The sequence below is a fragment of the Paenibacillus marchantiae genome (assembly GCF_028771845.1).
Classification (GTDB): Bacteria; Bacillota; Bacilli; order Paenibacillales; family Paenibacillaceae; genus Paenibacillus; species Paenibacillus marchantiae.
The window spans coordinates 5,305,777-5,363,190 of the sequence record NZ_CP118270.1 but is presented as its reverse complement, the minus strand read 5'-3'; the positions used below and the strand labels follow the sequence as shown (position 1 = coordinate 5,363,190).

Annotated in this window: 57 protein-coding genes, 2 pseudogenes and 1 riboswitch (1 of these 60 only partly in view); of the genes and pseudogenes, 45 read left to right on the top strand and 14 right to left on the bottom strand. The window is 44.8% G+C overall.

Going from position 1 to position 57,414, the window contains the following annotated elements:
* The 3 genes from PTQ21_RS24045 to PTQ21_RS24035 form a co-directional block, all read left to right on the top strand.
* Positions 1–419: the 3' portion of an ABC transporter substrate-binding protein/permease gene (locus PTQ21_RS24045; protein WP_083584624.1), read on the top strand. The gene continues 1,045 nt to the left of window position 1, outside the view; only the last 419 of its 1,464 coding nucleotides appear in the window; its start codon lies beyond the left edge, outside the window; the stop codon is at positions 417–419.
* On the top strand, positions 406–1,128 hold the full coding sequence (locus PTQ21_RS24040; RefSeq protein WP_063562813.1) for an amino acid ABC transporter ATP-binding protein: 723 nt from the start codon (positions 406–408) through the stop codon (positions 1,126–1,128). The genes PTQ21_RS24045 and PTQ21_RS24040 overlap by 14 nt, the downstream gene beginning before the upstream one ends.
* A gap of 285 nt (positions 1,129–1,413) precedes the next feature.
* Positions 1,414–1,610: riboswitch (cyclic di-AMP (ydaO/yuaA leader) on the top strand.
* 2 nt (positions 1,611–1,612) lie between these two features.
* Entirely contained in the window at positions 1,613–2,281 is a 669-nt protein-coding gene (locus PTQ21_RS24035; protein WP_063562812.1) for a 3D domain-containing protein, read from the top strand.
* 132 nt (positions 2,282–2,413) lie between these two features.
* On the opposite strand, the gene PTQ21_RS24030 is transcribed toward PTQ21_RS24035, so the two are convergent.
* A complete protein-coding gene (locus PTQ21_RS24030) occupies positions 2,414–3,202 on the bottom strand; it encodes a polysaccharide deacetylase family protein (RefSeq protein WP_072733275.1) in 789 nt (262 codons plus the stop codon).
* Between the two features lie 149 nt (positions 3,203–3,351).
* Between PTQ21_RS24030 and lpdD the strand changes: the two genes are divergently transcribed.
* From lpdD to PTQ21_RS24005, 5 genes are all read left to right on the top strand, one after another.
* Complete coding sequence (gene lpdD / locus PTQ21_RS24025; RefSeq protein ID WP_072733274.1) at positions 3,352–3,696, top strand: prenylated flavin chaperone LpdD; 345 nt, start codon at positions 3,352–3,354, stop codon at positions 3,694–3,696.
* 129 nt (positions 3,697–3,825) lie between these two features.
* Positions 3,826–4,497: a PspA/IM30 family protein gene (locus PTQ21_RS24020; protein ID WP_024634017.1), complete on the top strand. Its 672-nt coding sequence runs from the start codon at positions 3,826–3,828 to the stop codon at positions 4,495–4,497.
* Positions 4,498–4,592: 95 nt separating this feature from the next.
* A complete protein-coding gene (locus PTQ21_RS24015) occupies positions 4,593–4,994 on the top strand; it encodes a DUF350 domain-containing protein (protein ID WP_063562809.1) in 402 nt (133 codons plus the stop codon).
* A gap of 23 nt (positions 4,995–5,017) precedes the next feature.
* Positions 5,018–5,524 carry a DUF4178 domain-containing protein gene (locus PTQ21_RS24010; protein ID WP_063562808.1) on the top strand — a complete coding sequence of 169 codons (507 nt, stop codon included), beginning with the start codon at positions 5,018–5,020 and terminating at the stop codon, positions 5,522–5,524.
* Positions 5,525–5,535: 11 nt separating this feature from the next.
* The gene (locus PTQ21_RS24005; RefSeq protein WP_274567411.1) at positions 5,536–6,282 is read left to right on the top strand and encodes a DUF4247 domain-containing protein; all 747 of its coding nucleotides are present in this window, start codon (positions 5,536–5,538) and stop codon (positions 6,280–6,282) included.
* A 113-nt stretch (positions 6,283–6,395) separates the two neighbouring features.
* Here the strand turns inward: PTQ21_RS24005 and PTQ21_RS24000 are convergent, their stop codons facing one another.
* Positions 6,396–6,686 (bottom strand): restriction endonuclease, encoded by a 291-nt coding sequence (locus PTQ21_RS24000; protein ID WP_079693907.1) that lies wholly within the window; start codon positions 6,684–6,686, stop codon positions 6,396–6,398.
* A 172-nt stretch (positions 6,687–6,858) separates the two neighbouring features.
* On the opposite strand from PTQ21_RS24000, the pseudogene PTQ21_RS23995 reads away from it, so the two are divergent.
* Together PTQ21_RS23995 and mobB are read left to right on the top strand one after the other, a co-directional pair.
* Positions 6,859–8,128 (top strand): annotated as a pseudogene (locus tag PTQ21_RS23995) (molybdopterin molybdotransferase MoeA).
* A gap of 7 nt (positions 8,129–8,135) precedes the next feature.
* Positions 8,136–8,681: a molybdopterin-guanine dinucleotide biosynthesis protein B gene (gene mobB / locus PTQ21_RS23990; protein ID WP_274567410.1), complete on the top strand. Its 546-nt coding sequence runs from the start codon at positions 8,136–8,138 to the stop codon at positions 8,679–8,681.
* 203 nt (positions 8,682–8,884) lie between these two features.
* Here mobB and xerS read toward each other — a convergent pair whose 3' ends face one another.
* Positions 8,885–9,991 carry a tyrosine recombinase XerS gene (gene xerS, locus PTQ21_RS23985; protein ID WP_063562805.1) on the bottom strand — a complete coding sequence of 369 codons (1,107 nt, stop codon included), beginning with the start codon at positions 9,989–9,991 and terminating at the stop codon, positions 8,885–8,887.
* Between the two features lie 159 nt (positions 9,992–10,150).
* On the opposite strand from xerS, the gene PTQ21_RS23980 reads away from it, so the two are divergent.
* Both PTQ21_RS23980 and PTQ21_RS23975 read left to right on the top strand, forming a co-directional pair.
* A complete protein-coding gene (locus tag PTQ21_RS23980; RefSeq protein WP_079693905.1) occupies positions 10,151–10,639 on the top strand; it encodes a GNAT family N-acetyltransferase in 489 nt (162 codons plus the stop codon).
* A gap of 153 nt (positions 10,640–10,792) precedes the next feature.
* Entirely contained in the window at positions 10,793–11,686 is an 894-nt protein-coding gene (locus PTQ21_RS23975; RefSeq protein ID WP_072733269.1) for an aldo/keto reductase, read from the top strand.
* A gap of 509 nt (positions 11,687–12,195) precedes the next feature.
* Here PTQ21_RS23975 and PTQ21_RS23970 read toward each other — a convergent pair.
* The gene (locus tag PTQ21_RS23970; protein ID WP_274567408.1) at positions 12,196–13,074 is read right to left on the bottom strand and encodes an aminoglycoside phosphotransferase family protein; all 879 of its coding nucleotides are present in this window, start codon (positions 13,072–13,074) and stop codon (positions 12,196–12,198) included.
* A gap of 349 nt (positions 13,075–13,423) precedes the next feature.
* Here PTQ21_RS23970 and PTQ21_RS23965 point away from each other — a divergent pair, with 349 nt between their 5' ends.
* From PTQ21_RS23965 to PTQ21_RS23930, 8 genes are read left to right on the top strand one after another with little or no spacing between them, the layout of a single operon-like run.
* Positions 13,424–13,699, top strand: a complete 276-nt coding sequence (locus tag PTQ21_RS23965; protein WP_064637210.1) for an acyl carrier protein — start codon at positions 13,424–13,426, stop codon at positions 13,697–13,699.
* Positions 13,686–15,077, top strand: coding sequence for a hypothetical protein (locus PTQ21_RS23960; protein WP_274567407.1), 1,392 nt, complete (start codon positions 13,686–13,688; stop codon positions 15,075–15,077). Before PTQ21_RS23965 ends, PTQ21_RS23960 begins: the two co-directional genes overlap by 14 nt.
* Before the next feature lie 22 nt (positions 15,078–15,099).
* A complete protein-coding gene (locus PTQ21_RS23955) occupies positions 15,100–16,206 on the top strand; it encodes a glycosyltransferase family protein (protein ID WP_274567406.1) in 1,107 nt (368 codons plus the stop codon).
* Positions 16,178–17,353, top strand: a complete 1,176-nt coding sequence (locus PTQ21_RS23950) for a radical SAM protein (RefSeq protein ID WP_063562798.1) — start codon at positions 16,178–16,180, stop codon at positions 17,351–17,353. The genes PTQ21_RS23955 and PTQ21_RS23950 overlap by 29 nt, the downstream gene beginning before the upstream one ends.
* Positions 17,354–17,412: 59 nt before the next feature.
* Positions 17,413–18,396 (top strand): ABC transporter ATP-binding protein, encoded by a 984-nt coding sequence (locus PTQ21_RS23945; RefSeq protein ID WP_072733265.1) that lies wholly within the window; start codon positions 17,413–17,415, stop codon positions 18,394–18,396.
* On the top strand, positions 18,393–19,202 hold the full coding sequence (locus PTQ21_RS23940; protein WP_079693901.1) for an ABC transporter permease: 810 nt from the start codon (positions 18,393–18,395) through the stop codon (positions 19,200–19,202). The genes PTQ21_RS23945 and PTQ21_RS23940 overlap by 4 nt, the downstream gene beginning before the upstream one ends.
* Before the next feature lie 12 nt (positions 19,203–19,214).
* Entirely contained in the window at positions 19,215–20,018 is an 804-nt protein-coding gene (locus tag PTQ21_RS23935) for an ABC transporter permease (RefSeq protein ID WP_274567405.1), read from the top strand.
* Between the two features lie 12 nt (positions 20,019–20,030).
* A complete protein-coding gene (locus tag PTQ21_RS23930; protein ID WP_274567404.1) occupies positions 20,031–21,074 on the top strand; it encodes a hypothetical protein in 1,044 nt (347 codons plus the stop codon).
* Between the two features lie 87 nt (positions 21,075–21,161).
* On the opposite strand, the gene nrdF is transcribed toward PTQ21_RS23930, so the two are convergent.
* The 3 genes from nrdF to nrdI are packed head-to-tail and all read right to left on the bottom strand — an operon-like array spanning position 21,162 to position 24,597.
* Positions 21,162–22,124 (bottom strand): class 1b ribonucleoside-diphosphate reductase subunit beta, encoded by a 963-nt coding sequence (gene nrdF / locus PTQ21_RS23925; protein WP_063562793.1) that lies wholly within the window; start codon positions 22,122–22,124, stop codon positions 21,162–21,164.
* A gap of 42 nt (positions 22,125–22,166) precedes the next feature.
* A complete protein-coding gene (nrdE, locus tag PTQ21_RS23920) occupies positions 22,167–24,251 on the bottom strand; it encodes a class 1b ribonucleoside-diphosphate reductase subunit alpha (RefSeq protein ID WP_274567403.1) in 2,085 nt (694 codons plus the stop codon).
* Complete coding sequence (gene nrdI, locus PTQ21_RS23915; protein ID WP_274567401.1) at positions 24,238–24,597, bottom strand: class Ib ribonucleoside-diphosphate reductase assembly flavoprotein NrdI; 360 nt, start codon at positions 24,595–24,597, stop codon at positions 24,238–24,240. Before nrdI ends, nrdE begins: the two co-directional genes overlap by 14 nt.
* Positions 24,598–24,878: 281 nt before the next feature.
* Here nrdI and PTQ21_RS31515 point away from each other — a divergent pair.
* From PTQ21_RS31515 to cydC, 15 genes and pseudogenes are all read left to right on the top strand, one after another.
* Positions 24,879–25,640 (top strand): annotated as a pseudogene (locus tag PTQ21_RS31515) (helix-turn-helix transcriptional regulator); the annotation flags it as partial.
* 96 nt (positions 25,641–25,736) lie between these two features.
* Entirely contained in the window at positions 25,737–26,492 is a 756-nt protein-coding gene (locus PTQ21_RS31510) for an ABC transporter substrate-binding protein (RefSeq protein WP_371129238.1), read from the top strand.
* A gap of 101 nt (positions 26,493–26,593) precedes the next feature.
* Positions 26,594–27,676: an ABC transporter substrate-binding protein gene (locus PTQ21_RS23905; protein WP_274567399.1), complete on the top strand. Its 1,083-nt coding sequence runs from the start codon at positions 26,594–26,596 to the stop codon at positions 27,674–27,676.
* 190 nt (positions 27,677–27,866) lie between these two features.
* Positions 27,867–28,595, top strand: coding sequence for a response regulator transcription factor (locus tag PTQ21_RS23900; RefSeq protein ID WP_063562789.1), 729 nt, complete (start codon positions 27,867–27,869; stop codon positions 28,593–28,595).
* Positions 28,596–28,623: 28 nt separating this feature from the next.
* Positions 28,624–29,469 (top strand): sensor histidine kinase, encoded by an 846-nt coding sequence (locus PTQ21_RS23895; RefSeq protein ID WP_063562788.1) that lies wholly within the window; start codon positions 28,624–28,626, stop codon positions 29,467–29,469.
* Positions 29,466–30,119, top strand: a complete 654-nt coding sequence (locus tag PTQ21_RS23890; RefSeq protein WP_063562787.1) for a response regulator — start codon at positions 29,466–29,468, stop codon at positions 30,117–30,119. Before PTQ21_RS23895 ends, PTQ21_RS23890 begins: the two co-directional genes overlap by 4 nt.
* Before the next feature lie 186 nt (positions 30,120–30,305).
* Positions 30,306–31,664 carry a right-handed parallel beta-helix repeat-containing protein gene (locus PTQ21_RS23885; RefSeq protein ID WP_274567398.1) on the top strand — a complete coding sequence of 453 codons (1,359 nt, stop codon included), beginning with the start codon at positions 30,306–30,308 and terminating at the stop codon, positions 31,662–31,664.
* 2 nt (positions 31,665–31,666) lie between these two features.
* Positions 31,667–32,236: a nitrous oxide reductase accessory protein NosL gene (locus tag PTQ21_RS23880; RefSeq protein WP_371129237.1), complete on the top strand. Its 570-nt coding sequence runs from the start codon at positions 31,667–31,669 to the stop codon at positions 32,234–32,236.
* A 25-nt stretch (positions 32,237–32,261) separates the two neighbouring features.
* Entirely contained in the window at positions 32,262–33,083 is an 822-nt protein-coding gene (locus tag PTQ21_RS23875) for an ABC transporter permease (protein ID WP_274570561.1), read from the top strand.
* Complete coding sequence (ccmA, locus tag PTQ21_RS23870; protein WP_063562785.1) at positions 33,076–33,783, top strand: heme ABC exporter ATP-binding protein CcmA; 708 nt, start codon at positions 33,076–33,078, stop codon at positions 33,781–33,783. The genes PTQ21_RS23875 and ccmA overlap by 8 nt, the downstream gene beginning before the upstream one ends.
* Positions 33,784–33,821: 38 nt before the next feature.
* Positions 33,822–34,367, top strand: a complete 546-nt coding sequence (locus PTQ21_RS23865; protein WP_063563189.1) for a TlpA family protein disulfide reductase — start codon at positions 33,822–33,824, stop codon at positions 34,365–34,367.
* A 583-nt stretch (positions 34,368–34,950) separates the two neighbouring features.
* Positions 34,951–36,315: a cytochrome ubiquinol oxidase subunit I gene (locus PTQ21_RS23860; protein WP_063562784.1), complete on the top strand. Its 1,365-nt coding sequence runs from the start codon at positions 34,951–34,953 to the stop codon at positions 36,313–36,315.
* Positions 36,312–37,325, top strand: a complete 1,014-nt coding sequence (locus PTQ21_RS23855) for a cytochrome d ubiquinol oxidase subunit II (protein WP_063562783.1) — start codon at positions 36,312–36,314, stop codon at positions 37,323–37,325. Before PTQ21_RS23860 ends, PTQ21_RS23855 begins: the two co-directional genes overlap by 4 nt.
* A gap of 64 nt (positions 37,326–37,389) precedes the next feature.
* Positions 37,390–39,228, top strand: a complete 1,839-nt coding sequence (cydD, locus tag PTQ21_RS23850; RefSeq protein WP_274567397.1) for a thiol reductant ABC exporter subunit CydD — start codon at positions 37,390–37,392, stop codon at positions 39,226–39,228.
* A complete protein-coding gene (gene cydC, locus PTQ21_RS23845; RefSeq protein WP_274567396.1) occupies positions 39,225–40,958 on the top strand; it encodes a thiol reductant ABC exporter subunit CydC in 1,734 nt (577 codons plus the stop codon). The genes cydD and cydC overlap by 4 nt, the downstream gene beginning before the upstream one ends.
* A gap of 190 nt (positions 40,959–41,148) precedes the next feature.
* Here cydC and PTQ21_RS23840 read toward each other — a convergent pair whose 3' ends face one another.
* Positions 41,149–41,628, bottom strand: coding sequence for an immunoglobulin domain-containing protein (locus tag PTQ21_RS23840; protein ID WP_063562780.1), 480 nt, complete (start codon positions 41,626–41,628; stop codon positions 41,149–41,151).
* A gap of 896 nt (positions 41,629–42,524) precedes the next feature.
* On the opposite strand from PTQ21_RS23840, the gene PTQ21_RS23835 reads away from it, so the two are divergent.
* Together PTQ21_RS23835 and nspC are read left to right on the top strand one after the other, a co-directional pair.
* The gene (locus tag PTQ21_RS23835; RefSeq protein WP_063562779.1) at positions 42,525–43,763 is read left to right on the top strand and encodes a saccharopine dehydrogenase family protein; all 1,239 of its coding nucleotides are present in this window, start codon (positions 42,525–42,527) and stop codon (positions 43,761–43,763) included.
* 1 nt (position 43,764) lies between these two features.
* The gene (nspC, locus tag PTQ21_RS23830) at positions 43,765–44,892 is read left to right on the top strand and encodes a carboxynorspermidine decarboxylase (RefSeq protein WP_063562778.1); all 1,128 of its coding nucleotides are present in this window, start codon (positions 43,765–43,767) and stop codon (positions 44,890–44,892) included.
* Between the two features lie 93 nt (positions 44,893–44,985).
* Here the strand turns inward: nspC and PTQ21_RS23825 are convergent, their stop codons facing one another.
* On the bottom strand, positions 44,986–45,759 hold the full coding sequence (locus PTQ21_RS23825; protein ID WP_063562777.1) for an SDR family NAD(P)-dependent oxidoreductase: 774 nt from the start codon (positions 45,757–45,759) through the stop codon (positions 44,986–44,988).
* Positions 45,760–45,870: 111 nt separating this feature from the next.
* Here PTQ21_RS23825 and PTQ21_RS23820 point away from each other — a divergent pair, with 111 nt between their 5' ends.
* Together PTQ21_RS23820 and PTQ21_RS23815 are read left to right on the top strand one after the other, a co-directional pair.
* Positions 45,871–46,227 carry a MerR family transcriptional regulator gene (locus PTQ21_RS23820; RefSeq protein WP_063562776.1) on the top strand — a complete coding sequence of 119 codons (357 nt, stop codon included), beginning with the start codon at positions 45,871–45,873 and terminating at the stop codon, positions 46,225–46,227.
* A gap of 123 nt (positions 46,228–46,350) precedes the next feature.
* A complete protein-coding gene (locus PTQ21_RS23815; protein WP_063562775.1) occupies positions 46,351–47,223 on the top strand; it encodes a YitT family protein in 873 nt (290 codons plus the stop codon).
* Positions 47,224–47,373: 150 nt separating this feature from the next.
* On the opposite strand, the gene PTQ21_RS23810 is transcribed toward PTQ21_RS23815, so the two are convergent.
* Both PTQ21_RS23810 and PTQ21_RS23805 read right to left on the bottom strand, forming a co-directional pair.
* Positions 47,374–48,192, bottom strand: a complete 819-nt coding sequence (locus PTQ21_RS23810; protein WP_063562774.1) for a MerR family transcriptional regulator — start codon at positions 48,190–48,192, stop codon at positions 47,374–47,376.
* A gap of 22 nt (positions 48,193–48,214) precedes the next feature.
* Positions 48,215–48,751, bottom strand: coding sequence for a GNAT family N-acetyltransferase (locus PTQ21_RS23805; protein WP_205411986.1), 537 nt, complete (start codon positions 48,749–48,751; stop codon positions 48,215–48,217).
* Positions 48,752–49,070: 319 nt separating this feature from the next.
* Here PTQ21_RS23805 and PTQ21_RS23800 point away from each other — a divergent pair, with 319 nt between their 5' ends.
* Positions 49,071–49,967: a cation diffusion facilitator family transporter gene (locus PTQ21_RS23800; RefSeq protein WP_063562772.1), complete on the top strand. Its 897-nt coding sequence runs from the start codon at positions 49,071–49,073 to the stop codon at positions 49,965–49,967.
* 96 nt (positions 49,968–50,063) lie between these two features.
* On the opposite strand, the gene PTQ21_RS23795 is transcribed toward PTQ21_RS23800, so the two are convergent.
* Positions 50,064–50,927, bottom strand: a complete 864-nt coding sequence (locus PTQ21_RS23795) for a helix-turn-helix domain-containing protein (RefSeq protein WP_274567393.1) — start codon at positions 50,925–50,927, stop codon at positions 50,064–50,066.
* Between the two features lie 233 nt (positions 50,928–51,160).
* Between PTQ21_RS23795 and PTQ21_RS23790 the strand changes: the two genes are divergently transcribed.
* The 4 genes from PTQ21_RS23790 to PTQ21_RS23775 all read left to right on the top strand — a co-directional run bounded on the left by PTQ21_RS23790 (position 51,161) and on the right by PTQ21_RS23775 (position 54,996).
* Positions 51,161–52,381, top strand: a complete 1,221-nt coding sequence (locus tag PTQ21_RS23790; RefSeq protein ID WP_274567392.1) for an MFS transporter — start codon at positions 51,161–51,163, stop codon at positions 52,379–52,381.
* A gap of 427 nt (positions 52,382–52,808) precedes the next feature.
* Positions 52,809–54,017, top strand: coding sequence for an MFS transporter (locus PTQ21_RS23785; protein WP_079693880.1), 1,209 nt, complete (start codon positions 52,809–52,811; stop codon positions 54,015–54,017).
* A gap of 35 nt (positions 54,018–54,052) precedes the next feature.
* Positions 54,053–54,412 carry a GIY-YIG nuclease family protein gene (locus tag PTQ21_RS23780; RefSeq protein WP_064637265.1) on the top strand — a complete coding sequence of 120 codons (360 nt, stop codon included), beginning with the start codon at positions 54,053–54,055 and terminating at the stop codon, positions 54,410–54,412.
* Positions 54,413–54,516: 104 nt separating this feature from the next.
* Complete coding sequence (locus tag PTQ21_RS23775) at positions 54,517–54,996, top strand: DUF6530 family protein (protein WP_063562767.1); 480 nt, start codon at positions 54,517–54,519, stop codon at positions 54,994–54,996.
* A 95-nt stretch (positions 54,997–55,091) separates the two neighbouring features.
* On the opposite strand, the gene PTQ21_RS23770 is transcribed toward PTQ21_RS23775, so the two are convergent.
* Complete coding sequence (locus PTQ21_RS23770; RefSeq protein WP_063562766.1) at positions 55,092–55,505, bottom strand: MerR family transcriptional regulator; 414 nt, start codon at positions 55,503–55,505, stop codon at positions 55,092–55,094.
* A 182-nt stretch (positions 55,506–55,687) separates the two neighbouring features.
* Between PTQ21_RS23770 and PTQ21_RS23765 the strand changes: the two genes are divergently transcribed.
* Positions 55,688–56,728, top strand: a complete 1,041-nt coding sequence (locus PTQ21_RS23765; RefSeq protein ID WP_063562765.1) for an NAD(P)-dependent alcohol dehydrogenase — start codon at positions 55,688–55,690, stop codon at positions 56,726–56,728.
* A gap of 148 nt (positions 56,729–56,876) precedes the next feature.
* On the opposite strand, the gene PTQ21_RS23760 is transcribed toward PTQ21_RS23765, so the two are convergent.
* Complete coding sequence (locus PTQ21_RS23760; RefSeq protein ID WP_063562764.1) at positions 56,877–57,299, bottom strand: hypothetical protein; 423 nt, start codon at positions 57,297–57,299, stop codon at positions 56,877–56,879.
* Positions 57,300–57,414: the final 115 nt, after the last annotated feature.

The window sequence follows — 57,414 nt, the reverse complement described above, 5'->3', positions numbered from 1 at the left end:
GGATTAATTTCACGCCGCTTCAGGCGGGGATTATCACACTATCCATTAATAGTGGTGCCTATCTTGCCGAGATTTTCCGCGCTGGTATACAGGGTGTGGATCGAGGCCAGTTGGAAGCAGCTCGTTCCCTGGGAATGGGTAGAGGTGCGGCAATGCGCTTCATTGTGCTTCCACAAGCGTTCAAAGCGGTGTTGCCGGCGATCGGTAATGAATTCGTGACCATTATCAAGGAATCCTCCATCATCTCGGTTATTGGTATGGTGGACATTATGTACCAGGCAAGTGTAGTCAAAAACATTACGTACCAAGGAATGAATCCATTCCTGATTGCAGCGGCCATTTACTTTGTGCTGACGTTCATTTTGTCCAAGCTGCTGGGTCGACTGGAAAGGAAGTTGAGTGCAAGTGATAGACGTTAGACAATTACACAAATCATATGGAAATAACGATGTGCTCAAGGGCATTAACGTAACAATTGGCAAAGGCGAGGTTGTCGTGGTCATCGGTCCGTCCGGATCGGGAAAAAGTACCTTTTTGCGCTGCCTAAACCTGCTGGAGCAGCCAACTTCCGGCGAAATTAATTTTGAAGGAGTTTCGATCACTGACCCTAAACACAACATTAATGCAACTCGTGAAAAAATGGGGATGGTATTCCAGCATTTCAATCTGTTCCCGCACAAAACGGTGCAGCAGAACATTACGATTGCTCCCATTAAAGTGAAAAAACAATCTGCACAGGAAGCGGAACAAATCTGCGCAGATTTGCTGAAGACGGTTGGCCTGTCTGACAAAAAAGACACTTATCCTAATCAGCTGTCCGGAGGACAGAAACAACGGATAGCTATTGCAAGAGCGCTTGCGATGCAGCCGCATGTCATGCTGTTTGACGAGCCTACTTCAGCACTGGACCCTGAAATGGTCGGTGAAGTACTGGATGTCATGAAGCGGCTTGCAGAGGGCGGCATGACCATGGTTATTGTAACGCATGAGATGGGCTTCGCACGCGAAGTAGGGGACCGCATCCTGTTCATGGATGGTGGGGTTATTGTAGAAGAAGGAACACCTGCTGAAGTGTTTGGTGAGCCTAAGCATGCACGTACACGTGACTTCCTTGCTAAAGTGCTCTAATACATCCAAGTCATCATTAGGATGAATTGGATGAAAATGCAAAATATATACTGTGGATGAGAATTCTTATTCCCTCATAGATCCCTGTCGGCGACCTGTCGGCAGGGATTGTTTTGTTGCGTGTGAATACGCACGGATTTACATAAAAAGTAACGTTTCTGTCATCAACGATATAAGCTCAAATAGACATTTTTTTGAAAAAGTCGCTTGAATTCAGCAAAAATATTGAAGTGAATTAGCCAGATGGTAACATTTACTACGACTCTTGGTTACAAAGTTGTGATATATTTGTTCCTGCCGAAACTTCCGGAGTTGGGAGTGTGGGGGATGTAACGATGCAGAGTGTGCTTGGGGAAGAATCATTTGCACACGGCTTGGGGTGAATTAGGGCTACATAAATTATTAATGTAATTGAACCTATAGGGTGGTTTCCTCCATCCGAATCCGACAACTAACTTCGCAGGCATAATGAGGGAGGAAGACCATGATTAACAAGAAACGTATAGCCAAAACAGCAACAGCTTTGCTGACAGCAGCAATGCTCATTCAGGCCGTTCCGGCTCATGCTGATTCAGTTCATGTGGCCAAAGAGGGGGATACCTTCTACACCTTATCCAAACAATATGGAGTTGGACTTAACGCTCTTATTAAAGCTAACAATGACATTTCAGCTTACAACATTTATGGTGGTTTGAAAATTACGATCCCTGGTAAAACAACGAACACAGCTTCTGCTGCAGCAGCTAAAACGGAGGCCAAAACGGTAACTGCCGCAAGCCTTGACGTTAATGCAGATAGTAAAGTTGTACAAGCCTGGGGTAAAACGTTTGATTACAGCAAAGCTGTCGACGTCAAAGCAACAGCATACTCCGCAGACGCTTCCGAAAATGGAGGATGGGGTGCCGTGGATTACTTCGGTAATCCGCTTGAATTGGGTACCATTGCAGTAGACCCAAGTATCATTCCATTGGGTACAAAGGTACTGGTGACAGGTCATACACATCCCGGACTGCCAAAACAGGCATTTGTCGCAACGGCTCGTGATGTGGGTAGTGCCATTAAAGGTCACAAGATCGATATCTTTATTCCTGGCAGCAAGCAATCCGTGAGCACATTTGGTATTCAGGATGTTGAACTTTACATTTTGAAATAAAATCAAAGCGTAGCTGCACATCATCATATGTGACTCCAACTAAATCTAAATTAAACAATAAAGGGTGTTCTCCAATCACAATAATGTGATGGAAGAACACCCTTTTGAATATCCAACTTCAGGGATCTTGACCTATTTACCCTTTGGCAGTTCCAGCATTTCGTCCAAAGTCACCAGCTCGTACCCGCGGTTTCGCAATTCCTCGATAACTTCAGGCAACGCCTCGATGGTACCACTCAGCTTCGATCCGACACCGCCTCCTGCATGTTGCAGAACAATGGAACCTGGTTTAACGGCCGACAGGATGTTTTGTTTGACTTCCTCTTTGGAGAGGCCCTTCCAGTCCAGGGAATCGACGTTCCAATTCACAATGCTGTAATGTTGTTTGGCCGCCCATTGCAGCTGTTGCTCATTAATGTCGCCATAAGGTGGACGAATCATTTTGGGCGTGTACCCCGCCAGATTCCGAATAATATCCCCGGTATGTAAGATTTGTTTGCGAAATGCATTCATGGACAGCTTACTGAACTCCGGGTGATTGTAGCTGTGATTGCCAACAATATGCCCTTCCTTTACCATGCGTTTCACTAAATCCGGATGTTTCTCAGCGCGATGTCCCACAATGAAAAACGTAGCCCGCACCTTGTATTTTTTTAGAATATCCAACACCTGCGGGGTGAACCGTGGATCAGGTACGTCATCAAAAGTCAGTGCGACCTTTTTTGTCGAGGGGCCATTTGTTTTGAATGTATCCGCATATTTCTGTCTGAGCTGTCCCAGAGTCAACTGTTCTTCTTCAGAAGAATCAGACTTCGAAGCAGGTTCGGTTTGCGGGCTTGAAGAAGCCCATAACTGAGCAGGAGCGTAACTTCCTCCCAGAAGAATGACCATGATGGATAACATTATGAGGCGTATACGCATGTTAGTGCCTCCTTTTCCCAAATTGCGTTCTCTTTGGTATGCCCGGGGCCATCCGTATTTATGCATAATGTGAGATGTTTCATTGCTGATTTATCAAATCGGAGCCATAATTCCACCATATATATATAGAAAAGGACAGGTGGATCAGGATGAGTACATACGACTTAAATTCCGTTCGTTTACAGGTGATTGAGGCAGGGGAAGACAAGGTGTTTATGGTAACTGGAGGCAGATCACATATTGGAGCAGTAGCGACATTTTATCCGGACCGTGAGCGGGTAAGCGGGGCTACGATGCATATTCCGGGGCATAAAGAGCAAGAGCTGTGTGAAAGGCTCGCACGTAAGGCTGCCCTACATTTAAAAGTAACCGTGACCGTGATTATGGGGATTCACTTTGATGCAATTACGCGCATGCAGATTGATGAGATTGTGCAGACTGCAGAGAAGCTGCTTGATGAAGAGCTGTGCCAAACTAGTCAACTGATTCAATAGTTCGATGGACGCTAAGTAGGCTAAAATCGTTTTTTATGATTTTTTTTGTTAAAATTGAAACGAGTAGAACATTGCCACGTATGTATGTTTATATACAAGGATGAACTATCGACTAGGAGGAATACCATAATGTCCATTTTCAAACGATTGCGCGATTTAACGATGTCTAACATTAACTCTATTATTGACAAGGCAGAAGATCCGATCAAGATGACGGATCAATATATCCGAGATATGCAGGAAGATCTGGAAGATGCGGAGAAAGCTGTTGCTGCACAGATCGCTATTGAGAAGAAATTCAAGCAGCTGTTCGAAGAACAGGAAGCTCTCGTGAAGAAACGTGAGGAGCAAGCACATACAGCAGCGCGTGCACAGAATATGGATTTGGCTCGTCGGGCACTGGAAGAGAAAAAAGTGGCTGAAGAGAAGATGGCTGAATACAAAACAAGCTATGATCAAAACAAGGCTTCTGCCGATAACCTTCGTGGCAAGCTGGACGAAATGCGCAAACAGTTGACCCAAATGAAAAATAAACGTGAAACATTGGTTGCGCGCTACAACGCTGCAAAAGCTCAAACCGAAATCAACAAGGCGCTGAACGGATTTGGCTCCGATACTGCAAGTGCCGGCATGAAGCGTATGGAAGAAAAAATGATGCAGATGGAAGCTCAGGCTGAAGCTAGCAATGAGATGTCGTCCAAAGGAAAATCGCTGGATGATGAGTTCGAGAAGCTGGGCAAGGATCAGGCTGTTGAGGATGAACTGGCAGCATTGATGAAGCAATACGAAAATAAGAACTAAACCTTGTAAGCAAGCAGGGGCACCAGCGGAGGAGAGACCAGCGTTTCTCCTTCGCTTTTAATTGCGGTTCATGTTGAGATGTGGGGGCTATGTAAATGGATTTGAACATTTTGGCAATGCTGGTCTGGACGTTATCGGGTTCGGTTTTGCTGTTTGTCTTAATGTATGTAGATTCTTTGTTCACGAAGTATAAGGATTTTGCCGAAGTGAAGGCGGGCAATATGGCCGTTACAACACGTATGGTTATGAAGCTGTTTGCTCAGGGATATGTACTCGCCACCTCCATTTCGACAGCGGGTCATCTTGGAGAAGCGTTGTTGGTATCCGTTGTTTCATTTATCATTTTGCTGATTCTGGAGAGTGTGGTTCACTTTATGATTCGGAGATGGGCCAACCTGGATCTGGATACGGGAATACAGCAGGGCAAGACAGGTTATGGTTTGTTCTCAGGTGCACTACATATCGTGGGCGCATTAATTATTGCAGCTTGTTTATAAGATAAAGAACAGGAGTAATGGGTATGAGTGTGTGGAAACGGATTAAAGGGATAATAGCCAAACCTGAACCTCCTAAGGCAGAGAAAACAATGCTTCAGCTGGCACCTGGTGATATCTGTGAGGTTTCGCTGGTCACCTATGAAGTGGTTGGACGGGTACATCATCGAGCGCGGAATGCAGCTGTCCTCACGTTGCAGGATGGTACGGCAATCCGACATTTGCATATTGAAGAACGGGAAATGACCCGGTATGCCCTCTATACACCCATTGATGGCCGTCTTGATGCACCAGACGAGGTGCCTACGTTGCTGGATCTGGATGGACGTGCGTATCATCTGGAGGAAGAATACGGAGGAATGGTAACCACTGCAGGCAGGACACCCTATGGTCAGGCTGGGGAACAATTAGTATGGCAATATCAGTCTGATGATAACATGCTTTTGCGTGTGGAGTGGCAAGACAGAAGATTTACGCTGTATGAGGGTGAGTCCATTCTTCCTGCGGATATCAAAGTGATTCGTTCGAGCTAGGAGAGGTTCCAATGAAAAAGCGCTTGGCACATGGATTAAAATTAATGCTGGTCCTCAGCCTTGTGATGTCGCTGCTGTCCGCGTGCGGAGCACCTTCCGTTCAGGACACATATCCGCTTGAATCGGTCAGCGGCAGTGGTAACACGACATCCTATGTGTACCGAGCTGCCGATCGTACCGTTCCAGAGGTTGCTCAGGAATTATCTGAACAACGGAAGCCGGATCAGATCTCGGCGGAAAATACAGAGCGGATGTTCCTGGTGTATCAGGACCAGTATTATCATTTGCAGCAAGACCCGAATAAAGCGGAAGACACCTTGGTTGAGGTGGATTCCAAGGAATATGTTCGGAAGAATTATGATTCGTCATTTTTGCAAGGTTACTTAACCGCAACATTAATTGGTAATTTGTTTGATTCGTTTGGGGGTAGAGGGTCCGGTACGTATCGTGGTTATACGAACAAGGACACGTACAAACCAAGTGAAGGTTCTTATCGGACACCGACGAGTAAAGACAAAAAGGTTGCTCCACCGATTACCGTTGACCGGAAGGGGTCGATTACCCGCCGTGGCAGCGATAAGGATTCAAGTGTAGGCTCTGGTGGAGGATTATTCAGCCGAAATAAGGAACAAAGCAAAGGCACAATTAATCGTAATAAAAGCAGTGGCGGTCTTGGAGGATTGTTTGATTCACCCAAGAGCTCTTATAAAAAGCCCAAAACGAGGGTTGGCGGTGGCCGAATCATGAGGCGTAGGTAGCACATCTCTTGAATGGGGCCCGCAATATTAAATCATTCGCAGAAGAACAGTGAAAAGGTAAGGTGGAGCGAGCTATGCCACTGAAAATGACCTTGGAGGCTGTTCTTTTTGTTTTACGATTTGCGGACATGATGGGACTTTCGAACACGAGGAATGGTTGTGGCTGGTTGTTTGCGAATCCAGCGGATATAAGGAGCGATGCGCTCATCTTGCCTTAGGGCCTGTATCTCAGTTAAACCTAAGGCTATAATATCGCGATTGGTATACAGAGAATGAATTTGTTTGTGGCAAGGGATACAGAGATCGGCAGTAGGCATGTGCGTTCCGCCCATTTCCTTTGGTGTCAGGTGGTGGACTGTTGTCTCGACAGGCTCCCTTCCACATAATTCGCATCGTTGGTTCATCAAGGTCAGCTCCTTTTCTCTTACATATTATGGTCTGTGTATTCGTCTTTCATGTGAATGGGGGGTAGGAGAGTACTTGTCATGACCTGGCTTTCGGGCTACACTTTTTAATATGAACAAATGACTCAGGGAGGTTCTATCACCATTGAAAATAAATACACATTTAACGGATATGACGACTGCGAAATTTATCCGTAAAGCTATACAGGTGCCGGACGCGCAGGCGAAAGTTGCTGCTCATGTCAGATCGGGTTCAACAGAAAAAGTAACACTTGAACAAGCACATGGTCGAACGCTTGCTGAGACGATTCATGCTCCCCATCCTTACCCATTCTTTCGTCGTTCCGGAATGGATGGGTTCGCGATTCTAAGCTCGGATACGATTGAAGCATCCAGCGAGCAGCAGATTTGGCTCCGTATCATTGATGAAATTCCATGCGGATATACATCGGATCTTACGATTACATCCGGTACAGCTGCTCGGATCCATGACAGGAGCTCAGATACCGGAAGGTGCAGATGCTGTTGTTATGATGGAGATGACTGAAAGCAAAGAAGAGCACGGGGAACAATGGATTGCCCTGAAGCGCCAGATTCAGCCGGAGGCCAACATTACGCCAATTGGATTGGAAGTTCATGAGGGCCAATTGCTGCTTGAAGCAGGAACGATTATTCAGGCAGGTGAACAATCCGTGCTGGCAACATTCGGCGTAGGCCAAGTGCCTGTATACAAACGCCCCAAGGTAGCCATTTTTGCGACAGGTACAGAATTGTTGGAAGTGGACGAGCCGCTGCAACCCGGGCGTATTCGGAACAGTAACAGCTATATGCTTCGTTCTCTGGTCGTTGAAGCGGGGGGCGAGCCGGTTATGTATGGTTCGATTGCAGATGATGTGGATACGGCACGTACGAAGCTTGCAGAAGCGCTTGAACATAATGATATGGTGGTCACAACAGGTGGGGTATCCGTAGGAGATTATGATATTATGGGTGACCTGGTTCGGGAAGGGAATATGGAGATGCTGTTTAACAAAGTGACTATGCGTCCCGGCAGTGTTACGACGGCTGCTGTGGTTAATGACAAGCTGCTATTTGCGCTTTCTGGCAATCCGGGGGCTTGTTTTGTCGGCTTTGGATTGTTTGTTCGGCCAACGATTCGTACGATGCAGGCTGATGCTCATCCATATTTGGAGGAATGGACAGCCATATTGGATGATGACTATACAAAGGTCAACAATTTCACGCGATTTGTACGCGGACGGACAGAGATACGTAACGGAATGGTGTATGCTAAGCCTTCTGCCGCACGTGTGGATGAATCCAGTGTCATGATCACCATTAAAGATAGCGATTGCCTGATCGTTGTTCCACCCGAGAAAAAAGGTATTCCTGCAGGTGAACAGGTTCGAATTCTCAGACTTCCCACAGGTCATGTCAGGTAGGTCATACATGTCTGAAACAAGCAGCACTTCACCACATATCATGCAGATTGTTGGATATAAGAACACAGGCAAAAGCACCTTAATTGCTGCGCTTACGCGGTACCTTACCTCTGCTGGACGAAAAGTGGCTGTAATAAAACATGATGGACATGATCATTTTGAGATGGATCACGAAGGAACCGATTCCTACAGCTTTGCTCAAGCAGGGGCCGATGCAGTCGTTGTCATGTCGGAGAAACGTACTGCACTCATTGAAAGACAAGCGACGCCGCTGGAAGACATGATAAAATATCTGTCAGCGTACGACTGGATTCTCATTGAGGGATACAAACAAGCGCCATACCCCAAATTGGTCATGGTCCGTGAAGAGAAAGACCTCTCTCTATTAGAGACGTTACAGGATGTGGTCGGGATTGTTTCATGGCTGACGCATGACAAGAGTGAATGTATGGAGGAAAGAGAGGGCCTCGTGTGGCATTCTGTCCATGAAACACAGGATATAGCAAGATGGCTGGTTTCGTTTGAGGGTCATGAAGAGAAAAGAAAATTATGACGAAATAATTATTATGTAAACTTGATGATATGAAATGTAAGGAAAAGAGTATGTTTTCATTAATTTTGCGAAGAAATAAATATAAAGAAGCGATCCTCGCAGGACATTCTCCTGAAAGAATCGCTTTTTTTAAGTTACCTTGTAAAGAATCTAACGAATCTAAACGAATCGAATGAATCGGCTTGCTGAGGTGTATAAATAGGCTACATCCCATCGTCTGTGCGACGTTCAATTGCTTCAGACATCGTTTTATCCGTGAGATGCGCGTAAATTTCGGTTGTTTCCGTAGAAGCATGTCCAAGCTGTTCTTTTGTTTTATAGATATCATTTTGCAAATAATAGTCGGTCGCAAAAGAATGGCGTAATTTATGCACTGTCAGATACGGTTTGCCAAATTGTTTGGCGTACTTCATTATCATGGCCTGTATGGCCCGTTTGGTCATCCGACTTCCTTCGGAATCTCCATTGCGAAGAGCGATAAACAAGCCTTTTTCCCGTTTGGGTGTGCGGTAACGTGACTGACGCAGATTGATATAAGTTGCGAGTTCATCCTTGGCTTGTTCTCTAAAATACACGGGCGTCTTAAACGTCTCATCATTATTACCTTTGCGATATACATATAGAAGTTTATTGTTCAGATCCAGATCATCCACGTTCAGGTTCACCACTTCAGATACACGTAAACCCGAATTCAGAATGAGGCTGGCAATACAGGCATCCCGTTCTTTGTTTAGCTCGTGTGAGTAAATCGCCTGTTTGTTCTTTTCCATATCCACGGCATATCCTTCAAGGATGTATCCGATAAACTCCAGTAACTCTTCTTCTTCCAGAAGTTTACCCTTTAGTTTGGCTGCTGTATCTTTGGGTTTATGGGTACGTTTGATCTCAATTTTCGCCATAATGTTTCGTTTCAGCAGGGGGTAGAAATCTTCGTCTTCTGCAATCTGACTTAAATAATGAAAGAGCGAACGCAGAGAAGAAAGTTTACGGGAAACCGTGATTCTGGAGTTGGCTCCTTCACGCTTGGTGGCCAAAAATAATCGATATGATGTCACTGATTCCATTCGAAGGACTTCCAGTTCAAGCAATGTAACTTCCTTATTAGAGCTTGCCTCGGATAATCCTTCTGCGCGTAACCAGCCAAAGAAGGCTTCATAATCTCTTAAATATTCAAGCAAAGTAGAAGGAGATAAGTCGGGTAATTTATAGTCAATGAATTGCTGAACGAACCAAGGCATGGAAGGTAGTTTGTCATCCAGCTTGCGTCGGTCAATCTCTTTTTGCACATTGGTCAAGTTCGGCACCCCCATGATAAAATAATTTCTAAAATATGCTATATCCTATTTTACCATATTTAAATCGTCACAGTCTGTTCTCCGAACCGGAATAAGCAGATTCATGCTTCCTTGCCCTTGGCGGTGTAAAGCTTTAAAGTATGAGTTATAAGTAGAGCAGAGGAGGTGAACCGGATGAATATAAAAATAGAGCTGGTTCCCCGGGAACGCAGTCAGGTGATTCGGCACTTAATGCAATTTTATCTATATGATTTTACTAAATATTTGAATATTGATGTGGATAGTAACGGTGTTTTCCCGGAGTATCCCGGATTGGACGCTTTTTGGTCAGAGGAAGACCGTAAGTTTCCTTTTTTGATTACGAGTGATGAGGCACCCGCCGGGTTTGCATTAGTAGAACGTTGCGAACCAGGCAGCAAAGATAATGACTATTATTTGACCGAGTTTTTTGTAATGCAGAAATACCGGCGTAGTGGAGTGGGTACCCGGGCAGCTTATGAGCTGTTTGAACGTTTTCCGGGAAGGTGGAAAGTAACCCAGGTTCGCAACAATGTCATTGCTCAAGCATTCTGGCGGAAAATCATAGGGGAATACACGGGAGGCCGCTTTCGTGAGAAATTTCATCCTGAACTGGGGAACCCGAGTCAGTTCTTCGTAACCTGATTCAACGGATGTATCCCTGTTGGAGGAAATAAAGTAAGATGAACAAGTGGGTGTAATACCCAACATAAGGGTAATACATACCGAAGACTAATTTGTACTATATGTACTTTCATTATCTGTAACCAAATTCACGAAGCTTGGAGGAAATGATCCATGGAACTGCGTAATTACGGAAACACTGGCATGAAAGTAAGTACACTTGGGTTTGGTGGGGCGGAGATCGGCAAGAACGTATCCAAAGCAGATGTAGAAACATTGCTAAACAGTGCGTTGGATGCAGGGTTAAACGTCATTGACACGGCTGAATGTTATGGGGATAGTGAAGAGTTAATTGGAGATGTGCTATCACATCGCAGAGACGATTATTATTTGTTTACCAAATGTGGACATGCCGCTGGGGTAGATGGCCCAGATTGGGACGCCAAAGTATTAGAGCAAACGATTGACCGTAGCCTTAGAAGACTAAAAACGGAATACGTTGATGTAATTCACCTTCATAGTTGCTCTGAAGAAGTACTTCGGCAAGGAGCAGTCATAGAAGTGCTGCAACGAGCCAAGGAAGCTGGGAAAACAAGATTTATTGGATATAGCGGCGATACGACGGATGCTCTTTATGCGATTCAGACAGGCGTGTTCGACAGCTTGGAAACCTCGCTGAACATAGCCGATCAGGAAGCCATCGATCTGACGTTGCCTGAAGCGAAAAAGAGAAATATGGGTGTTATTGCCAAACGCCCCATTGCCAATGCGGCATGGACGTATGACTCGCTTCCGGAAGAAGCATATGCCTTTGTATATTGGAAACGCTTGAGCGAACTTGGGTATGGTTTTCTGGGCGAAGATGCACAAGCAGCCGTTGAAACCGCATTACGTTTTACGCTCAGTACAGAAGGGGTAGACACGGCGATTGTGGGTACAGCAAAACCTAACCGTTGGCAGCAAAATGCCGATCTTGTCGCCAAGGGAGCTCTGAGTAAGGAGTTATATGACGAGATTAGAGAACGTTGGAAAGAAATTGCGGGAGCTGACTGGACTGGACGAACTTAATTCTTTCAGCTATAAAAATAGCGTGATTATCCTAAAGTCGCCTCAAAGGCGGCTTTTTTTATTCGCAACAACCTTATATTTTCATTATATGAAAAATTCACAACAATAAAAGCGAACTGGCTATCTCCATAGGGAGGGGTGCTTTCGCCAGATTTCCATCCAAGAATTAAGGGGAAATTTAATCGTGTAGCTTAAAACGTTAACTCACCTGCACCTGTCTTCGTACACTATATTATTATTTCAACATATGAAAAATTCACAATAGAAAAATCAATTTACGCTCCCCTGTACATACCTGCATCTCCATTACACCATCTCACCAGCTCGTTATAACGAACTTCCTTATCCTCGGCTTCATGTCAACACTGATTTGCAATTAATATTGCCAGATGATTTCGAGGATAAATGGCATGGCTAAAATAAAATGCAAAACAAATCTACGGATAAGCAGAAAGAAATCCCTACGCGAGGCTGTGCGCCCTGCATAGGGTTTTGGTTGGCTCATATGTTTAGAGCGATTTATAGTCACGAATAATGACATTTATGACATGCTTTCCCCAATTCGAGGCTTCCGAGCCTGGTTCATTCCAATGGTAGGAGATGAGTGCTTTCCACAAAGCCCAGCCACGGGCACGATTAACCGTATCTTGGTCAACATTCATGGAGCTTAAGAATATATCACGACTTACATCATCAAAAAAGTTCCATGCCATCACAAGATCACTAGAAGGATCGCCCGCGCCCATAGTTCCAAAATCAATGACTCCGCATAGTCGTCCATCTTGCACGAGCAGATTACCTACCGCAACATCACCATGGAGCCATAACGGTGCCGCTTGATATTTCGTTGCCAGGGCAAGCTCCCATATTTCAGTCATAAGCTTTGGATCGTATTCGCCGGATACCTTTCCAATGACAGTCCTTGTATCTGTATCGTAAACCGCTAAGTTCCCGCCGCGATGAAAATTTTGAATGCCTGCGGGTATGCCGTAACTAGCATCAATGGCTTCGAGTTCTCTCAGAAATTTAGCGAGGTCTTCTGCAAAAACGCTTAGGTCGATTACGTTGGTATGCGTGACGGTCTCGCCTGCGATCCATTGGTTGATCGACCAGGGAAGGGGATAGTCGTCCGAAGGTTCACCTTTTGCAATGGGAGCTGGAATGGGCAAGGACAGAAGAGGCTTGAAAACTGGAAGCCACGTCAGTTCTTTTTCTACAGCAGAGGCGTAACGTTCATGACTGGGTAAACGAATTGTCATTTCGTCTCCCAATCGATAGGTGCGGTTATCGTGCCCGCTTTTTTCTACGGGTGTTATCGTTAAGCCTCTCCATTTCGGAAATTGACTATCGACTAATTGACGAACCAGTTCAATCGTAATTTCAATCATGTTCTCGCCTCATTTTCTATTAAATGGATGGGTTCTAACGTTAGTACATAAATTTTAACAATTTGTCTTGATCTTATCAAAGGGAGAAAATCGTCTAAAACGAAATGAGGAGGGCAGACCCGGGAAAACCCTTATATTTAGCGATTTTTTAGTTGGTAGAAGCCCTGTTATGAGTAGAATATCATAGGTTTTTATCCCTTGACATAAAATGTCATTATAAAGATAATAATTGTAACTTTGGAAGAGGGAGGAGAAATCAAAACCGAATTTAGGTTTGATTTGAATGCATATGTAAGCGTAATAATTTCGGTTGTACCTCACACAATGTTCACTTTAAAGGAGTGTAGTCATGTACGATAAAATTGTAGATATTTTGTGCGCTATCAAAGAAGACCAACCGGAACTACGCCAATCCCTATCCCCAGCAACGGAACTGAATAACGATATTGGTCTCGATTCTCTGCAAATGATCCAGTTTATGCTCAAAGTCGAGGATCAGTTAAACGTAATCATTGACTATGACGAATTCGATTACGAGCATCTCCAATCGATCGACACATTTATAACCTTTCTGAAAAGCTGCCAGTCTCAAGAGCAATCATTGTACGAAGATGTCCAGAAGTGAGGCCGGGGTAATTCCAACGATCGTTATGGGGACGTTTGATCCCGAAACGCGGTGGAGGGATCCGGACTTATCCAAGCTACCTGCTATGCCTGATAAGGACAGGGAATCCATTGTCCTGTGTATGGACGAGCTGTTATTTCCATTTTGTGGGCCTAATGATATCCTCTACACCCGCTGCAAAATTGATCCAAAGCTGTACGAGTATCTGAACGGGTTAGGTTTTTCCTTTCATAGCCGTTACCACTTTGATTTGAACGATGAACAGAGTTCCTTACCCGAACCGGACGTTTTTAAGCAGTGCATGTTCAGTCTTGCTTCAGACGATCAACAGCGTGAAGCGATGTTGACCCACAACGTAAAACAGCTCTCTCCTTATGCCATTACGGCTGATACGGAGGAGTACCTGCGTGCCGAAGGGTCGTTGGGGTCTTTGCCCAACCTTGAGACGGTTAAGTATGTAAATTCCAAATTTTACTCCAACCGACTGCTGACCAGGATCGGGGAAGAGTGTTATGGCACAGAAGTGAACAATGTAGTAGAAGTACAGGCTGTCGGAAATACGTTACTGAAGAGAGGGGCGTATTTGCTGAAAGATCCATTCGGTGTTTCCGGCAAGGGCAATATGCTCATTGAAAATGAAGCCATGCAGCGAAGGATAGCAGAGCATCTGGATAAGCAGGAGAGAAGAGGATTGCGCTCGCAATTCCTGTTGGAACCACTGCTGAGAAAAGAGATCGATTTCAGCTCACATTGGTTCATTCATAAGAGCGGTGAGAGGGATTTCCTTTCGGTTCAGCGTATGCTGAATCAGCAGCAGAATTACGGCGGGTCTATTAGAGCAGATGAGGCTTTGCTCCTTCTGCTGGAGCACGCAGGTTATTTTGACACGATGGAAAAGGCACTTCGGGTATTATTCGAGGATGGATACCACGGCTTCGTGTGTTTCGACTCCATGATTTTGGAGGGCGGCGATATCGTACCCATTGTCGAGATTAACGCACGCAAGTCCATGGGTCTCATTAATGCATATCTCGATAAAGGCTGGGAAACGTACGGCCATAGCGGCCTGCTTACCTTTCTGTCTCTCGGTCTACCTGAAGGCTTTACGTTTGGAAGTTTGCTGGACGCTTTGCATGTATCCGGTCTTCTATTCAAAGGGCAAGGTGAGTACGGAATTATGCCTATTTCATCTAACACCGTAATGGTGAATGATATTCTGACCTCTCGGCTTATATCCGAGGGAATCCAGAGCCATCGGGGTATGCCGAAGGGACGATTGTATATCTCGGTCGTGGGCCGTGATGACGAACATCGTAATGAACTGATCATAAGTCTGAGGCAGGTACTCGCTGACTTGTCCATTAAAGTGTACAACTAATTCTGGAATGCGGAGGCTGCGCATGAATTCATCTTCGGTTACCCTGCTTGCGTCGGGCAATTCGCTTGGTGCATACATTCCGGCTATGCATCTAAACACGTACCTGCAAGATAGAGGTGTTAGAACGGACGTTCACGTTCTGGAGAACCTGTATCATGAAGAAATCAGGTGCAAGATTAATTCCACCAAAAAAGCATTTCATGCCGATTTCTCCGTTGCCCTTATGGGGCATAAACTGGCCAAGCCTGTAGACTCTTCCCTGAATGAAGCGGAAGTCCAGTTCCTGTTGGACTCCTGGATACGTGATGGGGTATCTCATTTTGCTGTGTTTACCGGTTTTTGGCTTCCGATCCTGGAGAGGTACAAAGCCATTGCGCACACGCCTTTGGATATTCAACTGATCCGCTTGGACGTGTGCGATACGCCATCGTTTAAGGTACACAAGTCCTTGTATCCGGACTACGAGAACGTTTGGCTTTACGAGCCTTCAAGGTTGTCTCCAGACTTCTATATTGCCTCAGATGAAAAGGAGCTCCTGGCTTATGCACAGCGTGACAGGCGCATTCTGATCCATGGCGGCGGCTGGGGGATAGGAACATACGCGTCAACGATTGCAGAGCTTCGTCAATTTGGTTACCTGCTGGATGTGATCGTCTACGATCCTTCCGAGGTGGAGGAGGACGATGGGAGCACACGCTACTTCGGAACAGAGGTTTCATGGAATCCGTGGAGTCGGGATGCCCAGGGGCGGCATTCGTTTCCACCAATGAACCGATATGTTCGTGAAGAGGGCATTCTTCGGGAAATTCCGCTCCGTGATTACTCTGCTTACACGGATCTGATGCGAAATTGCGCTGCCATTATCAGCAAGCCCGGAGGAGCGACACTGAACGATTCGTTGTCCTACGGAATACCTTTTGTCATGTTAGAGCCGTTTGGTGACCATGAGCTTCAGAATTCAAAGTATTGGGAATCCTGTGGTTTCGGTATCCGATTTGCGGAATGGAAAGCCCTAGATTACTCGGAACAACATCTCGAAGAAATGTACGAACGTTTACTGGAGCAGCGATCAAAAATCAATCATTTGGGGAGGAAAACGCATGCAGCCGAAAACAGCAGTTACGTTTGATAAGCTGACATTTCAAAATATGAAAAGAACCCTCGTTCCACTCGCGGAAACGGGAAGGAAACGCCGGGAGGACCCGACGTATGCCGCACCCGTGCCTTATGAGATCGGAATCAAGCTTAATAACGGCTGTAACCTGCGCTGCAAGCATTGCTTTGAATGGAATCCAGATGGCTTCCATCACGGCTTTGCCAGTGAAGTGAAGAGAGACGAAATCGAGATTCCCGTCGTGGAGAAACTGCTCGCCGAAACGAGAGAACGCAAATCACGTGTGTTCCTGTGGGGCGGAGAACCGCTATTTTACTCTAAGTTCGATGAACTGGCAGAACTGCTGGCTAAGGAAGACCGGCATACGACCATTTGCACAAACGCGATTCTCATTGAACAAAAGCTGGATTCCATTTTGAAAATGTCTAAAAATTTAGTCATGCTGGTCAGCCTGGAAGGATTCGAGAAGGAGAATGACGCGATTCGGGGTAAAGGCACTTTCAAAAAAGTGATTCACGCCATACAGCTGCTGTTGGATCTGCAAAAGCAGGGCTTGTACAAAGGCAAAGTGTCCGTAGCCCTGACAGTAAATGACCAGATGGTCGATCAGCTGTATAGCTTGATGGAATTCTTTGAAGAGCTGGGCGTTGATTCCGTGTACTTCTGCTTCCCATGGTACATCCCTTCCGATACGGCGGAAAAAATGGACACCTACTTTGATGCGCACTTTCCGCACCTTGCCTCCCGCTTTGCGAGTGACCACAAGAATAGCTGGCACTCTTTCACGTTTCACATCTCACCTGACCGTTTTGACACATTAATCGAGGAATTTAAACGAGTTAATTCACGAGTGTGGAATGTACGTATCCGCTATCAGCCTGCGCTGGAGCCCGAAGAGGTAGAAGGTTTTATTCGAGGTAGCGAAAAGCCAGCCATGAATCGGACCAAGTGTTTCTCGATCTCGAACCGGATGGACGTGATGCCAGACGGTAAGGTCAATCCATGCAAATTTTTTCCGGAATTCAGTGTCGGTAATTTATACGAAGAAAGTGTGGCCGATATTTTCCACGGTGAGGATCTGCGAAAACAACGCGAGATTCTGGCCTGCGGTCTGACACCGATTTGCTCCAAATGCGTGCTTCTGTATAACAATGGAGTTTAATCGCTTTAACTTTAAGCTGCCAATAAGGGAAAACATGCAATCATTCAGGAGGAGCGGGGATGGACTTTATCCGTGTACGGGAACTGCACAAATCGTTCGTATATTACCGGAAAGAAGCAGGACTCAAACATTCACTGAAAAACTTATTTGCTCGCAAATCACTTGTGAAGGAAGCGGTTAAATCCGTTTCCTTCGATATCGGCCCTGGAGAGTGCGTTGGATTTCTGGGTCCGAACGGAGCAGGTAAAACCACAACGCTCAAAATGTTGTCGGGCATTCTATATCCCACAAGTGGAGAAGCCGACGTACTTGGTTATGTACCTTGGGAGCGAAAAAATGAATTCAAACGGCTGTTCTCCATTGTAATGGGTCAGAAAAATCAACTTTGGTGGGACCTTCCTGCCAGCGATTCGATTTATTTGAACAAATGTATATATGACGTCGAGGATGATCTCTATCGTCGAAGTCTTGCCGAACTATCAGAGATGCTTGATGTGCAAGACTTGCTGGATGTACAGGTTCGCAGGCTGTCCTTGGGTGAACGTATGAAAATGGAGCTAATCGCAGCTCTGATCCACCGACCAAAGCTGCTGTATCTTGACGAGCCAACGATCGGCCTGGATTTCCCCTCTCAGAAGAGGGTGCGGGAATTTCTGAAATACTATAATGAGCAGTTTGGCGCCACGATCCTGCTGACGAGCCACTACATGAAGGACGTGGAGGACCTGTGCAAGCGGACAATCATTATTAACGAAGGAAGTCTTCTGTATGACGGAGATCTTCATAAGATTAATGATCTGTTTGGCGAGCACAAAATTGTAAAGTTGCAGTTCTCGGAACCGGTTGCCGAGCAGCGGCTGGCCAAATTCGGAAAAATGATCAGCGCAGACGACTACAGCGTTGTTCTGGAACTGCCCAAACACCGTCTAAAAGAAGTGTCGCGTGCTATGCTCGATTCGTTTCCAATCGTTGACTGGACGATTGAGGATGTGCCGATCGAGGAGAGTATATCGATGCTCTACCAAAAGGAATCCGTCGGATGAATGGACGCAAATTGTATACGGCTGTATTTTCGATGGGTGTGCAGCAATCGATGGAATACCGATTTCACTTCTTTCTCGGTCTTCTCGGAGCCGCGTTTCCGATTCTTGTCCAGTATTTTATATGGACAGCGGTGTACCAACATTCCGGCGAAACGGCGCTATTCTCGTATTCATATAATCAAATTATTTTGTATACGATCTTGGCGGGCTTGGTTTCCAAGCTGATCGCTACCCAGTTCGAGCACCAGATTGTCGATGACATCAAGAACGGCGGTCTCAACAAGTATTTGATCAAACCGGTTAGTTACTTCGGATATCGGCTAGTATCCTTTTTCGGACAGAAGGCGATCTATTACGGCGTTACAGCTGTGCTGCTTGTCGGGATTATCTGGATATCATCTGCCGGTGGTGTGCTTGAGTTCCAGGTCATACGGCTAATCTTGTTCGTCGTTACGTTGTCGGGGGCGCTATTGCTCAATTTCTTGATCTCTTATTGCATCTGTGCAAGTGCTTTTTATCTAAATGAAATCTCTTATTTTTTCGTCATTACGAGTCTGCTCGTGAATATTCTGAGCGGAGGTATGTTTCCGTTGGAGATTTTCGGGGATTCGATAGTGGAGGCACTTCAGTACACGCCGTTTCCGTATACCATTTATTTTCCGGTCAATGTGCTCAGTGGCAAAACGGAAGTGGCGGCGATGTATCAAGGATTGCTCATCCAGATGGGGTGGATACTCCTGTTCTTATGGCTATCCCGTCTAACGTGGCGCATATCCATGAAGAAATATTCAGCGGTTGGGGGGTAGCGGAGATTCCATATGTTTAGAGCCACGAGAAAATACGCACATTTGTATGGCATGTTCATCAAAAATTGTCTCATTGCCCAGATGGAGTTTCGAGGCAATTTCATGATGAGCCTGCTGGTGGAATCCGTCTACTTGCTCGCCAAACTGTTATATGTGCTCGTCGTGTTCCGCACCGATCTTCACGTCGACGGCATACCGCCCGAAGGGCTGCTACTATTTATAGGCATGCACACCGTGGTGACAGGTATGTATGTCGGGCTGTTTTTCACCAATTTCACGAAAATTCCCGAATATATTAAGGACGGCTCACTTGATCTAATGTTAACGAAGCCGGTTTCTCTTCAATTCATGGCTTCCTTGCGTTATGTCGATCTGGCGCTGCCAATCCCTGATATTTTAGTTGGTTTCGTCATGATTGGCATTGGCTGGCATGCGATGGACATACCCCTGACGTTTCTCCAGCTAGCCGGGTTTATGCTGCTGTTATTCGTGTCCGTTATCATCACATACTGTCTAATGATTATCCCTGCATTGCTGTCATTTCGGTTCGTTCAGACGGGTTCTGCATCGGAGATCGCCCATTCCGCCTGGGATGCCAACAATTTTCCAATGGCAATATACCCAACTTGGGTCCGGCGGATCGGTACCTTTGTCATTCCGCTGTTCCTGATTACCAATTTCGGGCCGATGTTCCTGCTAGGACAGCTCAGCTGGCTCTATACAGGACTGGCGTTGGTCGCTTCGCTTATACTCTTCACAGTTATACGATTGCTCTGGAAACAGGCTGTAAAGGGATATAGTAGTGCAAGCAGTTAAGGGGGAGAAAGAATGAATGCTGTTCAGCTGCCCGTGTCAAATCCGCCGCTTAAAGGATTTCTGAGGTGGGCTTACACGCTTTCGATTACCAGTGCACATGAGGAAACGATTCCTTGGTATTACAGCAACTTCATTCAGTTGTCCTGCAAGAAAACCTTTCTGGAGGATGGCAGACAGTTTTATATCGATTTTTTTCGGGGCAAACCCAACGAACTGAATTTCAATAATCCATTTCTACTCACATGCTCTGTGAATTATACGATTCTGGAGCATTTGGCGCTGGACGCCTGGCCCCAATTTTTCGCGGATCAGATTCGCAACGGCTATTATTGTGTCGTGTTTTTGGACGAAGCGAAGCTACCGCCAGCGGCGGCCTATCAGCAGGAACCGTTTCCTCATCATCTTTTTCTGTACGGTTTCGATTGGGACAATCGTTTTTTTGATGCTTCCATGTTCGACCATACGGGAGTTTACCGCAATGTACAGATTCCATTCACGGAATTCCTGGATGCTGTCCATTCCATGAGACATCTGCTCAGAGAGGGGCTCACCGCGGATCATCACACTTATTTTTACAAATACGAGCCGCATTCTCCTTATCCTTTCGATAGAATCGTAGCACTCGACCAACTGCATGATTACCTGAACGGAGAGACTCATCTGAATCGCATTAATTACATTCCTGATGACGAACAGGCTTTCGGAATTGACGTCTACGACTATTTGCAAATGTACTATGATGCGGTAGAAAGCAACGATCCTCGTCTCGGTGACCGTAACGATGTGAGGCATCTTCATGTGCTCTGGGAGCACAAAAAAATGATGAGTGAACGGATTGCCTATTTGATCGATGAGGGGATAATCCCTTACGACGAAGAACTTGTGAATGGTTATCAGGATATAACTACCAGGGCAATGAAGCTAAGGGATCAATACATCCGTCATGAAATGCGTGAAGACAAGGCTGTGTTTGCGAAGGTAAGACTCCGGTTGGAGCAATTCCGCAAGGAAGAGCCTGTTCTGCTGCAAAGACTGATTTCATTGCTCGAAAAGTGAATAAAGAAGGCCGTTCCTCTGGGAGGAACAGCCTTCTTTATTTATATTCATAGGTTATACGTTAGCCCTATTATAATTTTTTATCAATTATTCAAACTTGAAATCATCATCCGTCAGAGGTTCTACATTCAGAGTACGAATATAACCGTTTCCTTTTTTAGAGAAAAAGTCATGCTGTTTGGTATGTGTACTGATTCCATTTAACACAATCGGGTTAACTTCCTCGTCTTCAAATAATGGCTCAAAACCGAGGTTCATCATGGCTTTGTTAGCATTATAACGAAGGAAGGTTTCCACTTCTTCGCTCAAATGAATAGGTGTATATAATTCCTCCGTATATTGCAGCTCATTTTGATGAAGAAGCTGTACTAGATCAACCAAACCTTGATACACATCGTTCCGCTGCGTTTCATCAAAGCTCGCGTATATTTCCTGGGCCAATACCCCCACATATACACCGTGAATACTTTCATCCCGCAGAATCAGATCAATGATCTCACCACTGCATGTGAGTTTGCCTTGTCCAGCTAAATAGAGTGGATAGAAAAATCCGCTGTAAAACAAATAACTTTCCAAAAGAACGGAGGCCGCCATCGCCATATACAGATCTTTTGAAGTTTCAATGTTCATGTAATACTGACGTATAACCGTCGCTTTGGTTTGCAGATATGGATTTTCTTCCACCCATTTAAATACACTGTCAATTTCTTCGGTTGATGCCAATGTGGTAAAAATACTACTGTATGATTTCGCATGAATTTGTTCCATCATCGCCATAAAACTAAGTACGGCTTTGCGTTGCAGTCCATCGACATGCTCCATAATCTGCGGCATACCTACACCGCCCTGGATCGTATCCAGAAGGGTTAAGCCTCCCAAAACTTTCATATAAGCGTCTTTTTCTATATCACTGAGCATGCCCCAGGTCATTTTATCATCGGATAAAGGAATCTCGTCATCGGTCCAAAATTGCATAATATTCTGATTCCAGAACATCAGTGTGAAATCATCATCCGCCCGATTCCAGTTCACAGCTTGAATTGCCGGCATGGTATATCATACTCCAATCGTAATACCCTAAAGGGAAATTATTTATATTGAACAAGCAATGCATTCTTCCATCGTCAGCTTGTTGGTTCTTGTATAATACAGAGATTTCAACCCTTTATGAGCAGCATACAGGTAGCAGCGAGCCAACTCCCGCGTGGATACATCACTGTTTACATGAAGAATGGTTGAGATGCCTTGGTCCACATGCGGCTGAATCTCCGCAATCAAATCAATTACCTTGAATTGATCCATTTGATACGCTGACTTGTAATAGAAGACATTATCCTTTTGCAAATAGGGCATCGGATAATACGTGGTTGAATTGGCATAGGTCCGTGTCTCAATTTGTTCCACGATGGGCATTACACTGGATGTTGCGTTTTGGATATAAGAGATGCTGGCCGTTGGAGCAATAGCCATGCGATAGGCATGATAGAGACCATTTGTCATCACTTTAGACTTAAGCAGGTTCCAATCTTCAGGAGACGGAACAGCAATTCCGTTGAACAATACTTGTACTTTCGATGTGGTGGGACGGTAATCCGTAGTCACATAACGATCAAAATATACCCCAGTCGCATAGTCCGATTGCTCGAATCCATAGAACCGTTGACCCGTTTGCTCTGCAAACTCCATACTTTTCTCCAGAGAATGATAATTCATGGTCATAAAGAAGGTACGTACAAAATCCTTGGCCTCCGAGCTCTCATAAGCAATCCTGTTTTTGGCTAAGTAACCGTGCAGATTCATGGCACCCAAGCCAACGGAATGCATTTCGGAATTGGCTTTTGCCACACCGGGAGCATTGGCTACATGTGTCATGTCGCTGACGGAGGTTAGTGCGATCATTCCCTCATGAACGGATTCCTTGATCTTGCCACTCTCCATAACATTAACAATATTGAGGGAGGCCAGGTTGCAGCTGATATCTTTGCGAATAATATCCGGTTGACCATAGTCTGTAATTTCAGAAGTTTCTTGGAGCTGGAAGATCTCTGTGCAAAGGTTCGACATTTTGACTTGTCCTACGTTTTTCAAGGCATGTGCTTGATTGGCATTGGTTTTATTAATGATGTAGGGATAACCGGATTCAAGTTGAGTCATCGCTATTTTGGTCAGCATATCCCGTGCGCTGAGCGATTTTTTCTTCTTCACGCGGTCGTCAGCCAGCAAGGTATCATACATCACGTCCAGATCCATATCATCCAAATGTGTTCCATACGCCTTGTAGACACTATAAGGTGCGAAGAGGTACAGGGGCTCATTATCTTGAGCCAGCTTATAGAAACGATTAGGGACAATAAGTCCGATAGAGAGAGTTTTCAGCCGGATTTTCTCATCCGCATTAATCTTTTTGCTATCCAGCAGTTCCATAACGTCCCAACCGAAAATATTATAGTATGCTGCACCAGACCCCTTACGTTGACCCATCTGATCAGCGTAGGAGAAGCCGTCTTCCATCAGCTTGAGAACAGGCGTGATGCCTTTAGCAGCACCTTCAACCCCTTTAATGACTTCACCACGAGCACGCAACTTCGACAGGTTGACAGCCACTCCACCACCGATTTTGGATAACTGCATACAAGTGTTTAGTACATAGTTTATGGAGTTCAGTGAATCATCCATTTCAAGCAGGAAGCAAGAAACCAGTTCACCGCGCCGACTTTTTCCCGCATTTAGAAAAGTAGGGGTTGCCGGTTGAAGACGCTGTTCCATCATAGAACGAGACAGCAAACAAGCCGTATCAAAGTGTCCTTGACCCAGATGAAGTGCTACGGCTGCTACTCGATCCGCATATTGCTCAAGGTATGTTTTGCGGTCATATGTTCTCAATGCATAATCAGTATAGAATTTAGAAGCTGCCATATAGGAAGGAAAGTTATATTGATAGCCACGCGTAATTTCAAATACGGTTCTAACTTGGTCAGCTGTATAGGAAGCATAGAAATCCTCGTAATAATCATGATCAATCATGAATTTGACTTGATCATCAATGTTGGCAAATGCCATACTTTTATCTTTGATTTCTCTCATAAACTCCTCTACAGCCTCTTTATCCTTATGTAACTGGAAGAAGCCATCAGAGTCGCGCTTTAGCAGCATGTTATTTAATTCAATATGACGCAATGCGGCTCACCTCCTGTTCAAAATACTCCACATCTCTCTTGGAGCCCGATAATTCAAATTTACTAATAACCGGGACGTTATAAGATGCAGATATCAAATCTGCACTTTTGGCAAAACGCTCACCCCAGTTACGGTTACCGCTGGCGGCCACGCCAATCAGGTATGCAGAGTTTTTTTGCAAAAAAGAAGACACCTTATCAGGTATCTGTCCAAAACCTGTTGTATATGTCACAAGTACGTACGGTTCATCAATCGTCATTTGATTCTGAACCTGAACAGCCGGCAGTTGAAGCTTGGAAATAAACCTCTTAACATTCCCGGTTATAGAATCATACACAATTAGCACTATCATATCCTCCTTGACAAATGAAAGGTGATCAAAAACAAACACTATATATAGATCTATTTCTTAATTTTATATCAATATATAGCTTTGTCAAATGCTTATCGGTATCAATTTTGTGAAAAACCGGATGAATGGGCTCTATTACTAGGTTTAAAAAATTTGTGGCTTAGTAGATATCCATATTCGAAGACACGATATTTGGTGCATGAGAGAATTATGATTGACATTGAGAATTGTTATCATTTAGAATTTTGAAGAAGATTCGAAAAGAGGGATGCGCTATGATGACACATTTACAACAAAATCACCCAGAGGGTGAAGGACAGACAGCAGCAGATCTCGCATGGTATGGATTAAAGAACGTATTCAAGGATTCGGTCGACAAGGCCTATCGTTTGGTATACGAAGAAACACCAGATCATGTCATTCTTGTTGCTGCAAATCGTCACGGCAAAATCGTCATTGATGGCATACCGCATCCGTTCGTTCCAAATAGTGCCCATTTAGTATTACCAGGCCAACGGGTCGAGACCGTTTATTTAGCGGATGGAGAGCAGATCATATACCGGATTCATATCGGCATCATTCCATATGAAGGACAGAAGGTGTCCTCTGAGCATTTGTTGACGGAGCTTGGTAGGCCAATCACGTTTCCAGATGCACAGGTGCAGCAACTTTGCGAAAAAATCGTCTGTTACTGGCATACCGGTGATTCAACAGATCGTTTCGCAAGCCAAGCAGGTTTCCAGGACCTGCTGCATCTTCTGTTCAAGAAGCAGAACCAACACGAGAACGCACTCGAGAGAGCACGGAAATACATGCTGCATCACTATCAGGATACAATCACAGTCGACGACCTGGCCGATGAAGCGGGCATGAGCCGCTATTATTTCATGAGATCATTCAAAGAGAAGTTCGGTCAGAGTTCGATGGACTATCTGGCAGAGATTCGCACCAACGAGGCCAAACGTCTGATGGAAGCAGGACAACCACTGAAGGACATTGCTCTGTTGGCAGGTTTCAAGGACCAACACTATTTCAGCAGCCAATTCAAAAAGCAGGTGGGATTACCGCCTCGTACATATATTGCGAACAGGAAATGCAAAACAGCCGCGTACAGCTGGCCCAATATCGGGCATTTGCTGACCCTGCAAATCATCCCCTTCGCAGCGCCCATTGATCAGTTTTGGACAGATGATTACCGTCGGAAATATCGTTATGATGTCAAGGTAGCACTCAGCCACGACTATGATTTCAACCTCAAAGCATTGATGCGGGCCAGGCCAGACCGGATTGTTGCATTGGACGAGATGATCCCCGAAGAGGAGAAAGAGAAGCTGCGGCACATCGCACCGGTGTTGTTTCTAAGTTGGCACGGAGAGGATTGGCGGCAACATCTGCGGCGAACGGCCCGTTTTTTGGATCGGGAGAATGAAAGTGAAAGATGGCTTCTTCGATATGAGGAAAAGGTGGAAACGGTTCTTCATTATATTCCTCATTCGTTTCAACAAGGTAAGCTAATCGCATTAAGTGTGTCTCCCCGGGGCATTCAGATCTGGGGTAGAAGAGCAGGAACCGTATTTTATGACGATTTGAAGATTGCCGCGGCTTCGGGTGTGGATCAGATCGAATTTACCAGATACGTGGAAGCCGAACAGCTTGCTGCATTCGATGCGGACGTCATCATCGTTAGTGTTATGAAGGACCATCATTCCCTGATGGTGTGGGAGAGGCTTCAACATGCGGAAAGCTGGAAACAGCTGCATGCCGTACGAAACCGACAAGTCTATCTGACACAGGGAGGACATTGGTTAAGCGAACCGATCCTGGAACATACAGCCAATCGGCATGAACTTCTGCTTCAGGAAGTAAACTTGCTATTTAGTGCCCGGTAATGGGCGAAAGTAGACATCTTCTTCTATTTTCTTCGCTGAGGAACATCTGTATAATCATCATGTGATAATCATTCTCAATACAGAAATGCGGAGGGGAACTCATGTCTCACACAGAAAATAATGATCTCTTTAGAAGAGATCGTTCAAAAAAGGCTACACATGGAAGGAAACGCGGATTTGCAGGATTGATGCTCCTGCTATTGGTTCTTTCACTTATGGTTGTTGCCTGCGGAAATAAAACAAATACAGCAGGAGAGCAAGCCACAACAGAAACGACCAAGACAAACGCAAGCGCAGCGACTCAAACTGCCGAAGAGCCTCAGACTCAGGTCATCGAACATGCCATGGGCAAAACGGAAGTTCCGCTGCATCCAAAACGTGTTGCCGTATTTGGTCTGGAGGATCTTACATTGTCCCTGGGTGTACCGATGGTCTATGCATACGACTTTGATGGCTACTACTTGGATGACCAGCTCAAAGCACTGAACATTCCGCTCGCTGGAAATGCGGATTTCAATCCGAATCTGGAAGCCATTCTGGCAACCCAGCCCGATCTTATCGTGGTTCAGCGAAACGCCATTGATGACAAAGCGTATGAGGAACTGAGCAAGATTGCGCCAACCATTGCCTATTCACCGGATGATTGGGAGAAAACCATTGTGGAAATAGGAAAGGCAACGGGCTTGGAAGATAAAGCACAGGAGGTGCTTCAGGCGAACACCGACAAACTGAAACAGGCCAAGGAAGATATCATTTCGGCTGTGGGCCCGGACAAAACAGTTGTCTTCATGCGTCCATCGGACAAGGATCTGCAGGTGTTCTTTCCGAGCTTCGCTCCACTTATCTACACTGAATTGGGGTTAAATCCAGACGAAAGCGTTGCAGCACTCCAGAAGGATACTAAGGACGATTGGGGAGTCACGACATCTCTAGAGAAGCTGCCTTCTATTGGAGCTGATTATGTGTTTGCCATCTACGGAGGATCGATTAGCACGGAAGAAGAGTTCAATGAAAACAGTGCCGTTGCAACGGAAGTTGAGAAACTTCATGTATGGAAAACGATGCCTGCTGTGAAGGACAACCATGTGTTCAAAGTGTCAGCCAGACATTGGATGATGTCCGGCCCAATTGCAGACGGCAAGGTGGCAGACGATGTGGTAGCAGCCGTCACTGGCAAGAAATAAGCCTGGACATAATCGTTCATACATTGTCTACAATTCAGAGATAGATTATTAAAGGCATGGCTCTATGGAGTCATGCCTTTTGAGTACGTTGAAGGTATGCTGATTACATCAAGTTCACTCACTGGCTTGAGGCTTTACAATGAGAAACTAAGAAAATAACCAGAATATCGCAAAGATTTGGAGGTAAGACATGAACGGGACCCTGCAGCAAAATAGAATATTGATTGTAGATGATGATGAACGGGTCCGAAGACTTCTTCGCATGTATTTGGAGAAAGAACAATTTATCGTTGAGGAGGCTTCGCTAGGCTGGCAAGCCCTTGGGCAGCTTCATCACGGTTCTTATGCCTTGATCATTCTCGATTGGATTCTTCCCGATATTAAGGGAATTGAAATATGCCATTATCTTAGGACCAACTTAAGCATACCCGTCATGTTTCTGACAGCCAAGTCAGAAGAAACTGATCGGCTTGAAGCTTTCAAAGCAGGGGCGGATGACTTTGTCATGAAACCATTCAGTCCGAGGGAGGTTGTGCTACGTATTAAAACTATGATGGCTCGTTATAACGGATTAATCGAACCTGCGCCAAAAGATCATTCAGCGAGCGAGGTGTTGATTTCCTCCATTCTAATCAATCCAACTTCCCGTAGAGTCACAGTAGGACAAGTGGAGATTCATATGACTCCCAAAGAATTTGATTTGCTTTATCATCTGGCGACACACTCGGAAATAGCATTCTCTAGGCAGGATTTGCTGAGAATTGTTTGGAAAGTGGAGCATGAGGAAGATCTGGATTATCGGACTGTAGATACCCATGTGAAACGGTTGCGTGACAAACTATCCGAGTATGTGCCGAATCGGGAAGATCTGATTCAAACCCTGTGGGGGTTCGGTTATATTCTTCGTTTGCCTCACTGATTCTTATCTTGCAGTTCAGGAGGAGAATATGTCTTACAAACAAATCAAGTGGATGATCTTGCTCATTCCCACCTTGACCGTTGGACTGTGGGAGTATGTACGACATCAGTTTCTGCTCCCCTACATATCAATGAATTTGGGCAACTGGCTTACGCCTGTCATTGTATATGTCGTGAGTATAACGTTGTTAACTCGGCTGTTTCTGATTTTGGAACGTATTCAAAAAGAGCTGGAGCATGAGCGTGAAGCCAAAGCCGCATTGGAATCTCGTGAAAAGATGGCCAAGGAACTCCATGATGGAATCGCCCAATCCCTTTTTTTATTATCGGTAAAAGTGGGGCGTTTAGAGGAACAAGCCAAGTTGGATCAACAGTTGGACGATGTGTATTCGATCAAGAAAACGGTTCATGAAGTCAATCGTTATGTGCGTCAGGCCATTGCCGATTTACGTTATGATCCTAACGTTGACAATACCTTCACTACGAACGAATCGGTCACACTACTTGGTCAAATTCGAAGAATTGCCAAAGATATCCCCGTCCGAATCGAACTGGATTGGAGCATCCCGGATGATGCATTTACTGACAAAGAGAAAGTAGAACTGCTCGCTTGTATTCGGGAAGCTCTCTTTAATATTCAAAAGCATGCATCAGCTTCCCAAGGATGGATTCAGGGAAATGGGCACAAGAAGTGCTGGAATATCACGATTCGAGATAATGGAAAAGGATTTGAGATGAATCCCTTTGAACGAAAGGATCGATATGGACTGAAAATCATGAGAGAGCGGATGAATGAGCTGAACTATAACATGCAATTCCGAAGGGAGCAGCAGCTTACTGTTGTCGAATTTTCAAAGGATGGTGAGATGTTATGAGTCATACTCGCGTACTTGTTGTAGACGATCACGCTCATGCGAGAGAAGCCATATGTGAAATTTTATCCATGGACCCCAGCTTCGAAGTGATTGGCGTCGTGTCGGACGGTCAACAAGCGATTGATTATACAGAACAGTGGCTTCCCGATCTAATCCTCATGGACATTCAGATGCCAATTATGAACGGTCTTGAAGCAACACAGCGGATCAAATTGGCGTTTCCTTATGTGAAAATTGTCATGATTACCGTCTCGGATGATGTACTACACCTTCTGGAAGCGTTGAAACGGGGAGCTCAGGGTTATCTGCTCAAAAACCTTGAACCCTCCATGTGGCTGGAATATCTTCATTCCATCGTTACAGAAGAAGCTCCATTGAGCCGCGAGGTGGCTTACCAAATCCTGAAGGATGTCTCACTCACGGAGAAAAAAGAACCTGACGTTCCACTAACGACAAGGGAAAAGGATATTCTGTATGGCGTGGCTGCAGGATGGACGAACAAAGAAATCGCTGTGAATTATACAATTTCAGAGTATACCGTCAAGAATCATTTAAAAAACATTTTGCAAAAACTGCAGGTTCAAAATCGTGTTCAACTGACACGTTATGCATTGGAGCAAGGGCTTATTACAGACCATAATCGTCTGTAATAAGCTTTTTTTACTATATCCGTGTGTTCTTTCTATTTTCATGTTAAGTGGATGTGATTTTTCTACTTTTACCACAATGACCTCACAATTTGGACACAAAACGTCCAGCTCTATAGCTAGCTTGAGCTATATGGTAAAAATTTGTTTTTATGTACACTATGAGCAGTGTGTTTCATGAAGGAGGTTATGATGTTTCGCGAACGGATTGTCCTGAGCATATTGCTGCTTATAGGGATACTGTTGATCCCGCTATCTTACCCGCTGGACACTGCAAATGCTGCTCCTGAAACCAAAGATGCTATTCCACTCCAGCCAATCATTGATGGTTCTAGACCTGGAGAAGTGCTTGTACTTGAGACGGGTATTTATTCTGGTCCCGTAAGTATAGACAAGAATATATCCATTCGAGGGGACTCATCCGTATTGGTATTGAATACGGATGCTGAATCCACCATTACCATTCGTTCAGATGGAGTGACATTGCAGGGTTTCACGGTACGACACTTAACAAATGAACCCACTGCAGCGATTCAGGTTGAAGGAGATCGAGTAGAGATCACGGGCCTGGATATTCAGAGTCAAAGTTTTGGAATCGTGCTGCGGGGTTCTGTCGATGGGCTCATACATAGCAATACTATTTCATGGGCTGGACCGGAGTCTGCTTCCAGTGGTCAAAAGGGGAATGGCATTGATCTGTACAATTCCCATCGTACCCACATCGAAGACAACAAAATTACGGGCATGCGGGATGGTATATATCTGGAGAACAGTCGCAATCTTACGGTTAAGGCTAACACGCTGTTACATACCAGGTATGGCATTCATTGTATGTATATCGATGGCTCTTCTGTTGTGGACAATGTTGGAGAGAACAACAGTACCGGAGCCATGGTCATGGGCGTCAAGAATACGGTCGTATCGGGAAACTCTTTTCGCAAACAGAACGAAAATGTGCATTCACAAGGGATTTTGTTGTATGACGTACAGCAATCCTCGGTTCATAACAATGTCGTGGAGGGTAACCGTGTTGGCATGAACATTGCTGAATCCTCAGGAAATGAAATTCGCGGCAATGCGGTGCTCCGGAATTTCATCGGAATTCAGCTCGTTCTTGCGGAGGATAATCAGTTTACCAGAAACCAATTTGTTTCGAATGTGATTGAAGCTTCAGCGATGGACAGCCGGAACAATGAGATGAAGGAAAACTTCTGGGATTCCTTTCAAGGTCTTGACCTGAACGATGATGGAATTAGTGAACTGTCCTATGGAATTAATCCTTTTTATGAGCAAGTGGTCAACCGGAATTCGGCCTATCAGCTTTTCTTTCAATCTCCAGGCATGATCTTTATGAGCAACTTGTTTACGGAAGGCAAGGCAGAGTGGACAAGCGACAGATCGCCATTAATGAGCATGGAAGCGGTATCACAGACGACGAAGGTAGGTACACAAGTGGTCAAAGAGATAACCGGGGTTTGGATCATCGGATGCATTCTGCTGGGCCTGGCCACTTTTATTATGATCAATATGGGGGTATTACGAAAATGAGAATGAAAACACATTGGAAAACAGTTATGGTACTTCTCTTTGGGGTGCTGTTATTAACAGCTTGCGGAAAAAAATACGAGGCATTGCCTATCAATGAAGACGTGGATATCTGTGCCATTTGCAAAATGCAGGTGAAAGATGATGCCTATGCCACGCAGCTTACCACGAAAGACGGTAAAAATTATAAATTTGATGACATTGGTTGTATGCATCAGTGGAAAGAAGAGAACGGAACAGATAACATCGGGATGGATTTTGTTCGTGATTATAATGACAAGGAATGGATTGAGTACAGCAAAGCCACTTATGTATATGATGCTTCACTGCGTACACCGATGGCTTACGGCATCCTCAATTTTAAGGATAAACCATCTGCCGAAGCTTTTGTTGCCGAGCAGGGTGTGGGAACCATTATGACCGCTGAAGACCTCGCCTCCCACGACTGGAAACAAAACACAGAGACGATGGATATGATGGGGGAGCATGGGCATTCCGAGGAGGGAATGGGTGAAGGCGTGCATGAAGAAACACATGGAGAAAGCGAATCAACGGAAGAATCAGGCCACAAGTAATGACCAATGAAGATGGTGATGCATGATGGGAGATATGGTACAAGTCGTCCGACGAGAAATGAAAATGGGATTTCGCAACCCTTGGGCATATTCATTTTTGATTCTTTTCTGCGTGTTTAGTCTGAATTTGTTAATCATCAATTCTCAGAATTTTGTAGCAGGATACTCTGGCACTACAGGTTCCATGTTAAATCTTATTCTTTATCTGTTGCCGCTGATGACCCTCTTTCTGGGCTCGTTCTCGTTGACTTCTGAAAAGGAAGAGGGCAGCTGGCAGCTGTTGTCCACTTACCCCATCGGCACGATGTCTTTTATTGTTGGCAAATATCTGGGGCTGTCGGTTGTATTAATGACGATAGTTACATTCGGATATGGCCTGATGGGACTTCTTAGCGGATGGGTGGGTAGCCCTTTAGATGTTAAGACATATCTTTTGTTTCTGGTATTCTCCTGCGGACTGGTGTTGCTATTTCTGACTATTGCACTGTTCATCGGTTCGTTATCCAAAAATCGCTGGCAAGCGTTAACGATATCGGTATCCGTTTGGTTTTTTGCTTTGATCGGGTGGCCCACGCTTCTAATTTCCGTGCTGGGACTCATGCCGTATCAGTGGGTAAAACCCTTACTCACCGTTCTAACCTTCATCAATCCGGCTGAGTTGGTACGTTTGTTTGTGGTGATCAAACTTGGCGGGGGCTCGATACTGGGACCTGAATATTATCAGTGGGTAGATTGGGTACATCCATCGAGCGGGAGCTGGATCTTTATGGGGATATGTCTGCTGTGGATTACATGTTCTATCGTGGCAGTATACGGGATATGGGAAAGGGGACGTTCCCATGGATAATGTGGAAACAGAGATTGTTGGACTGTGTAAATCCATAAAAAAACAACAGATTGTTGAAGATATATCCTTTCGCGTTTCTTCCGGTCATGTGCTTGCCTTATGCGGCGGAAATGGGGCCGGAAAAAGCACCGTTCTGCGTATGCTTGCAGGTATTCTTCAACCTACCTCGGGTGAAATCATTGTAAACAATATGCGCTGGTCCAAAGAACGAAAGCGATATTCGGAACAGATCGGATATATGCCGGATGATTATCATTTCAACCAGGGTTTGACGGCAGAGGAGGCGCTCCAGTTCTGGGCGGCGTTAAGGAAAGTGCCTAAAGCGCGAGTAACGGAAGTGCTAACCATGGTAGGCTTGGCCGATCAAAAAAAGAAACGGGTCACGACCTTTTCCAAAGGTATGCGGCAGCGTGTGTTATTTGCCCAGGCTCTGCTGTCCAAGCCTCCGCTGCTGATCATGGATGAGCCGACGAATGGACTGGACCCCTTCTGGATGCAGGAGTTTGCAAATCTGATAAAACAGATCAAGGAGGAAGGGCATATGGTTGTGTTCTCCACCCACCAGCTTGAGATCGCAGATGATGTTGCCGATCACATTGTTTTTATGAACCAAGGACGTAATGTGGGAGATGGCTCTACTGAGGACTTTCGTCAACAGTTCGGGTCGCTTCATGCTGCATTTCATCATAGTCTTGGCTAAAAATGAAGGTGAACTTATTGAAAAAAAATAGTGCGAAAATGAGTTTGAAAATGATACGTTTGTTTACCATCCTGATTGGAATGGCTGCTGTGCTGGTCGCTGCGTGGGCAATTTATCAGGGGACTTCATCATCTGAGCCCAAAATAACCGGTGCCATTGAAGCCGGTGCAACTGCTCCTGAATTCACTGCGGTTAATTCAGACGGAGAACAGGTGAAGCTCTCCGATTATCGGGGCAAAGTCGTCATGATTAACTTCTGGGCTTCATGGTGTACGCCCTGTGTGAGGGAAATGCCAATGATTAAGCAGATTGCTCAGACGTATCAAAACGATGTAGAGGCTCTGTTTGTCAACGTGGGGGAAGCGAAGGGCACCATTCGTGAATTTATGGAGAAACAGCAATTCGATTTCCCTGTTATCATTGATGTGACCGGAAAGGTCTCCGGTCTGTATCGTATCACCGGGTTGCCAGCGACCATGATCATAGATCAGGAAGGTATATTCAGTCACATTTTGCTCGGTGAGTTGACTAAGGATATTCCTTTGCAGCAATGGCTGGAGGAGACCGTACAGCAACGGAATTGAAGCTTTGCAGACTTATGAACAAAAAAAGTCGAGAAGTCGCTCACTATACGAGCGGCTTCTTTTGTTTTATTTTTCCCGAACATCTTGCAAGCATAGTAGAATTGAAAATCGCAATACCACGGTTGTGCCTAATGAATCAATAGCCCCTTTGGGTGCTTTTTATGCTTTTCACCGAGTTGTCAGAAAGAGTTGATCCTTTCTTGAACATTTAGGGACGAAGACGTGTCAGTGATTGAATTGCTAATTCACAAAGATATAATAATTTTAACTATTAGGTCCTGTTAAGTACTTTGGCCCTTCAGTATCAGGTAAAACACAGCTCGCCAACCCATGCTCAGTCCAATAACTATGTGTAGCAATGCACAATGATGGTGTGGTAAAGCTCCTTCGTCACTTACTTTGTGAAAAAATTCTCTTTGTACATACAACGATGGAGGAACGGTTTGTAGATAAACTCTGAACCAGTCTAGTGGGGCTTCTATCAACCTGATAAAGAACGCAGTCCAAGGGCTGACTGACCTAATAATTAAAAGATTCAAATCAGTACGAAAATCGAACAGAGTTTGAAAGGAGGCAGTAAACAATGGCAATCGATACGGTGATGTGGAGCAAGCTGGTGACAGGTATGACGCTGGGCTTCCACGCTATTTTTGCGACACTTGGCGTCGGTATACCTCTAATGATCGCAATTGCAGAATTCATGGGGATTCGCAAGAAGGACCCCCATTACACACTGATGGCGAAGAGGTGGTCAAGAGGGTTTGTCATTTCTGTGGCGGTTGGTGTGGTGACCGGTACAGCGATTTCACTGCAACTGGCCCTGGTGTGGCCGAATTTTATGAAACTGGCAGGCAATGTCATTGCACTCCCACTATTCATGGAAGTGTTTGCGTTCTTTTTTGAAGCCATTTTCCTGGGCATTTATTTGTATACCTGGGATCGATTCAAAAATCCGTACATTCACTGGCTGCTGACGATTCCAATCGTCACCGGTGCAGGTATGTCGGCTGTGTTTATTACGACGGTGAACGGCTTCATGAACCAGCCTGGAGGCTTTGTCATGGAAGCAGGCCAATTCACAGCGGTTAACCCAGTGGAGGCGATGCTGAATACGGCGACGTTCTCCAAGGTGTTTCATGTATTAAGCTCAGCATATTTGACAGGAGCTGCCCTGTTAGCCGGAATTGCAGCCTTCTCGCTGCTGAGAAAAGGGGCATCTGCATACCACAAAAAAGCCTTGAATCTCATGATGGCGGTGGTTCTGCTGTTCGGCTTACTGAACACGTTAGCGGGAGATGTGTCCGCCAAGTTTTTGGCCGAGCATCAGCCGGAGAAACTTGCAGCGGCAGAATGGCATTTTGAGACAGAAAGTGGCGCGGATTTGATTTTATTGGGATGGCTGAATGCAGAGCATGAAATTATAGGAGCTCTTCACCTGCCGAAACTGCTCAGCTTCCTGGCCTTTAGTGACTTTAATGCAGAGGTAACCGGACTGGAGGAGTTTCCGAAGGACGAATGGCCGCCGCTGCTCGTTCACTACCTGTTTGATTTAATGGCCGGAATCGGATTTACGCTGCTGGCTATTTCAGTTCTGTATTTCCTGTTTGTATTCTGGAAAAAGCGCAATGAGCTGAATAAGTGGCTGCTTGGGATCATAGCGCTAGGCGCACCGATGGCTTTTCTCGGAGTTGAGCTGGGCTGGTTCTATGCTGAACTGGGACGACAGCCGTGGATTATCCGAGGATATATGCGTGTGGAGGAAGCAGCCACTTCATCACCCAGCATCAGAATGATCTTTTTCTTCTTCCTGCTTCTCTACATCGTTCTGGGAGTCATGTGTGTTCTCGTACTAAGACGTTTGTTCAACAATAATCCGGCAGAAGTCGAGATGGAGAAATGGATGAAGGAGAAGCGCAATCCGTCTACAGAAAAGGGTGAGCGTACATGAGTTACGAACTGATTGGCATTTCGGTACTCTGGCTGTTCTTGTATGGCTATTTAATTGTTGCCTCCATTGATTTCGGGGCGGGTTTCTTTGCCTTTTATGCACGCTTGACGAAACAGGATCACCTGATTAATCGTCTGATCTCCCGTTATTTATCACCGGTATGGGAGATTACGAATGTATTTTTTGTCTTTTTCTACATTGGCATTGTTGGATTCTTTCCCGACACGGCTTATTATTACGGATCAGCGCTGCTCGTACCGGGAAGCATTGCGGTCATTTTGCTCGCCATTCGTGGGTCGTTTTATGCCTTTGAGAACTATGGTTCCAAAAATAACATCGTGTATCTGTTTCTATATGGAGCTTCGGGATTGCTGATTCCAGCTTCGCTATCAGTGGCGCTAACGCTGTCTGAAGGTGGTTTTATCGTGAAGCAAGGTTCGACGGTTTCTCTGGATTACTGGACGCTGTTTACCAATCCGTTATCATGGAGCATTGTTGGACTGGCGATTGTGTCCGTATTGTTCATTAGCAGCTCATTTCTAGCCTTTTATGCATCGCGGGCAGAGGATCACTCTGCATTGAAGCTGGTACGGACCTATGCCCTGTTCTGGAGCACACCGACGATCATCATCGCACTGACTGCATTTATTTATTTGGGACAGCACAATGAGCGACATTTTCAAAATATGATGGATTTATGGTGGTTGCTTGCACTTTCCGTTGCATTCTTCATGATTGCGATGTGGCTGATCTATAACGGACGCCGCTACGGATTAGCGTTTATATGTATCATGCTGCAATTTTTCTGTGCCTTTTTCGCTTACGGAATTGGTCAATATCCTTATATCCTTGATCCGTTCATTACAATTCAAAACAGTGTAACCTCACCAGCGATGGGCTTCGCACTGGTGGTTGTGTTTATCGGTGGCATGTGTATGTTGATTCCTTCCTTGATTCTGGTTTTCAAACTGTTTCTGTTTGATGCGGATTATGTAAAGGGAAAAAAATAAATTGAATTCATTATGCGATGTAAGGGAGTAATCTCACAGGTTCATAGAAAGGAGGAGAGCTTACATGAAGAGGAAAACAAGCCTGATCTCTCAACAAATGTCTGGGCAACGAAAACGACTCGTGCTCCTTGCAGTGATTTCACTTGCGCTGGGTGCAGCGATTGTAAGTCAGGCTGCGCTGCTTGCTGAAGCAGTACAACGGATTTTCGTGGAGAAGGCTTCCCTTTCGTCGGTCGTCATGCTGCTCGGGATACTCATGGCTGTCATGGTCGTACGTACAGGGTTGTCTTATGGGAACGGAAAAGTTGGTTTGCATATGGCTTCCAGTGCCAAGACGAATATGCGGGCAGCCGTGCTGAAAAATTTGACCCATGCGTCGATGCCATCAACCCTTCGTGGACAAACAGGCGGAAAGGTCAGTGTTGCTCTGGATGCTGTGGATGAGGCTGACAGTTATTTCAGTCTGTATATGCCACGCATGATGGAGGCTGCCATCATTCCAATTCTGATTTTGGTGGTAACGTTTATGCAGCATGCCAATTCAGGCTTTATTATGCTGTTTACGGCCCCGTTTATCCCCTTGTTCATGATTTTGGTGGGACTGAAGACGAAGAACAAATCAGAGGAGAAATATGCGCAGCTGGCCGAGTTTTCCGGTACGTTCCTGGACTCTCTTCAAGGGCTGGTTTCGTTGAAAATATTTGGACGGGCTCACCGTCAGCAGCAGGAGATTGAACGCACCAGCCTGGGGTACCGCGATGCCACGATGGGCATTTTGCGGATTGCGTTTACCAATACGTTCATGCTGGAATCGATTGTAATGCTAAGCATCGGTATCGTCGCTCTTGAACTAGCAATCCAGCTGCTTGTATTCAAATCGATGTCGTTCCACACTGCGTTTCTCGTGCTGCTGCTCGTTCCCGAGTTCTACAGTCTGTTGAAAAATACGGGAACAGCTTTTCACAGCGGGCGAACAAGTATGGGAGCGGTTCGTAAGGTAGAGCAGATGCTTGAGGAAACAGCTGGGGAGAACAAATCGGCAGATAGCAAAGAAGGAATAGGTACATCGGATGGAATTGACGAGGTCGTTAACATGGATCGGGTGGAAAGGGAAAACGGGATAGGGACATTACAAATGCACCGTTCCAATGACGGTTCCATGCCGCCGTCCATTATATTGAACCATCTCCGATTTCGTTATGCGCCCGAATCATTCGACCTTGAGACTGGTCGAGCACAGCTTGATCCAGGAGAACACATTGCCATTGTCGGCAAAAGCGGCTCAGGAAAAACGACGTTGCTCCATCTCATTGCGGGTTTGCTGAAGCCAGAATCAGGAGAGGTTCTGGTAGATGGACAACCCCTATCCGAATATGATGAGGCTGCATGGTTCGAACATGTGAGCTACATTACACAGCATCCGTATATTTTTGCAGGTACATTTGCTGAGAACATTGCGATTGGTGCGGGCCGGAACGTGTCCAGGACTGAAATTGAGCAGGCGGCTGAGGATGCCGGGCTTGCTGAAGTTGCTGCCCAATTGGAGCATGGCTTCGATACCTTGGTTGGTGAAGGAGGTCGAGGACTGTCTGGTGGGGAAAAGCAACGACTTGCTTTGGCAAGAGCTTTTTTGAAGCGGCCTTCCATCATATTGTTTGATGAACCTACGGTGGGACTGGATTTGCGCACGGAGCAGATACTGCAACGTTCCATTGCCACATTGGCAGATACCGCGACGATGATTACAGTGGCTCACCGATTATATACGATTCAACATGTCGATCGCATATTGTTTATGGACGATGGTGTGTTAGTGGATACGGGACGCCATGAAGAGCTTATGGCGCGTCTACCCCAGTATGCCGAGATGATTGATGTTCAACGAAAGGGGGGCTTGGCATGAATGAGCTAGCGATTTTGTCCAAAGCCATGATTCAGGAGCGCAAGGATATTATCCTTTCTATTCTAGGTGGGTTTATTGCGGGGATAGCAGGAGTGGCCCTCTTCTCGGCGAGCGGATATCTGATTTCGCAAACAGTCTTTGCGCCCCCGCTGTACACCTTAATTGTACTCACCTCGCTGGTCAAGCTGCTTGGACTGCTTCGGGCGGCGAGTCGTTACGGCGAGCGTTTGTATTCCCACCGGGCGACATTCTCCATGCTTAGCCGTTTGCGTACATCCTTTTTTGCCCGACTCATTCCTTTGACGCCGGGTATATTGAACAAAAAGCGAAGCGGGGACCTGCTAGCCCGCATTGTTGGGGATGTGGAGAGCCTGCAACATTATTTTTTGCGCGTCGCTTATCCACCGATTATTGTTGTTATGGTCTTTTTGGCGACAGTGTTGTTTACTTCTGCTTTTTCATTCTGGATTGCGGTTTTGTTTGTAGTAGGCATGCTCACAACGACATTGGTTGTACCGGGAATAGTCTTGCTTGGGCAGCGAAAAATACATGGACACGTTCGCGAGCAACGGGCGCTGCTTTCCACAGAAGTCACCGAAGTATTGTATGGGTTCCGGGATTTGAAAGTGTACGGACAACTGGCTCAACGGGAGCAACAGCTGCAGCAGGCTTCTGCTGCGTTGACGGTCCAGCAGCAACGGGCTGCCGGACACCTACTGCGTGGGCAATCCATGCATGCTTTGGTTACGTTCCTTATTTCCTGGGTCGTGCTGACACTTGGTGCTTATCTGATTATGGATGGAGCGCTTGCTGGCGTGTTTCTTGCAATGCTGGTTATGGCCTCACTAACCGTTTTCGAAGAGGCTGCGGCAATGGCGACATTACCTTTGTATAAGCAGGATAGCGAACACGCAGCCAAGCGACTGACGGAAACCATACAGACCTCTGATAGGCAGTCTGTGTCTACGCAGCCAAAAGGCGCGTTATCTGGCAATCAGGCTGTTTCGCTTGATCTCTCCAATGTTACGTTTCAATATGAAGGGGAGTGGAGACCGGCGTTAAAGGACATTTCGCTGCATATTTTACCCGGCTCCAAAACGGCGATTGTCGGACCGAGCGGATCAGGCAAATCAACGATTATTGAACTACTGCTTAAACTGCGAACGCCTACAACAGGGGAGATCCGTTTAAATGACATTTCGGTGAAGGAACTGGATGAGGCGAGCATTTGGCAAACGGCCAATGTTGTCTTGCAGCAAAGTCATTTCTTCCGGGGAACGATCCGGGATAACCTGCTGTTGAATGATGATGAACATTCGGACGAGCAACTATTGGATGTGCTAGCAAAAGTGCAACTGCCCAATACATCATTGACTGATGTAGTCTATGAAAAAGGGGAAAACCTGTCGGACGGTGAGAAGCAGAGGCTGGCTCTGGCACGGGCCATGCTTCGCAAGGGACGGTTATGGCTTCTCGATGAACCTACTTCCTCAATGGATTACGTTACAGAAGAACGTGTGATGAAACATCTCTATGCACAAGCAGCCGAGGATACGCTTCTACTAATCTGTCATCGGCTTACTGGCCTTGAAGAGATGGATCGGATTGTGGTGATGGAACAGGGAAGGGTAGTGGAAGCGGGCTCCTATACGGAGTTAATGGAGCAAGAAGGTTATTTTTATGAGATGAAGAAGATTGAGCGGCAAATGATCGGAGAAGTTGGAGTGTAAGAGAGTAAGATACACACAGATACGAATGAAAGAGTATGCGTCATTGCAGTTTAAACATTCACATTACAAAAAAATACACTCGCACACGTTTATACTGTGTGGAGTGTATTTATATTACCGTAAAGAAATGAGGGTAAGCATCAGTCAATTGAAGCTTCGATTAACAGCTTGTACTCCAGTACAATAGACCTTAATGGCCTCCTGTATTAGAAGCCCAGACAGGATACCAGCCTGCACTCGGTGTTTCTGTATTGTACAGCACCAAATTGCCGTCGTTTTGAACGATGAGCACGTTACCCCTGAGGTTGGGTGGCAGATTGTCCGCTCCATAGTACGATGTAGACCATGCCTTGTTGTCTGACGTCCAGTAAGGTGTGTTTTGGGGATCCTGGAGCACGAGTTTTCCACTCCAATAATCAATCTTGAAATGATTTATTCTCGTGTCATTGGTCTTGGTGTTCCATAACATCGTGTGTGTGCGGTTATCCCAGAGCTGTAGGTCGCCGTAGACGCTGTATTGCAGTGAAAACCTGACGTTGTTGGATACGAGAGGAATCGAATTGTTATACATGATGTCATAAATGAGGCGGTCTCCAGCTGCAGATGCTGATGGAGCGCTGGAAAGCAAAAACATGAAAATTGCAGCAAATAGCAAAACGGCTTTTTTCATAAGATCCTCTTTTCTGGGATATATTTTAAATTACATACCAAATATATCATATCTCTATATCAAAAATGTATAAAATTTCAAGTCGAAAGAAAATATTTTTGGGAGCTTTATATTTTTGCTTAACTTCTCGTAATAACTTATATTCGACATACAAAACTAAAGGATTATTCTACCTAAATCAATCTATTTTAGGATAATCCAACTTCCATGTTACACATCGTTATCGCTGACATGTCAGTTTGAAAATTGAGAAAGAGCTGGATACATTAGGCAGTAACTATTTAAAGATTTGCCATTATAATCAGATATGCCTAAGAGCGAAATGTGTGTTCCAAAATGATGAATAAATAAATTTTTAGAGATCGCTTGATTTTTTTCAATGTATCTGATATTGTAAGACCTGTGATTTTGGAAAGCAGATATATCAACATAAATCAGGTCTTTCCAGCAGATAATTTTTGACCACTTCTCTTAAGGAAGTTAAGGCCATACGGACAGCCGGGTCAAACGCCGATTGGCAACTTATGTTGCCTTATTGATTGAGTTAAAAGCTCAAATTTTATAAGTTGGTTACTTTACAACCAGTGCATCTGCACATCAACTTGTGAAACGGTCAATAAGAGTGGTAAAGGCGAATTATTTGCTATATAGACTCTGATCTGATATTGATATACATGAAGAAGCTTTCCGCTAGAGGAGTTCTTTTGAACTTTTTTAGTTATGGGAACTTTGCGTCTTTTTAATGATGTATATCGACAAGCAAGTGTGATGATGCGCGTTTGGGGCATTTTTCACCTTGCTTTTTTTGTTGGTTCAGAACGGGCGAAAAGTTGAAAAATGAGAAAAATAATGAAGTTAATTTTAAAAAAATTCATATTGGGTTAGGAGAATGGAAAATGGGAAAAGCACTAATCATCGGCGCCGGCGGCGTAGCTTCAGTAGCAGTTCATAAATGCGTTCAAAACAGCGAAGTATTCGAGGAAATCTGCATCGCAAGTCGTACGAAATCCAAATGTGACGATCTTAAAGCCAAGCTGGACGGCGGCAAAACAAAAATTACGACAGCTCAAGTGGATGCCGACAACGTTGACGAACTGATCGCCCTCATCAACGAAGTTAAACCGGATCTCGTCATGAACCTGGCATTGCCTTACCAAGACCTGACAATCATGGATGCTTGCCTTGCAACGAAAACGAACTACATGGATACAGCGAACTATGAGCCGGAAGATACGGCAAAATTCGAATACAAATGGCAATGGGATTACAAAGAGCGCTTTGAAAAAGCGGGAATTACAGCTCTGCTTGGCAGTGGATTTGACCCAGGTGTTACTGGTGTATTCTCTGCTTATGCTCTGAAACATTACTTTGACGAGATTGAATATATTGACATTCTCGACTGCAATGGTGGAGATCACGGCTATCCGTTCGCAACCAACTTCAACCCTGAAATCAACATCCGCGAAGTTTCGGCTAACGGAAGATACTGGGAAAAAGGTGAATGGATCGAAACGAAACCAATGGAAATTAAACGTGTCTATGACTTCAAAGAAGTTGGCGAGAAAGACATGTACCTGCTTTATCATGAAGAGCTGGAGTCCCTGGCTAAAAACATGCCTGGACTGAAACGCATCCGTTTCTTCATGACATTTGGTCAAAGCTACCTTACGCACTTGAAAGCACTTGAAAATGTGGGCATGACTTCGATCGAACCTATCGAATACGAAGGCAAACAAATCATTCCGCTGCAATTCCTGAAGGCGGTACTGCCAGATCCGGCGTCCCTTGGACCACGTACTGTGGGCAAAACGAACATCGGCTGCATTTTCAAAGGTAAAAAAGACGGCAAAGATAAAACGTACTACGTTTACAACATTTGTGATCACCAAGAGTGCTACAAAGAAGTGGGTTCCCAAGCCATCTCTTACACAACAGGTGTTCCAGCCATGATTGGTGCAGCAATGGTGATGACTGGTAAATGGAACAAACCAGGCGTATACAATGTTGAAGAGTTCAACCCAGATCCATTCATGGAAGAGTTGAACAAATGGGGTCTCCCATGGGTTGAAGACTTCAACCCAGTACTCGTTGACGAACTGCCAGAAGAAGCCAAAGAATCGGAGCTTGTTCGTTAAGATGCGGTTTGAGCAATTACCGACACCATGTTTTGTTGTTGACGAAGGACTTATCGAAAGAAATCTCAAAATCCTGAACGGTGTCATGCAACGTACAGGAGCCAAAATCGTGCTGGCTCAGAAAGCATTTTCCATGACCACGATGTATCCGCTCATTGGAGAATATCTGAGCGGTGCAACGGCAAGCGGGCTGTATGAAGCCCGCCTGGGTCATGAGGAGATGGGCAAAGAGAACCATGTCTTTGCCCCGGCCTATCGTGAAGATGAGATCGATGAAATCCTTTCGATTTCAGATCATATTATCTTCAATTCTTTCTCCCAACTGGAGAAATTTAAGGGCAAAGCGCTTCAGGCTGGTCGAAAAGTAGGCCTGCGTATTAACCCTGAATGCTCTACTCAGGAGGGGCATGAGATTTACGATCCATGTGCTCCTGGTTCCCGTTTTGGTGCCAAACAAGAGGATTTCCGTGTAGAGCTGTTGGAAGGAGTCTCCGGACTGCATTTCCATACGTTGTGCCAGCAAAATTCAGATGATCTGGAAACGACACTGAATGCGGTAGAAGAGAAGTTTGGACAATGGCTGCCACAAATGGAATGGATCAATTTCGGCGGTGGACACCACATCACACGCGAGGATTATGACATTCCAAGACTGGAAGCTTGCATCAAACGCATGCAGGAAAAATATGGCCTGGAGGTATATCTGGAGCCGGGCGAAGCGGTTGCGCTGAACGCGGGCTTCCTGGTGACGTCTGTGCTCGATTTCCACAAGAACGGTATGGACATTGCCATTCTGGATACCTCGGCAACATGCCACATGCCGGACGTGCTGGAAATGCCGTATCGCCCGCCGCTTATCGGTTCGGGAGAAGCAGGGGAGAAAGCCCATCTGTATCGTCTGGGGGGACAAACTTGCCTGTCAGGTGATGTGATCGGAGATTATTCATTTGATCAACCGCTCAAAACGGGTGACAGATTGGTATTTGAGGACATGGCGATCTACTCCATGGTCAAAACCAATACATTTAACGGCATGCCGCTGCCAGCCATCGCAGTGAAAAGAAAAGATGGCGATTGCGAAGTGGTTCGCGAGTTCGGCTATCAGGACTTCAAAATGAGATTGGCTTAATACTTTTATAGATATAGCAAGAGCAAAAGGGAACCTGATCACAGGTTCCCTTTTGACGTTTCACATAGGATGGGTTAACGGCTGTTTTTATGATTAATCGTTGGGTTTCGAGGCTGCTCTGGCGGCATACGGAAAGATCGGTTCTTTCAATTCAAACTCATAGGTTAATCCATTTACAATACCGACGACGCTTTCGCTGTCATATAATTCAAGCAAGAATCCAGCCATTTGTTCTGCTGTATGAAATTGGGGAACACGGCCCTCATATTTGAACTGGTCCAGATCAAAAGCACGTTCCGCAAATTCCGTTTCCGTTGCAGCGGGCGCGAGCACTTTCGCTTGCATTGCAGCATGCTTGCCTTTTAATTCATGTGCGAGCCCTTCCGTAAAGGCACTTACATAGAACTTTGTTGCACAGTAGGTTACTGCATCCGGCACGATCGTATATCCACCTCCAGAGGAGATGTTAATGATCTGAGTGCCCTCAACCTCTGCATAATCACGCACATACAGGGAAGAAAGAATGGTTAATGCTTCTATATTCAGATGAAGCATTTGTTCGATTTTAGGTAGATGTTGTTCACCAACCGAAGCAAAATTTCCGAACCCTGCGTTGTTAATCCATGTCTCGATAGAGTAATGATGGAGACTTTCATAGAATGCATGGACATTGGCAGCGATGGACAGATCCACCGTGCGAATGACAATGTCCAGATCAGGATCAATTTCACTTACTTTTGATTTTAACTTCTCCAATTCGTCGGTTCTGCGTGCAGCCAGGATCAAATGTTTGCCGCGAGCCGCAAAAGCCAAAGCTGCTTCATAGCCAATGCCCGAACTGGCACCGGTAATCACTGTATACTTCATGGATATTCCTCCTGGATTTTCGGTTCATTATTTATTGTGATATGAGTACGAGTTGATTATACTGATTAGAGCTTACTCTAAGTCAAGCGGAATATAGAAGGGAGGATCACCATGCACACGATCGGTGAAGTGGCTGAACTACTCGGTATCAGTACCCACACATTGCGTTATTATGAGAAGGAGCAAATTATCGTACCGCTCCGTGATGCTAGTGGAGACAGACGCTACAACGAATCGCACCTGAAATGGCTGCAATTTGTAATCAAACTAAAAGAGACTCAAATGCCGATCGCTATCATCAAAAAGTACGCATCGTTATTTCAGGAAGGTGAGCATACGGCTGCAGAGCGTTTGAAATTGCTGGAAGAGCACAAAGAGGCGATTCAACAGCAGATGCACACACTTCACTCAGCAGATCAGATGCTGGAGAATAAAATTACGGCATATCGAGCATTAATCGGGAAATAATGTAATCTGATCGAAGAAACGAGCAGAGCGAATTCAGTGGTTACATATATGACGATCTATTGCCAAAATAGTGAATTTTGTTATAGACTATTTTTTATGGTTGTTCATCAAGGGGGAAAAGGAATGAATCAAAGGAACGTGCAAAAATCGAACAAACTGAAAATCATCTCCAAAGTTTTATTGATTATGATTGGGGCTTTTATCACCTCATATGGCCTGGAAGCTGTATTAATTCCAAATAATGTATCAGACGGTGGTGTGACAGGTCTTAGTATCGTTGGCTCACAACTGTTTGGTTTACCGTTAGGGATGCTGATTGGTATCATCAACATTCCATTTGTATGGTTAGGCTACAAACAAATAGGTAAGAGCTTTGCTATTTATTCCATTATCGGTATAGCCTCGCTAGCTGTGGGTACAAGCCTTATGCACCATGTACCCACGATTATTCAAGGGGATACATTGTTAATTACCGTTGTGGGCGGGATTATCATCGGTTTTGGTATGGGTTTGGCGTTGCGTAATGGTGGGGCATTGGATGGAATCGATATGTTGGCTGTCCTGCTTTCACGAAAATTACCTTTTGGAACCAGTGATCTAATCTTATTCTTGAACATGTTTGTCTTTATTGTCGTGTCAACTGTATTTGGTCTTCAAGGGGCGATCCTGTCCGCACTTGCTTATTACATCGCTTCCAAAGTGATACATATTGTTGAAGAAGGTTTGAGCGGCTCCAAAACCTTTAAAATTATCACCAATCAACCGGAGATCATGGTCGAAACCATTCGTGACCGGTTAGGTCGTGGAGCAACTTATACCGATGCTTACGGCGGGTATACCAATGAACAATTTAAAGAAATTACCTGTGTAATCAACCGTATGGAGGAAAGCAAAATCAAGGATATCATTCACGAAATTGATCCCAATGCTTTTATTGTAGTTTACGATGTAGCCGAAGTTAAGGGCGGAAATTTCAAAAAGAAAGATATTCACTAATCACTAAAATGAGTATGAGTTACTGTCGCATAGAAAAGCATATAACATACAAAAAGTCGCTAATATAGCGGCTTTTTTTTGTTTTAAGGTAGAAGTTATTGTGTCAAGTTCGATCCAATAACTTCAATAATTTCTACCCTTTGAAATTTATCATTCTTTGCAAATCCTCAACTGTATTTCAGTCAGAAATTGCTCGGTAATGATCGTATCACGATTATCAATTTCATAAATCTCAAAAGGATCACCCATTACACGGAGCCCTTTTTCGTTGGCATGTGCAACGACCTCAAGCATTTTTTTATAACTTTGACGGTAGTTACCCCGATAAAAAAGGGATAGATACTCACCAGCTGGCAGGTTGTAATCGTAATCGATCTTTCCGGCTTCGTCAGGATTAAAGATAAAGAAGACGGAGTTAAAAACATCCCTCACACCATGCTTTAGTTCCTCAAGGGACACGGATGCACCATATAATTGGTTTCCAAAGTCCGGAATGTGACTTTTATGTTTTTGATGCAGCTTCTTAATGGCATAATCCATCTCCTCATCCCTAGTTATGCGTGTATTGAGTTGCAGACACGGCCGGTCGGGATACGTTTTGATAGAGAAAACTCCTGTCTGAATTTTGCTTGCGTCAGTCAATACCTTGATTCTGCCCTGAATAATACGCTGCGTAGTTTTAAGCTTTGCAATTTGTTCCTTAATCAGTTCCTGTTCAGTCAATAACAATTCAAGCGTATTTTCGACACTTTGCTGATCCAAATAAGCTTTGATCTGTTGCATGGTAAAATCCAACTGGCGCAGGTCCCGGATGATATTCAGTTTATACATATCTTGAAGGCTATACAGACGATACCCGTTTCCGTCTCGCCGAGGCACCAGCAACCCTAATTTTTCGTAATAACGCAGCGCGTCAACACCTATTCCGTAAAGCTTCGAAATTTCATTGATTTTATAATCGTTTTTCATCGGTTTTCTTCCTCGTTTACACTTAATTATTAGATGCGTGCGCGTATGCTGAAGGCGCGCCATACACTTCCTTATACAGCATTTTTTTCACCATTTCAAATTGTGTTGGGTTCAACTTTGCTGGATAACTCATGATCTGTAATGAGAGGGTTTCCTGCCCGACAGCACGAAGAGGCGGCTGAACATAAGAATGATCTCCCAAGCAGAATCCCAGACGCTCGTAAAATCCGATCCTTCTCCGCTTCATCTCATCTTCTGGCAATTCAACTTCCAATATAACCGGCTTGGCGGTCTGCTTCATGTAACGTTCCATTAACCGCTTGCCTATGCCGCCTCCACGAATGTTCGGGGAAACAGCCAAATGCTCTATATATTTGAACGACTCGAACTCCCAGCCTGCGAGAAAGCCAGTCACTTCATTCTGTTCATTTTCCTCTGTAAGAAGGCGGTAGCATGAATGGGAAAGCAACTTCTTCTGTTCTGAATATTCCCGATATTCAGCTTCGGGAAACGACTGCTTCATAATTTCAAACACTTGGTCAAACCGTTTTTGTAACATCAACTTAATCCACTCCTGATTTGTAAAGCCATATTTGTTATAAACCAACAATAAACCCTGGTACGATACCAGAGTCAAGCAATATGGCGGAAAAGGTAGGGCAGACCGAAGTGAAGAGGAGAATTGTGAGTGGATAAGGGGGGCGATTCACAATATCTAAAAGTTTACTTATCGCAACTTTTTTTGGCCGAGGTCAAACTCTTTCGTTGTACAGACATTGTTTTACTTGGTTCAAAACGTTTCTCTAGACCCACACAACACCGTGATGATACCATCGTAAAGTGCTAGAAAACAGTTGGAATCAGGGGGATTACTTTTCGTGGAGCAAATAAAGTACGACAACTTAAAATTGGGTGAAAAGGGAGCAATCATCAGTATTATTGCTTATATTTGTTTGACTGCAATTAAAATGATGATCGGTTATATGTCTAATTCTGAGGCTTTGAAAGCCGATGGGTTAAACAATGCTACCGATATTATAGCTTCGATCGCGGTTCTTATCGGTCTGAGACTTGCTCAGCGTCCAGCTGATAAAGATCATACATACGGACACTGGAAAGCAGAGACCGTTGCCTCACTGGTTGCTTCTTTTATAATGATGGCAGTAGGGATTCAAGTGTTATACGAAGCTATTACATCCGTATTCCAGGGGAAAAGCGAATCTCCAGACATCATCGCAGCATGGACAGGCATTTTCTGTGCCGCTGTGATGTATCTGGTTTACAGATATAACAAAAGACTTGCTTTGAAGATCAAGAGCCAGGCGGTTATGGCAGCTGCAAAAGACAATATCTCGGATGCCTGGGTTAGTATAGGGACAGTAATAGGGATTATTGGTTCCCAATTCGGCCTGCCATGGCTCGACCCATTAACAGCTGTAGCAGTGGGCTTTCTAATATGTAAAACCGCTTGGGACATTTTTCGTGAAGCAACACACCATCTTACAGATGGATTTGATGAAGAGCTCATCAAGGAATACAGGAGTACAATTGCCAATGTAGATGGCGTTGAGGCGGTTAAAGACTTAAGAGCCCGGAATTACGGTAATAATGCCGTTGTCGATGTGGTAATTCTTGTACGATCGGATTTGGATCTTCAGAAAGCTCATGATATTTCAACAAATGTAGAAGACGAATTGTTAAGAGAACATGATGTGTACACTGTTCATGTTCACGTTGAACCAGACGAAGCCCCTAGCGAAGTGGGTCAAGTATAAAACATAAGCGGCATATAAAAGAACTTGCCGGTAAACATGGACATAGTCTCTTCTTGACGTATGACAGGACAGGTAGCCCTCGGGCTACCTGTTTTTTTAGTTGGAAGGGTCCCCAAACATGTCCTTTTGATATCTTTTGCGGAAACTTCTCGGAGATTCACCTACCGTTTTGGTAAATAAAATTGTAAAGTAGTTTGGGTTCTCGTACCCGACCAACTTGGAGATTTCCCATACTTTTTTCTTGGTCGAAACCAACAATCGGGTCGCTTCTCCCATTCTTCGCTGAATGAGGTAATGATAGGGGGAGGTACCGTAGCAATTTTTATACATATGGATCAAGTAGTAGAAGTCGATATGGAATTGGTCCGCCAAGTCCTTCAGCTTAATATTTTGACGATAGTTCGTATCCAAATAGTCTTTGATGCTTTCAGCGAGGGTATTATTCCGAATGATCTCACTTGCTGTGCGCTGATGGTGAGACATGCGATCGATAATGAGCAGAACGGCATTCAGCAGATGATGGGAAATAGAGTCATATCCTTCTTCCCGGATTGAAAATTCATTGAACATGGTCTGCATTAACGAACGGATCTCTTCCGAATAACGATTGGCACGAACAACTGGCTCGCTACCGGGAGGAATAATCCAATCGTTGTTGGCACGGGTACCCTCTTTGAAACGAAAGCCGCAATAAAAGGTGGATAAAGGGAATTCCGGGTCGGATTTTTCCTCGTGAAGTGTTCCTTTGTTATATACAAGAAGATCTCCCTTTTGGGCTGAGTGCTTTGTCCCATCAATCGTGAACGAACCCTGACCCTCATTAACGTAAATAATCTCATGCAAATCGTCATGTTTGTGGGTCGGAAAACTCCAATGCGGATTGTCTGCCAACTTCCCTACATAAATAATAATGCAATCTTGATCTTCATGTAGTCGGTGGGGCTCATGGCGTGTATTCATTAATGTCTTCCCTTCAAGATTCTGTGGTGAAATGACAACATACATAATGTTTTTGATGAAGATCACAACAACCTTGATTGTCGCCTAGCATGTCTAACAGTACAATTTCACTATTCAATAATATGTACTATATATCGAATTGAAGGGATGTGAAAGCAAAATTTGTTAACAATGGAATCTATTTAAGAAAATGAAACGCTTGCAACATTAGAGAGAATTGTGAGGGCTTATTTTTGACTAGAAAAAGAGAAAATTTACTTATTTTAACACTTACCTTAGTTAGCTTTGTGTTGGGAACAACCGAATACGTGATTGTAGGCGTATTGAAGGAAATCGAAACCTATATGAAAGTATCGCTGGCTGCCGCAGGTGCGCTCGTATCGGGCTTCGCCATTGCCTATGCGATCGGAACACCGTTTGCTGTTGCTTTCTTGGCCAAAATTCCTCGAAGAAACTCCATTTTAATTGGGTTTGCAGTCGTGCTTGCCTTAAACGTACTTACCATGTTCTCAACGACGTTCTATTCCTTGATGGTTATTCGGATCGCTTCAGCTGTTGCATGCGGACTTACGATATCGCTTTCGGTCTCGATTGCAAGCGACGCAGTTAACCGGGAACGGAGAGGGGAAGCGATCGCCTGGATACTGGGTGGCTTTTCCATTGCCAATGTGCTTGGCGTCCCGCTCGGAACCTTCATTGGACAGCATCTGAACTGGTCCATGACGTTTGTTGTTACAGCATGCATCGGGGTCGTGCCATTCATATTCATGTTCCGGATTCTTCCGCGACAAACTACGACCATTGCCGGTTCATTCAGTGATCAGATGGCGCTATTTATGAAGCCGCGTATATTGCTGGCCTGCTTGATTCCGGTTCTTGGAAACAGTTGTATTTTTGTGATCTTTACGTATATCACTCCGTTACTGGGACAGTCCATGGGTATACCTACACGTTGGATTAGCGCTGTACTCCTCATATACGGTGCCTGCAGCATACTAAGCAATTGGATTGGTGCCAAAATAGCCAAAGGAGATTTCTTGCCCAAGCTCAAGTGGCTTTTCGTCATTCAAGCTGCAATCTTTTTGGGACTCAGCTTCACTGTGTCTCATCTGTGGCTGGGCTTGGCGTTCCTGTTCCTGATCGGTTGCCTGTCATCATCCATGAGCGCAGCGTCCCAGCTCTATCTGTTCGACGTCTCCGGAGCGATCGCGCCGAATTCCAGACCGTTCGCGTCCACGCTGCTGCCCGTGGCGGCAAATGTGGGGATAGCGATCGGTTCCGGAGTTGGCGGACTTGCTGTCAGTTTAGGCGGTGTGAAGTGGGTACCACCAGTAGCTGTGATCCTAGCTCTGATGGCTTTTGGGATCACAGCGATCTGCCAGCGATCCATTCAATTGAAACCGGAAGCAGCCACCGCTCCTATAGTAGACTACTCGATTCCAAGTACTAATTAGTAAATCCTGAAGGCTGCTTCTTCGCTCCATAAGTGTGAATTTTCATTGAGGTAGCAAATTGAAACGACATAATCATACATGTTCGAGCACGGAAAGCCGCTAATTTTAGCGGCTTTTTTGTTTTTTTGGATACATTTCTTGCCCAAAAATTACAGTAGAAATGAGATGAACAGCACCTTTTTCCCATCCATCATTTTATTGTTCAAAAAACAGAAGTGAAAAGGAAGCATTCAAAAAACGATTGACGAAGGAAGATATTCTGTATAGAATGAAACCGTGATTTAGTAAATTAGTAATTTAGTAAATTACTAAATAAAAAGTTGATGGAGAGGAGGGGGAAAATGAAAGAAGCCGTTGCTTTATGATGGAATGAATAGGGAACGGCTGCGCGCGTTAGCAAAAATCTTAAAGGATATGGGGTATTAAAATGTTTGCCAATCCATATGTTCGAACAATTATCCTTTCCCGAGTTCTATTGCAGCTCGGAATCTGGATCCGGAATTATGCCGTTCTTCTTTATGTTTCAGAATTGACGCATAATAATCCCGTTGATATTTCACTGATTTCGGTAGCGGAATTCTCACCGATCTTTATATTTGGCCTGATTGGCGGTACCTTTGCCGACCGATGGCGGCCGAAAAAAACAATGGTATGGAGCGATTTATTCTCAGGTTTGTCCGTTGGTGTTGTATTGCTTGCGGTCATGAATGGTGGCTGGATTGCACTTCTGATTGGATCATTCGTTTCTGCCAGCTTGTCACAGTTTTCTCAGCCTTCGGCGATGAAACTGTACAAACGGCATGTACCAGCCGAACAATTGCAGGGTGTCATGGCCATGTCGCAAACGCTTGTTGCTGTTTTTATGGTTTTGGGGCCGGTCATCGGCACGTTTATTTTCATTAAGTTTGGCATTAACGTATCCCTCATCCTGACAGCAGTTATGTTTCTGGGCTCTTCGCTCGTATTATTATCGCTTCCCCGAGATGTAGAGGAGGAGAAATCAGGTAATAGTGGCGGCTTCCTTAAAGAGCTCACGGATGGCCTGCGTTATATCGGGGCGAATAAATCCTTAAGAACACTTGGATTAACCTTCTCGGCAGTTGGTTTGGCATCAGGACTAACTCAACCGCTTCAGCTCTTTCTTGTCATTGAAAATTTGGGTCAGGACAAAGAGTTCTTACAATGGCTGGTGATGGCGAATGGGGCGGCCATGTTGGTCGGAGGTGCTGTGATCATGGCGATCGCTAAAAAAGTAAAGCCACAGTTATTGCTTTTAGTCGGCTTACTTGTCAGTGCGATCTGTACGGTTGGAATGGGCGCATCAACACAAATTTGGTTAACCATTATTCTGCTCGTCATCAGCGGTTTGTTCTTCCCGTGTATTCAGGGGGGAATTCAGACGCTTCTTGTGCGGAATACGGAAGGGGCATTTATTGGCCGGGTATCTGGAGCGATCATGCCGATTTTTATGGGAATGATGGTGATTGGCATGCTTACTTCCGGATATCTCAAGGATACGTTTTCCCTGCTAAGTGTATTTATAGCGAGTGGTGTTTTTGTGATTATTGGTGCGCTACTATTGCTGCCTATAGTCATTGAAAGGAGAAGTAAAGCTGAAGAAACTCCATCATCATGACGGAAAGGGAATCGAAACGATAAGGAGAGAGACACATGGATATGAACAAGCGCAGGGAGCTGCTGGAGGAATATAAGCAGATCAAGACGTATATGGGTGTAGCCCAAATTAAAAACAAAGTAAACGGTAAAATCTATATCGACAGCTATCCCAACTTGAAAAACAAATGGTTTACGCTGCAGATGCAACTGGATCAAGGAAGATTTGCAAATGCCGAGTTACAAAAAGAGTGGAGAGAGTTCGGAGAAGACGCATTCACTTATGAGGTACTGGAACAGAAGGACATCGACAAGGTGACGGATATACGTTGGGAACAAAAACAAATCCTGAAGCCGTGGCTTCAGAAGTTACAACCTTACGGAGACAAGGGCTATAATAGACCTCCACAGAATTAAAATAATGTAACAGGAAACGAATTTGACTAACAGTGAAAATCAAGATAAGATGAAACCGTCGTTTAGTAAATTAGTAAAAAGGTAAACGGAATGAGGGAATGTAATTGAAAATACCTACAACGTTAAAACATAAACCTGTTATCGTCTCGGATAATTATGAAAAGGTTGATGGCCGAATGGCCGGAAACACGGACGCAAAAGGTCTTTCCCTGGGATTGGCCCAGTGGAACGATAGAGGAAAGGTTGATATTTCAGCGAAAGTATGGAGATACACTGGAGAAAAGTGGTCCAGACAATCTGAGGAACTGCCTCTCCATCGCGTGCTGGATTTGTCCATTCTGATCTGTCGGTCTTTGGAACATTTTCGCGAGGCCTATAGATATGAGAATTTATATGACCCAGAGCAGCCTGTCATCGATCGTGTTGGCCTGCAAGGGGATGCAATGTCCGTGGAGATCTGTACGGACAATGAGAGAATAAATGAAGATATTAAGCTGTTCAGCCAAGCTCTGAGTGATGACGATGAAATGATTGGCGAGCGTTTGCGCACATTATCCAAAATATTAAAGGATATGGGTTATTAACAAGAAAACGTCATTGCTGAAGTGGATTGAGCAAAAAGAGCCTAAACGTCTATAGACGTTTAGGCTCTTTTTTTTGTGAGTTAAATATAACGTAATTAGTTAGCAATGAAATTTCCCATTCTCTTGCTTTGATGAATCTCTTCCGTTCCAGCATCGAGAGCAGTCCTGTAATATGCACGTTTATGTTCAATAACTTCCATGGTCTTTCTAAGTTCTTCCATTTGCGCTTCTACACTGGCCTTGCGTTCGGTGAACATGTCATATCGCTCCTGCAAGGTGGAGTCCCCCTCGGAACACCATGCAATAAAATCTTTGATATCCTTGATCGGCATCCCGGTAGCTTTCAGACATTGAATGATCTTTAAAAAATCGATGTCTGATTCTTTGAAGTTTCGTGCTCCGCCAGGGGTACGCTCTACAAAGGGCATGAGTCCTTCCTTGTCATAGTAGCGCAATGTATATACGGTTAGATTCAATTCTTTAGCAACCTCGCTAATTGAATACGTCATTTATTTTCCCCTTTTCGTACTAATATAGACTTCGAGCTAACTCTAGGATTATCTTTTGGGATTCTACCACGCAGGCTGCAGGATGTCAAAATTTCAAAAGACATTTGACCTAGAGTTAACTAGAGGGATTAAGATAGTTTTGCAAGAGAAAAGGAAGAATGACAATCTTAGGAGGTTTTATGATGATAACTGCTAAAGCACGAGCTGTTGACGGTCCGCACCAATCATTCCGGGCGGCTGAGATTAAACGACGCGATTTGGATTTGCACGATGTCCTGATCGAGATTAAATATGCCGGCATTTGCCATTCTGACATCCATACTGCTCACGGCGAATGGGGCCCCGTAAACTATCCGCTCGTACCTGGACATGAGATCGCAGGAATTGTTACAGATGTGGGAGCCGAAGTTTCAAAGTACAAAGTTGGTGACCGAGTAGGAGTTGGATGCATGGTTGACTCCTGTGGCGAATGTGAGAACTGCCGCCAAGGAGAAGAGCAGTATTGTCTCAAAGGAAATGTTCCCACCTACGCGGGTGTTGATAAGTACGGCGAACCTACACAAGGTGGATACTCCACTCACATCGTCGTAACTGAGGAGTTCATCGTTCGTATTCCGGATAACATCGAGCTGGATGTCGCTGCACCTCTTCTATGTGCAGGTATTACAACATACTCGCCGCTGAATCATTGGGGAGCGGGACCAGGTAAAAAAGTAGCGGTTGTAGGTCTGGGCGGTCTGGGTCATATGGCTGTCAAAATTGCACATGCCATGGGGGCAGAAGTAACTGTTCTGTCACAATCATTGAAGAAAAAAGAGGATGGTTTGCAATTCGGGGCAGATCATTACTATGCCACAAGTGAACCAGATACGTTCAAAAAACTCGCCGGGTCTTTTGATCTGATTATTAACACGGTAAGTGCAAATATCGACATCAATGCATACTTCTCACTGCTCACTCTGGATGGCACGTTGGTTAATGTGGGTGCTCCTGGGGAGCCGTTGGCAGTAAATGTGATGTCCCTCATTGGTCACCGTCGTTCATTTGCTGGTTCAATGATCGGTGGCATCCGTGAGACTCAGGAAATGCTTGATTTCTGTGCAGAACATAGTATTGTTCCTATGATCGAAGTCATTTCAGCTGACCAAATTGACGAAGCATACAAACGTGTATTAGCTTCTGATGTGAAGTACAGATTCGTAATTGACACTAGCACAATTTAAATTGTTTTAAAGTTGTGGGTAAAGACATTTACCATTTGATCTATACCTAGAAATTAGAAAATCCAATCGCTCATAACATTGCGATTGGATTTTCTTCTTTTATGATGAAGGAGACTGAGTGAAAGGATTAGAAAGAGGAGCTGTCGTATTAGTCTGAAACGACGAATCCATCAAAGTTCTCAGGACCTACACGGATCGTACCCAGCAAGTTGGAGCTTACGAATGCAGTGTATGTCAATTGAGGGGTAATTGGCGGATTGAAATCATCCGCAGAGAACGTAATGATTTGAGGAGCCAAAAGACTCAAATCAAATGTTGAAGTTGCTGAGTAAATTACAGGGTCAGTCGACAAGGTACCTCTTACAATGGTGATCGTTATTCCGACAAGAGCTAATGGTAATTGTACAGAAACCGTTCCTTTAAATTGAACTCTAGGGTTAGTACCTGCACCTGCTGTTTGAAGACCAATTTGTCCAAACAATTGCGGCGCGTTGATTACCAGAATCGGAATAGCAATCGAGTTAGCCAAACTTGCGTTTTGCGATGTTCTTGCATCAAGAAAAGTTGTCATTGAATCTACCTCCTAATGAGTGGGATAGGATAATATATTCAAAGGTTACTAGTATGCTTGGACTTCTGAATATAATCAAAAAAAAGGCATCTTAACTAACGGGCAGAATCGTTCC

What these genes read in the sequence shown, in the direction of transcription:
- PTQ21_RS24035 (WP_063562812.1), top strand. Translation starts at nt 1,613, where the DNA reads ATGATTAACAAGAAACGTATAGCCAAAACAGCAACAGCTTTGCTGACA.
- PTQ21_RS24030 (WP_072733275.1), bottom strand. Translation starts at nt 3,202, where the DNA reads ATGCGTATACGCCTCATAATGTTATCCATCATGGTCATTCTTCTGGGA.
- lpdD (WP_072733274.1), top strand. Translation starts at nt 3,352, where the DNA reads ATGAGTACATACGACTTAAATTCCGTTCGTTTACAGGTGATTGAGGCA.
- PTQ21_RS24020 (WP_024634017.1), top strand. Translation starts at nt 3,826, where the DNA reads ATGTCCATTTTCAAACGATTGCGCGATTTAACGATGTCTAACATTAAC.
- PTQ21_RS24015 (WP_063562809.1), top strand. Translation starts at nt 4,593, where the DNA reads ATGGATTTGAACATTTTGGCAATGCTGGTCTGGACGTTATCGGGTTCG.
- PTQ21_RS24010 (WP_063562808.1), top strand. Translation starts at nt 5,018, where the DNA reads ATGAGTGTGTGGAAACGGATTAAAGGGATAATAGCCAAACCTGAACCT.
- PTQ21_RS24005 (WP_274567411.1), top strand. Translation starts at nt 5,536, where the DNA reads ATGAAAAAGCGCTTGGCACATGGATTAAAATTAATGCTGGTCCTCAGC.
- PTQ21_RS24000 (WP_079693907.1), bottom strand. Translation starts at nt 6,686, where the DNA reads ATGAACCAACGATGCGAATTATGTGGAAGGGAGCCTGTCGAGACAACA.
- mobB (WP_274567410.1), top strand. Translation starts at nt 8,136, where the DNA reads ATGTCTGAAACAAGCAGCACTTCACCACATATCATGCAGATTGTTGGA.
- xerS (WP_063562805.1), bottom strand. Translation starts at nt 9,991, where the DNA reads ATGGGGGTGCCGAACTTGACCAATGTGCAAAAAGAGATTGACCGACGC.
- PTQ21_RS23980 (WP_079693905.1), top strand. Translation starts at nt 10,151, where the DNA reads ATGAATATAAAAATAGAGCTGGTTCCCCGGGAACGCAGTCAGGTGATT.
- PTQ21_RS23975 (WP_072733269.1), top strand. Translation starts at nt 10,793, where the DNA reads ATGGAACTGCGTAATTACGGAAACACTGGCATGAAAGTAAGTACACTT.
- PTQ21_RS23970 (WP_274567408.1), bottom strand. Translation starts at nt 13,074, where the DNA reads ATGATTGAAATTACGATTGAACTGGTTCGTCAATTAGTCGATAGTCAA.
- PTQ21_RS23965 (WP_064637210.1), top strand. Translation starts at nt 13,424, where the DNA reads ATGTACGATAAAATTGTAGATATTTTGTGCGCTATCAAAGAAGACCAA.
- PTQ21_RS23960 (WP_274567407.1), top strand. Translation starts at nt 13,686, where the DNA reads ATGTCCAGAAGTGAGGCCGGGGTAATTCCAACGATCGTTATGGGGACG.
- PTQ21_RS23955 (WP_274567406.1), top strand. Translation starts at nt 15,100, where the DNA reads ATGAATTCATCTTCGGTTACCCTGCTTGCGTCGGGCAATTCGCTTGGT.
- PTQ21_RS23950 (WP_063562798.1), top strand. Translation starts at nt 16,178, where the DNA reads ATGCAGCCGAAAACAGCAGTTACGTTTGATAAGCTGACATTTCAAAAT.
- PTQ21_RS23945 (WP_072733265.1), top strand. Translation starts at nt 17,413, where the DNA reads ATGGACTTTATCCGTGTACGGGAACTGCACAAATCGTTCGTATATTAC.
- PTQ21_RS23940 (WP_079693901.1), top strand. Translation starts at nt 18,393, where the DNA reads ATGAATGGACGCAAATTGTATACGGCTGTATTTTCGATGGGTGTGCAG.
- PTQ21_RS23935 (WP_274567405.1), top strand. Translation starts at nt 19,215, where the DNA reads ATGTTTAGAGCCACGAGAAAATACGCACATTTGTATGGCATGTTCATC.
- PTQ21_RS23930 (WP_274567404.1), top strand. Translation starts at nt 20,031, where the DNA reads ATGAATGCTGTTCAGCTGCCCGTGTCAAATCCGCCGCTTAAAGGATTT.
- nrdF (WP_063562793.1), bottom strand. Translation starts at nt 22,124, where the DNA reads ATGCCGGCAATTCAAGCTGTGAACTGGAATCGGGCGGATGATGATTTC.
- PTQ21_RS23905 (WP_274567399.1), top strand. Translation starts at nt 26,594, where the DNA reads ATGTCTCACACAGAAAATAATGATCTCTTTAGAAGAGATCGTTCAAAA.
- PTQ21_RS23900 (WP_063562789.1), top strand. Translation starts at nt 27,867, where the DNA reads ATGAACGGGACCCTGCAGCAAAATAGAATATTGATTGTAGATGATGAT.
- PTQ21_RS23895 (WP_063562788.1), top strand. Translation starts at nt 28,624, where the DNA reads ATGTCTTACAAACAAATCAAGTGGATGATCTTGCTCATTCCCACCTTG.
- PTQ21_RS23890 (WP_063562787.1), top strand. Translation starts at nt 29,466, where the DNA reads ATGAGTCATACTCGCGTACTTGTTGTAGACGATCACGCTCATGCGAGA.
- PTQ21_RS23885 (WP_274567398.1), top strand. Translation starts at nt 30,306, where the DNA reads ATGATGTTTCGCGAACGGATTGTCCTGAGCATATTGCTGCTTATAGGG.
- PTQ21_RS23880 (WP_371129237.1), top strand. Translation starts at nt 31,667, where the DNA reads ATGAAAACACATTGGAAAACAGTTATGGTACTTCTCTTTGGGGTGCTG.
- PTQ21_RS23875 (WP_274570561.1), top strand. Translation starts at nt 32,262, where the DNA reads ATGGGAGATATGGTACAAGTCGTCCGACGAGAAATGAAAATGGGATTT.
- ccmA (WP_063562785.1), top strand. Translation starts at nt 33,076, where the DNA reads ATGGATAATGTGGAAACAGAGATTGTTGGACTGTGTAAATCCATAAAA.
- PTQ21_RS23865 (WP_063563189.1), top strand. Translation starts at nt 33,822, where the DNA reads ATGAGTTTGAAAATGATACGTTTGTTTACCATCCTGATTGGAATGGCT.
- PTQ21_RS23860 (WP_063562784.1), top strand. Translation starts at nt 34,951, where the DNA reads ATGGCAATCGATACGGTGATGTGGAGCAAGCTGGTGACAGGTATGACG.
- PTQ21_RS23855 (WP_063562783.1), top strand. Translation starts at nt 36,312, where the DNA reads ATGAGTTACGAACTGATTGGCATTTCGGTACTCTGGCTGTTCTTGTAT.
- cydD (WP_274567397.1), top strand. Translation starts at nt 37,390, where the DNA reads ATGAAGAGGAAAACAAGCCTGATCTCTCAACAAATGTCTGGGCAACGA.
- cydC (WP_274567396.1), top strand. Translation starts at nt 39,225, where the DNA reads ATGAATGAGCTAGCGATTTTGTCCAAAGCCATGATTCAGGAGCGCAAG.
- PTQ21_RS23840 (WP_063562780.1), bottom strand. Translation starts at nt 41,628, where the DNA reads ATGAAAAAAGCCGTTTTGCTATTTGCTGCAATTTTCATGTTTTTGCTT.
- PTQ21_RS23835 (WP_063562779.1), top strand. Translation starts at nt 42,525, where the DNA reads ATGGGAAAAGCACTAATCATCGGCGCCGGCGGCGTAGCTTCAGTAGCA.
- nspC (WP_063562778.1), top strand. Translation starts at nt 43,765, where the DNA reads ATGCGGTTTGAGCAATTACCGACACCATGTTTTGTTGTTGACGAAGGA.
- PTQ21_RS23825 (WP_063562777.1), bottom strand. Translation starts at nt 45,759, where the DNA reads ATGAAGTATACAGTGATTACCGGTGCCAGTTCGGGCATTGGCTATGAA.
- PTQ21_RS23820 (WP_063562776.1), top strand. Translation starts at nt 45,871, where the DNA reads ATGCACACGATCGGTGAAGTGGCTGAACTACTCGGTATCAGTACCCAC.
- PTQ21_RS23815 (WP_063562775.1), top strand. Translation starts at nt 46,351, where the DNA reads ATGAATCAAAGGAACGTGCAAAAATCGAACAAACTGAAAATCATCTCC.
- PTQ21_RS23810 (WP_063562774.1), bottom strand. Translation starts at nt 48,192, where the DNA reads ATGAAAAACGATTATAAAATCAATGAAATTTCGAAGCTTTACGGAATA.
- PTQ21_RS23805 (WP_205411986.1), bottom strand. Translation starts at nt 48,751, where the DNA reads ATGTTACAAAAACGGTTTGACCAAGTGTTTGAAATTATGAAGCAGTCG.
- PTQ21_RS23795 (WP_274567393.1), bottom strand. Translation starts at nt 50,927, where the DNA reads ATGAATACACGCCATGAGCCCCACCGACTACATGAAGATCAAGATTGC.
- PTQ21_RS23785 (WP_079693880.1), top strand. Translation starts at nt 52,809, where the DNA reads ATGTTTGCCAATCCATATGTTCGAACAATTATCCTTTCCCGAGTTCTA.
- PTQ21_RS23780 (WP_064637265.1), top strand. Translation starts at nt 54,053, where the DNA reads ATGGATATGAACAAGCGCAGGGAGCTGCTGGAGGAATATAAGCAGATC.
- PTQ21_RS23770 (WP_063562766.1), bottom strand. Translation starts at nt 55,505, where the DNA reads ATGACGTATTCAATTAGCGAGGTTGCTAAAGAATTGAATCTAACCGTA.
- PTQ21_RS23765 (WP_063562765.1), top strand. Translation starts at nt 55,688, where the DNA reads ATGATAACTGCTAAAGCACGAGCTGTTGACGGTCCGCACCAATCATTC.
- PTQ21_RS23760 (WP_063562764.1), bottom strand. Translation starts at nt 57,299, where the DNA reads ATGACAACTTTTCTTGATGCAAGAACATCGCAAAACGCAAGTTTGGCT.